Source organism: Bordetella genomosp. 2 (genome assembly GCF_002261345.1).
GTDB lineage: Bacteria > Pseudomonadota > Gammaproteobacteria > Burkholderiales > Burkholderiaceae_B > Bordetella_A.
The window spans coordinates 1-55611 of record NZ_NEVT01000008.1; the positions used below are offsets into that span (position 1 = coordinate 1).

At 67.1% G+C, this 55611-nt stretch carries 54 protein-coding genes and 2 pseudogenes (1 of these 56 only partly in view); 32 read left to right on the forward strand and 24 right to left on the reverse strand.

Annotated features, from left to right (window positions below):
- Window positions 1-206, reverse strand: a pseudogene (locus CAL24_RS24240) (signal recognition particle-docking protein FtsY); the annotation flags it as partial.
- On the opposite strand from CAL24_RS24240, the gene rsmD reads away from it, so the two are divergent.
- From rsmD to CAL24_RS18985, 4 genes are read left to right on the forward strand one after another with little or no spacing between them, the layout of a single operon-like run.
- Complete coding sequence (gene rsmD / locus CAL24_RS18970) at window positions 205-861, forward strand: 16S rRNA (guanine(966)-N(2))-methyltransferase RsmD (protein ID WP_081760297.1); 657 nt, start codon at window positions 205-207, stop codon at window positions 859-861. The pseudogene CAL24_RS24240 and the gene rsmD overlap by 2 nt on opposite strands.
- Before the next feature lie 58 nt (window positions 862-919).
- On the forward strand, window positions 920-1426 hold the full coding sequence (gene coaD / locus CAL24_RS18975) for a pantetheine-phosphate adenylyltransferase (RefSeq protein ID WP_028352592.1): 507 nt from the start codon (window positions 920-922) through the stop codon (window positions 1424-1426).
- Window positions 1427-1481: 55 nt separating this feature from the next.
- Window positions 1482-1733, forward strand: a complete 252-nt coding sequence (locus tag CAL24_RS18980; RefSeq protein WP_028352593.1) for a YfhL family 4Fe-4S dicluster ferredoxin — start codon at window positions 1482-1484, stop codon at window positions 1731-1733.
- Window positions 1734-1756: 23 nt separating this feature from the next.
- Entirely contained in the window at window positions 1757-2935 is a 1179-nt protein-coding gene (locus tag CAL24_RS18985; protein ID WP_249278606.1) for a benzoate/H(+) symporter BenE family transporter, read from the forward strand.
- Window positions 2936-2942: 7 nt separating this feature from the next.
- Here the strand turns inward: CAL24_RS18985 and CAL24_RS18990 are convergent, their stop codons facing one another.
- Both CAL24_RS18990 and CAL24_RS18995 read right to left on the reverse strand, forming a co-directional pair.
- Window positions 2943-3329, reverse strand: a complete 387-nt coding sequence (locus CAL24_RS18990; RefSeq protein ID WP_028352595.1) for an MOSC N-terminal beta barrel domain-containing protein — start codon at window positions 3327-3329, stop codon at window positions 2943-2945.
- Window positions 3326-5842 (reverse strand): AsmA family protein, encoded by a 2517-nt coding sequence (locus tag CAL24_RS18995; RefSeq protein WP_028352596.1) that lies wholly within the window; start codon window positions 5840-5842, stop codon window positions 3326-3328. The genes CAL24_RS18990 and CAL24_RS18995 overlap by 4 nt, the downstream gene beginning before the upstream one ends.
- A gap of 164 nt (window positions 5843-6006) precedes the next feature.
- Between CAL24_RS18995 and CAL24_RS19000 the strand changes: the two genes are divergently transcribed.
- The 6 genes from CAL24_RS19000 (at window position 6007) to CAL24_RS19025 (ending at window position 11837) form a co-directional block, all read left to right on the forward strand.
- Window positions 6007-7056, forward strand: a complete 1050-nt coding sequence (locus tag CAL24_RS19000; protein ID WP_094807590.1) for an adenosine deaminase — start codon at window positions 6007-6009, stop codon at window positions 7054-7056.
- Between the two features lie 152 nt (window positions 7057-7208).
- Window positions 7209-7601: a MarR family winged helix-turn-helix transcriptional regulator gene (locus tag CAL24_RS19005; RefSeq protein WP_051439262.1), complete on the forward strand. Its 393-nt coding sequence runs from the start codon at window positions 7209-7211 to the stop codon at window positions 7599-7601.
- Between the two features lies 1 nt (window position 7602).
- The gene (locus CAL24_RS19010; protein ID WP_081760298.1) at window positions 7603-9762 is read left to right on the forward strand and encodes a TonB-dependent receptor; all 2160 of its coding nucleotides are present in this window, start codon (window positions 7603-7605) and stop codon (window positions 9760-9762) included.
- Window positions 9763-9833: 71 nt separating this feature from the next.
- On the forward strand, window positions 9834-10505 hold the full coding sequence (locus CAL24_RS19015) for a PadR family transcriptional regulator (RefSeq protein WP_094807591.1): 672 nt from the start codon (window positions 9834-9836) through the stop codon (window positions 10503-10505).
- Window positions 10506-10536: 31 nt separating this feature from the next.
- Window positions 10537-11361, forward strand: a complete 825-nt coding sequence (locus CAL24_RS19020) for a siderophore-interacting protein (RefSeq protein ID WP_094807592.1) — start codon at window positions 10537-10539, stop codon at window positions 11359-11361.
- Window positions 11362-11372: 11 nt separating this feature from the next.
- Window positions 11373-11837 carry an NUDIX hydrolase gene (locus CAL24_RS19025; RefSeq protein ID WP_094807593.1) on the forward strand — a complete coding sequence of 155 codons (465 nt, stop codon included), beginning with the start codon at window positions 11373-11375 and terminating at the stop codon, window positions 11835-11837.
- 10 nt (window positions 11838-11847) lie between these two features.
- Here the strand turns inward: CAL24_RS19025 and soxR are convergent, their stop codons facing one another.
- Window positions 11848-12336 (reverse strand): redox-sensitive transcriptional activator SoxR, encoded by a 489-nt coding sequence (soxR, locus tag CAL24_RS19030; protein WP_269321365.1) that lies wholly within the window; start codon window positions 12334-12336, stop codon window positions 11848-11850.
- Between the two features lie 105 nt (window positions 12337-12441).
- Here soxR and CAL24_RS19035 point away from each other — a divergent pair, with 105 nt between their 5' ends.
- Genes CAL24_RS19035 through CAL24_RS19045 form a run of 3 tightly spaced genes read left to right on the forward strand, consistent with a single transcriptional unit; the run spans window position 12442 to window position 18110 of the window.
- Window positions 12442-13560 (forward strand): efflux RND transporter periplasmic adaptor subunit, encoded by a 1119-nt coding sequence (locus CAL24_RS19035; protein ID WP_349290569.1) that lies wholly within the window; start codon window positions 12442-12444, stop codon window positions 13558-13560.
- A 1-nt stretch (window position 13561) separates the two neighbouring features.
- Window positions 13562-16642, forward strand: a complete 3081-nt coding sequence (locus tag CAL24_RS19040) for an efflux RND transporter permease subunit (RefSeq protein WP_094807594.1) — start codon at window positions 13562-13564, stop codon at window positions 16640-16642.
- Window positions 16635-18110: an efflux transporter outer membrane subunit gene (locus CAL24_RS19045; protein ID WP_094807595.1), complete on the forward strand. Its 1476-nt coding sequence runs from the start codon at window positions 16635-16637 to the stop codon at window positions 18108-18110. The genes CAL24_RS19040 and CAL24_RS19045 overlap by 8 nt, the downstream gene beginning before the upstream one ends.
- Here CAL24_RS19045 and CAL24_RS19050 read toward each other — a convergent pair.
- The 6 genes from CAL24_RS19050 to CAL24_RS19075 all read right to left on the reverse strand — a co-directional run bounded on the left by CAL24_RS19050 (window position 18043) and on the right by CAL24_RS19075 (window position 25052).
- The gene (locus tag CAL24_RS19050; protein WP_094807596.1) at window positions 18043-19350 is read right to left on the reverse strand and encodes a four-carbon acid sugar kinase family protein; all 1308 of its coding nucleotides are present in this window, start codon (window positions 19348-19350) and stop codon (window positions 18043-18045) included. The two genes, CAL24_RS19045 and CAL24_RS19050, sit on opposite strands and share 68 nt — an antisense overlap.
- Complete coding sequence (locus CAL24_RS19055; RefSeq protein WP_094807597.1) at window positions 19347-20621, reverse strand: ribulose-bisphosphate carboxylase large subunit family protein; 1275 nt, start codon at window positions 20619-20621, stop codon at window positions 19347-19349. The genes CAL24_RS19050 and CAL24_RS19055 overlap by 4 nt, the downstream gene beginning before the upstream one ends.
- A 41-nt stretch (window positions 20622-20662) precedes the next feature.
- Window positions 20663-21202 carry a VOC family protein gene (locus CAL24_RS19060; RefSeq protein ID WP_028352608.1) on the reverse strand — a complete coding sequence of 180 codons (540 nt, stop codon included), beginning with the start codon at window positions 21200-21202 and terminating at the stop codon, window positions 20663-20665.
- A gap of 26 nt (window positions 21203-21228) precedes the next feature.
- Window positions 21229-23136, reverse strand: a complete 1908-nt coding sequence (locus CAL24_RS19065; RefSeq protein WP_094807598.1) for a TRAP transporter large permease subunit — start codon at window positions 23134-23136, stop codon at window positions 21229-21231.
- Complete coding sequence (locus CAL24_RS19070; protein WP_094807599.1) at window positions 23136-24167, reverse strand: TRAP transporter substrate-binding protein; 1032 nt, start codon at window positions 24165-24167, stop codon at window positions 23136-23138. Before CAL24_RS19070 ends, CAL24_RS19065 begins: the two co-directional genes overlap by 1 nt.
- A gap of 84 nt (window positions 24168-24251) precedes the next feature.
- Window positions 24252-25052, reverse strand: a complete 801-nt coding sequence (locus CAL24_RS19075) for an SDR family NAD(P)-dependent oxidoreductase (RefSeq protein WP_094807600.1) — start codon at window positions 25050-25052, stop codon at window positions 24252-24254.
- A 160-nt stretch (window positions 25053-25212) separates the two neighbouring features.
- Here CAL24_RS19075 and CAL24_RS19080 point away from each other — a divergent pair, with 160 nt between their 5' ends.
- Window positions 25213-26247: a LacI family DNA-binding transcriptional regulator gene (locus CAL24_RS19080; RefSeq protein WP_028352612.1), complete on the forward strand. Its 1035-nt coding sequence runs from the start codon at window positions 25213-25215 to the stop codon at window positions 26245-26247.
- Window positions 26248-26255: 8 nt separating this feature from the next.
- Here the strand turns inward: CAL24_RS19080 and CAL24_RS19085 are convergent, their stop codons facing one another.
- On the reverse strand, window positions 26256-26903 hold the full coding sequence (locus tag CAL24_RS19085) for an FMN-dependent NADH-azoreductase (RefSeq protein ID WP_094807601.1): 648 nt from the start codon (window positions 26901-26903) through the stop codon (window positions 26256-26258).
- A 98-nt stretch (window positions 26904-27001) separates the two neighbouring features.
- On the opposite strand from CAL24_RS19085, the gene CAL24_RS19090 reads away from it, so the two are divergent.
- Window positions 27002-27868, forward strand: coding sequence for a LysR family transcriptional regulator (locus CAL24_RS19090; protein ID WP_094807602.1), 867 nt, complete (start codon window positions 27002-27004; stop codon window positions 27866-27868).
- Between the two features lie 12 nt (window positions 27869-27880).
- On the opposite strand, the gene CAL24_RS19095 is transcribed toward CAL24_RS19090, so the two are convergent.
- The 9 genes from CAL24_RS19095 to CAL24_RS19135 form a co-directional block, all read right to left on the reverse strand.
- Window positions 27881-28282 carry a hypothetical protein gene (locus CAL24_RS19095; RefSeq protein ID WP_094807603.1) on the reverse strand — a complete coding sequence of 134 codons (402 nt, stop codon included), beginning with the start codon at window positions 28280-28282 and terminating at the stop codon, window positions 27881-27883.
- 113 nt (window positions 28283-28395) lie between these two features.
- On the reverse strand, window positions 28396-29325 hold the full coding sequence (locus tag CAL24_RS19100; protein WP_170947126.1) for a LysR family transcriptional regulator: 930 nt from the start codon (window positions 29323-29325) through the stop codon (window positions 28396-28398).
- Between the two features lie 59 nt (window positions 29326-29384).
- A complete protein-coding gene (locus CAL24_RS19105) occupies window positions 29385-30119 on the reverse strand; it encodes an amino acid ABC transporter ATP-binding protein (protein ID WP_094807605.1) in 735 nt (244 codons plus the stop codon).
- Window positions 30120-30136: 17 nt separating this feature from the next.
- Window positions 30137-30826 carry an amino acid ABC transporter permease gene (locus CAL24_RS19110; protein ID WP_094807849.1) on the reverse strand — a complete coding sequence of 230 codons (690 nt, stop codon included), beginning with the start codon at window positions 30824-30826 and terminating at the stop codon, window positions 30137-30139.
- The gene (locus CAL24_RS19115) at window positions 30819-31502 is read right to left on the reverse strand and encodes an amino acid ABC transporter permease (RefSeq protein ID WP_094807606.1); all 684 of its coding nucleotides are present in this window, start codon (window positions 31500-31502) and stop codon (window positions 30819-30821) included. Before CAL24_RS19115 ends, CAL24_RS19110 begins: the two co-directional genes overlap by 8 nt.
- 127 nt (window positions 31503-31629) lie before the next feature.
- Window positions 31630-32442 carry an ABC transporter substrate-binding protein gene (locus tag CAL24_RS19120; protein WP_094807607.1) on the reverse strand — a complete coding sequence of 271 codons (813 nt, stop codon included), beginning with the start codon at window positions 32440-32442 and terminating at the stop codon, window positions 31630-31632.
- A 52-nt stretch (window positions 32443-32494) separates the two neighbouring features.
- Window positions 32495-33697, reverse strand: coding sequence for an aminotransferase class I/II-fold pyridoxal phosphate-dependent enzyme (locus CAL24_RS19125; protein ID WP_094807608.1), 1203 nt, complete (start codon window positions 33695-33697; stop codon window positions 32495-32497).
- Window positions 33694-34374 (reverse strand): RraA family protein, encoded by a 681-nt coding sequence (locus CAL24_RS19130; protein WP_094807609.1) that lies wholly within the window; start codon window positions 34372-34374, stop codon window positions 33694-33696. Before CAL24_RS19130 ends, CAL24_RS19125 begins: the two co-directional genes overlap by 4 nt.
- A 193-nt stretch (window positions 34375-34567) precedes the next feature.
- Entirely contained in the window at window positions 34568-34933 is a 366-nt protein-coding gene (locus CAL24_RS19135; RefSeq protein ID WP_170947127.1) for a YybH family protein, read from the reverse strand.
- Window positions 34934-35098: 165 nt separating this feature from the next.
- Between CAL24_RS19135 and CAL24_RS19140 the strand changes: the two genes are divergently transcribed.
- From CAL24_RS19140 to trfA, 10 genes are all read left to right on the forward strand, one after another.
- On the forward strand, window positions 35099-36016 hold the full coding sequence (locus CAL24_RS19140) for a LysR substrate-binding domain-containing protein (RefSeq protein WP_094807611.1): 918 nt from the start codon (window positions 35099-35101) through the stop codon (window positions 36014-36016).
- Window positions 36004-36585, forward strand: a complete 582-nt coding sequence (locus CAL24_RS19145; RefSeq protein ID WP_094807612.1) for an AAA family ATPase — start codon at window positions 36004-36006, stop codon at window positions 36583-36585. Before CAL24_RS19140 ends, CAL24_RS19145 begins: the two co-directional genes overlap by 13 nt.
- Window positions 36582-36872 carry a hypothetical protein gene (locus CAL24_RS19150; RefSeq protein ID WP_094807613.1) on the forward strand — a complete coding sequence of 97 codons (291 nt, stop codon included), beginning with the start codon at window positions 36582-36584 and terminating at the stop codon, window positions 36870-36872. The genes CAL24_RS19145 and CAL24_RS19150 overlap by 4 nt, the downstream gene beginning before the upstream one ends.
- Window positions 36873-36960: 88 nt before the next feature.
- Window positions 36961-38280 carry a histidinol dehydrogenase gene (hisD, locus tag CAL24_RS19155; RefSeq protein WP_028352621.1) on the forward strand — a complete coding sequence of 440 codons (1320 nt, stop codon included), beginning with the start codon at window positions 36961-36963 and terminating at the stop codon, window positions 38278-38280.
- Window positions 38277-39044, forward strand: a complete 768-nt coding sequence (locus CAL24_RS19160; protein WP_094807614.1) for an SDR family NAD(P)-dependent oxidoreductase — start codon at window positions 38277-38279, stop codon at window positions 39042-39044. Before hisD ends, CAL24_RS19160 begins: the two co-directional genes overlap by 4 nt.
- A complete protein-coding gene (locus CAL24_RS19165) occupies window positions 39041-40054 on the forward strand; it encodes a LacI family DNA-binding transcriptional regulator (RefSeq protein ID WP_094807615.1) in 1014 nt (337 codons plus the stop codon). Before CAL24_RS19160 ends, CAL24_RS19165 begins: the two co-directional genes overlap by 4 nt.
- Before the next feature lie 85 nt (window positions 40055-40139).
- Window positions 40140-41120, forward strand: coding sequence for a Bug family tripartite tricarboxylate transporter substrate binding protein (locus CAL24_RS19170; RefSeq protein ID WP_028352624.1), 981 nt, complete (start codon window positions 40140-40142; stop codon window positions 41118-41120).
- A 28-nt stretch (window positions 41121-41148) separates the two neighbouring features.
- Complete coding sequence (locus CAL24_RS19175) at window positions 41149-41934, forward strand: HpcH/HpaI aldolase family protein (RefSeq protein ID WP_094807616.1); 786 nt, start codon at window positions 41149-41151, stop codon at window positions 41932-41934.
- 316 nt (window positions 41935-42250) lie between these two features.
- Window positions 42251-42463, forward strand: coding sequence for a helix-turn-helix transcriptional regulator (locus CAL24_RS19180; protein ID WP_058133021.1), 213 nt, complete (start codon window positions 42251-42253; stop codon window positions 42461-42463).
- Window positions 42464-42498: 35 nt separating this feature from the next.
- Window positions 42499-43371 carry a plasmid replication initiator TrfA gene (gene trfA / locus CAL24_RS19185; RefSeq protein WP_212591743.1) on the forward strand — a complete coding sequence of 291 codons (873 nt, stop codon included), beginning with the start codon at window positions 42499-42501 and terminating at the stop codon, window positions 43369-43371.
- A 728-nt stretch (window positions 43372-44099) separates the two neighbouring features.
- On the opposite strand, the pseudogene CAL24_RS24370 reads toward trfA, so the two are convergent.
- A pseudogene (locus tag CAL24_RS24370) lies at window positions 44100-44341 on the reverse strand (helix-turn-helix domain-containing protein).
- Window positions 44342-44484: 143 nt separating this feature from the next.
- Between CAL24_RS24370 and CAL24_RS19195 the strand changes: the two are divergent.
- Genes CAL24_RS19195 through CAL24_RS19215 form a run of 5 tightly spaced genes read left to right on the forward strand, consistent with a single transcriptional unit; the run spans window position 44485 to window position 46954 of the window.
- Window positions 44485-45138 (forward strand): hypothetical protein, encoded by a 654-nt coding sequence (locus CAL24_RS19195; protein WP_073651898.1) that lies wholly within the window; start codon window positions 44485-44487, stop codon window positions 45136-45138.
- Window positions 45139-45155: 17 nt separating this feature from the next.
- Window positions 45156-45800 carry a hypothetical protein gene (locus tag CAL24_RS19200; RefSeq protein ID WP_073651899.1) on the forward strand — a complete coding sequence of 215 codons (645 nt, stop codon included), beginning with the start codon at window positions 45156-45158 and terminating at the stop codon, window positions 45798-45800.
- Window positions 45797-46213, forward strand: coding sequence for a hypothetical protein (locus CAL24_RS19205; RefSeq protein WP_094807617.1), 417 nt, complete (start codon window positions 45797-45799; stop codon window positions 46211-46213). Before CAL24_RS19200 ends, CAL24_RS19205 begins: the two co-directional genes overlap by 4 nt.
- Window positions 46210-46686, forward strand: a complete 477-nt coding sequence (locus tag CAL24_RS19210; protein WP_073651900.1) for a putative molybdenum carrier protein — start codon at window positions 46210-46212, stop codon at window positions 46684-46686. Before CAL24_RS19205 ends, CAL24_RS19210 begins: the two co-directional genes overlap by 4 nt.
- Window positions 46673-46954, forward strand: coding sequence for a hypothetical protein (locus CAL24_RS19215; protein ID WP_073651901.1), 282 nt, complete (start codon window positions 46673-46675; stop codon window positions 46952-46954). The genes CAL24_RS19210 and CAL24_RS19215 overlap by 14 nt, the downstream gene beginning before the upstream one ends.
- 655 nt (window positions 46955-47609) lie before the next feature.
- Here CAL24_RS19215 and CAL24_RS19220 read toward each other — a convergent pair.
- The 3 genes from CAL24_RS19220 to CAL24_RS24445 form a co-directional block, all read right to left on the reverse strand.
- Window positions 47610-49724 (reverse strand): ATP-binding protein, encoded by a 2115-nt coding sequence (locus tag CAL24_RS19220; protein WP_094807618.1) that lies wholly within the window; start codon window positions 49722-49724, stop codon window positions 47610-47612.
- Window positions 49725-49735: 11 nt separating this feature from the next.
- Window positions 49736-50920, reverse strand: coding sequence for a hypothetical protein (locus CAL24_RS19225; protein ID WP_212591744.1), 1185 nt, complete (start codon window positions 50918-50920; stop codon window positions 49736-49738).
- 72 nt (window positions 50921-50992) lie between these two features.
- The gene (locus CAL24_RS24445; protein ID WP_170947128.1) at window positions 50993-54208 is read right to left on the reverse strand and encodes a DUF3883 domain-containing protein; all 3216 of its coding nucleotides are present in this window, start codon (window positions 54206-54208) and stop codon (window positions 50993-50995) included.
- A 124-nt stretch (window positions 54209-54332) separates the two neighbouring features.
- On the opposite strand from CAL24_RS24445, the gene mads1 reads away from it, so the two are divergent.
- Both mads1 and CAL24_RS19240 read left to right on the forward strand, forming a co-directional pair.
- Window positions 54333-54545: a methylation-associated defense system helix-turn-helix domain-containing protein MAD1 gene (gene mads1, locus CAL24_RS19235; RefSeq protein WP_094807850.1), complete on the forward strand. Its 213-nt coding sequence runs from the start codon at window positions 54333-54335 to the stop codon at window positions 54543-54545.
- On the forward strand, window positions 54542-55611 hold the beginning of the coding sequence (locus tag CAL24_RS19240) for an ATP-dependent helicase (protein ID WP_094807621.1). It continues 1855 nt past the right edge of the window; the window shows 1070 of its 2925 coding nt (coding positions 1-1070); it begins with the start codon at window positions 54542-54544; its stop codon lies beyond the right edge, outside the window. The genes mads1 and CAL24_RS19240 overlap by 4 nt, the downstream gene beginning before the upstream one ends.

Here is a 55611-nt window from a genome sequence, read left to right on the forward strand (position 1 = left end):
GCGGCCGGCGGGGCAGCGACCGGCGTGGACGCCGGCTCGCCGGCGGGCGGCTCGACCGCGGGCGCGGGACGGCCCGCGTCAGGCTCGGGCGCCGGCGCGGGGCTCTCGGGCGGCGATTCTACGGCCGGCGGGGCGTCCGCCGGCGGCGCGGCATCGGGCTGCGCGGGGGCGGGCGGCGGGGATTTTTTCTTGAAGAAGCGGAACATGGGCGAAAGTATATTCCGCCGGGCGGCCGGGCGCCGCCGGGCCGGCTACTATTCGCCCGAGGAGGTCGTTTTCTTGAAGAAACCCAGCACGGGCGGCAAGCCCATCCGCATCGTCGCCGGCCAGTACCGGCGCACCCCGATCGCCGTGCCCGACGTGCCGGGCCTGCGGCCCACGCCCGACCGGGTGCGCGAAACCCTGTTCAACTGGCTGGCCCACCTGTGGGGCGGCGAATTCGCCGGCAAGCAGGTGCTGGACCTGTTCGCCGGCAGCGGCGCGCTCGGCTTCGAGGCGGCCTCGCGCGGCGTATCGCATGTGCAGATGGTGGAACACGACCGCACCGCGCTGGCCGCCCTGCGCGGCCTGCGCGACAAGCTGCAGGCCCAGGCGGTGCGCATCCATGCCGGCGACGCCATGCAGGTTGTCCAGCGCATGGACGCTTCCCGGTTCGACCTGATCCTGCTCGACCCGCCCTTCGGCCAGGGCTGGCTGGCGCGCCTGTGGCCCCTGCTGCCGGGCATCCTGGCCAGCCAGGGGCTGGTCTATGCCGAGTCCGAGGCCCCCCTCGACCCGCCGCCCGGCTTCGAGGTGCTGCGGCACGACCGCGCGGGCGCCGTCCACTACGGCCTGCTGCAATTTGCTGCAATGCGCAATTAGGTCAATAATCCGGAATTCGGAGGAAGGTGTACGCCAGTTACAAGGATACGGAGCCCGCATGATTACCGCCGTCTACCCCGGTACGTTCGACCCGCTCACCCGCGGCCATGAAGACCTGGTGCGCCGCGCCGCCGCCCTGTTCGACAAGGTGGTGGTGGGCATCGCGCACAGCCGCAACAAGAAGCCGTTCTTCAGCATCGACGAGCGCGTCGAGATCGCCCGGGAAGTCCTGGGCCACTACCCCAACGTCGAAGTGCAGAGCTTCGCCGGCCTGCTCAAGGACTTCGTGCGCGAGCAGAACGGCCGCGTCATCGTGCGCGGCCTGCGCGCGGTGTCGGACTTCGAATACGAATTCCAGATGGCCGGCATGAACCGCCACCTGCTGCCCGAGGTCGAGACCATGTTCATGACGCCGTCCGACCAGTACCAGTTCATCTCCGGCACCATCGTGCGCGAAATCGCCCAGCTGGGCGGCGACGTCAGCAAGTTCGTGTTCCCCTCGGTCGAGCGCTGGCTGCAGGCCAAGGCCAAGGAACACCGCGAACAGTCCTGGCCGAGCGCCTGAGGCCCGCGCGGCGGCGGCGCTACAATGGCCTGTACCCGCCGCTCCGTTTTCCGCCATGGCTCTGAAGATCACCGAAGAATGCATCAATTGCGACGTCTGTGAGCCGCAGTGCCCCAACGAGGCCATCTCGATGGGGCCCGAATACTACGTCATCGATCCCGACCGCTGCACCGAGTGCGTGGGGCACCACGACGAGCCCCAGTGCAAGGTGGTCTGCCCGGTCGAGTGCATCGAGCTGCACCCGCAGTGGCAGGAAGGCCAGGAAGCGCTGATGGCCAAATACCGACGCCTGACGGGTACGGCGTGAACCCTCCTCCCGACAGTCTTGCCGTGCCGCTGCGCGCCTCGCCCGCGCGCGACCTGTCCGTCTCGGCCGTGGTGGCCGGGCTGGTGGCCGTGCTGGTCAGCTTCGGCGGCACCGCCGTGCTGATGGTGCAGGCGGGCCACGCGGCCGGCCTGGACGCGGCCCGCATCGGTTCCTGGCTGGGCTCCATCTGCCTGGCGCTGGGCCTGGGGGGCCTGGCGCTCAGCCTGCGCAGCCGCATGCCGGTGGTGCTGGCCTGGTCCACGCCCGGCGCGGCCCTGCTGGTCACCGCCCTGGCGGGCGTGCCGTTCGACCAGGCCGTCGGCGCGTTCGTGCTGGCCTCGGCCGTGACCCTGGCCTGCGGCCTGTTCGGCTGGATCGACCCGATCATGCGCCGCGTGCCGCCCGAGATCGCCAGCGCCATGCTGGCCGGCGTGCTGCTCGATTTCGGCCTGAAGATCTTCACCCGCCTGGACGACCAGCCGGCGCTGGTGCTGGCCATGTGCGCGGCCTACCTGCTGGGCAAGCGCTGGGCGCCGCGCTATGCCGTGCTGGCCGTGATGGCGGCGGGCCTGGCGGTGGCGGGCGCGACGGGCCAGCTGCGGCTGGACGGGGTCGATTGGCGCCTCACCGAATTCGTCTGGACCACGCCCGTCTTCACCTGGCAGGCCGCCATCAGCATCGGCGTTCCCATTTTCGTGGTGGCGCTGGCGTCGCAGAACCTGCCCGGCCTGGCCATCCTGCAAGCCTCCGGCTACCGCCCGCCGGCCTCGCGGCTGGTGGCGGCCACCGGCGCGCTGGGCCTGCTGGCCGCGCCATTCGGCGCGCACAGCGTGACACTGGGCGCCATCGTCGCGGCCATCTGCACCGGCCCGGAGGCGCACCCCGAGCCGGCGCGGCGCTATATCGCCGCCGCGACTTACGGGCTGGTGTACGTGCTGCTCAGCGTGGTGGCCGGCGCGGTGGCGGTGTTCTTCCAGGCCTTGCCGCCGGCCCTGATCGCCGCGCTGGCCGGCCTGGCCCTGCTGGGCGCCATCCTGGGCGGCATGACCGGCGCCATGGCCAATCCGCAGCGGCGCGAAGCCGCCCTGATCACGCTGCTGGCCACCGCCTCGGGCTTCAGCGCCTGGGGCATCGGCTCGGCGTTCTGGGGGCTGGCCGCCGGGCTCGTGGCCCACGCGGCGCTGGAATACAAGCGGGCCTGAGCGGCCTTCAGGCCGGCCAGTGCACCGCCGCCATGTCGGGATGCACCTTCAGCAGGCGGCAGGGCAATTGCAGGAAGTTGGACAGCCACGCGGCCGCCAGGTCACCCTCGTCGACCACGTCGACCACCTGCTCGCCGATGCGGATCTGGTAGCGCACGCTGTCGTCGTCCTCGATCACGTCGAGCGGGATGTCCATGCGCAGCATGCCGGGCGCCTTCATGACCAGGTAGCCCATGCGCAGCTCCACCGCCACCTCGGCCAGGCGCGGGCACAAGGCGCGGGTCAGCCAGGTGCCGGCGTCGTTGCTGACCAGCCAGCGCCGGTGGTAGGCCTCGGCCTGCGCCTGGGAGGTCTCGCCGCATTCGGCGACGGGCTGGAAAGCGGGTGCGCTCATTTGCTCAGCAGCCCTTTCAGGGCTTTGTCGAGTTGTTCGGGAAGCTTGGCGCCGTCGGCCTGCCCGCCGACGGCCTCCTTGAGGCGGTTTTCCAGGGCGCGCTTGAGCGCGCTGCCCGCCACGTCGCGCCACTGCACGGTATAGACCGGCTTGTCGAACGGGCCGCTGATCAGCACCGGGATGGTGATGCCCTTGAGCTCATCGAGGTCCTTGCCGTCCTGGCCGGTGGTGGTGTTGACCACGCGCACCCTGGCGACGAAATTGAGGGTCTTCTGCACGAAGTCGATGGCCGCCGGATCGCCCTGCGACACGCGCAGCAACGGCGAGGCCATGTCCAGCCGCTTGGCATTGGCGATGCCCTTGACGAACACCAGGTCGGCCTCGAGCGAGGTGAAATCGGTCTGGCGGGCCTGGTCGGCGGCCACCGTGGGGTTGTCGAGCTGGCCGCTGAACGCGGCCTTGAGCTCGCGCAGGGTCTGCGCCACGTTGATGCCCCGCACCGCGCCGTCGCGCAGGCGCAGCTGCATGCTGCCGTTCAGGCCGGTGGTCAGCGCGTAGGAATTCGAGCCGGCGGTTTTCAGGTCGAACGCCAGGCTGCCCTTGCCGGACAGCGCCTGTTGCTGCGCCAGGTCGGCCAGCAGCGGCCCGATGTCGATGCCGGCCAGGGTCATCTTGGCGGCGACCTGGTTGCCGTCGGCCGCATCGACCGACAGGGTCCCGCCCAGCTTGCCGCCGTACAGCGAAGCCGCCAGCGTGGATACGTCGAGCCGGCCCTTCTCGAGCTTGAGCTTGGCGCTCAGTTCGCTGGCCTTCAGGCCGCGCACCACCAGTTCGCCGACCTTGATCGTGCCGTTGGCCGTCGGGCCCACCAGCGCCGACAGGTCGATCGAGCCGTCCGAGGCGGGCGCGGCGGCGGGAGCGGGTTTGGCGGGCGGCTTGGCCGGGTCGTCCTGCTTGCCGTCGCCTTCCTGCGGCTTGGCGGGCGCGGCGGCCACCGGCGGCGCCAGCTTGTCCAGGTCGAGCGTGTCCACCGCCAGCGCGAAAGTGATGTCCGGCACCTCGGACAGCTTCTTGACATCGGCGGTGAGGTCGAACTTGCCGCCTTCGAGCACCGCGTTGATCTTGGCGCCGGCCTGGTCTTTCTGCAGGTTGGCGTTCATGCTGCCGATGACCGGGATCTGCAGGCTGCCCTTGGGCAGTCCCGGATCGGTGATGCTGACGTCGCCCTTCATGGCCGACAGGCTGATGGCGCGCTGCCACAGATTGAACGTGGCCGGCGAGGTGAACACCGCCTTGACCACGCGTTCGCCCTGCGTGAGCGTGCTGTCGAGCTTGATTTCCTTGATGTCCAGCTCGCTGGCGTTACCGCTGATGCCGTTCAGGCCGAAGCTGGCGTCCAGCCCCTGCAGGCGCACCCGCCCGGTGAGCGCCTGGCCGGTGGCCGAGGACGGCGAGATATTCAAGGCCGGCGCGTCGGCGGCCAGCTCGAACGGGCCGCCGGGCAGCGCCCCCTTGGCGCGCACCGCCAGTTTCTCGATCTGCAGTTGCAGCTTGTGCGGGTCCACCGCCAGCTTCGGAATGGCGACGCTGGCCTCGACATTCTGCATCGGCGTGGCCGGGTCGGGCACGTTGCCCTGGAAGACGATTTCCAGCCCCGCCACGTCCAGCGACGAGGTGCGGCCGTTGAAGGCCAGGTTGCCGCGCGCGGCCAGGCTCTTGGCTTCCGCGCCCAGCACGTTGCCGTCCATGCGCACATCGAGCTTCTGCGCGGCGAAGCGCCGAGCCAGCGGGTCGAGCGTCAGCAGCCCCTGGCCGGTCAGGTTGGCGTCCACGCGCGGATTGCCGCCCTCGACGCGGGCCGACAGGCTCACGTCGAACGGCTGGTTGTAGGTGACGCGGCCCGTGTTGGCGGTGAGATTGGTGACCGCCACCGCCATGCCGGAGATTTCGTCCTGCAATTGCAGTTCGCCGGACTGCAGGTCGAGCCCGGCGATGTCGATCTGCATGGTGGCCGGCGCCGCCGCGCCGCCGGTGGCGAGGGCCTGGGCCGCGCCGGCCATGGCGCCGACCGCGGCGCTGGCCGGCCCGGCCGGCTCGGCCGTGTTGGGCACGCCGCCGCCGACCAGGTCCTCGAAATTGAAATGGCCGTCCTTGTCGCGCACCATGCGCGCCTTGAAGCCGTTGATGGCCACGTGGTCGACCACCAGGTTGCTCGACAGCAGCGGCCACACCGCCACGGCCAGGCGCATGCTCTCGATGGAGGCGAAGGTATCGGGGCGGCCGACTTCCGACAGCGACACGCCCTGCACCGACAGGCCGATGCGCGGGAACAGCGACAATTCGATTTCGCCGTCGATGGCCAGGGTGCGGTTGTACCGTTCCTGGACCAGCTCTTCCAGCTTGTATTTATAGGCGTTGGGGTCGAACGTGAGCAAAAAGATGGCCAGGCCGACGACGGCCACGACAACCAACACCACCAGGCCTATCAATATGCGCTTGAACCACGTCTTCATTGCCGCCCCGCGGGGTACCTCGACTGGGAAAAATTGGGAATAACCGCTCGCCATCCGGTAAGGTATGGGACGATTCCCGCCGTTTCGAACCGACGGCGTGGCAATATGGTAACAAACCAGGGCCGCGGCCTTGCCGCGCGCCGCCCGGCACCCCACGCCCCGCCATGAACACAATGACCGATTTTCCCCGCGAGAAACTCCCCGAACTGCTGCGGACCATGCCCAAGGCCGAGCTGCATGTCCACATCGAAGGCACGCTCGAGCCCGAGCTGATCTTCGCGCTGGCGCAGCGCAACGGCGTGCGCCTGCCCTACTCCAGCGTCGAGGCGCTGCGCGCGGCGTACGCCTTCACGGACCTGCAGAGCTTCCTCGACATCTACTATGCCGGCGCCGGCGTGCTGCTGCACGAACAGGACTTCTTCGACATGGCGATGGCGTACTTCCGGCGCGCCGCGGCCGAGCGGGTGGTGCATGCCGAACTGTTCTTCGACCCGCAGACCCATACCGCGCGCGGCGTGCCCATGGGCACGGTGATCGGCGGCCTGGCGCGGGCCTGCGCGGCCGCGCGGGCCGAACTGGGCATCAGCAGCGCGCTGATCCTCTGCTTCCTGCGCCATCTGAGCGAAGCGGACGCCTTCGCCACGCTCGAACAGGCGCTGCCCTACCGCCAGCATTTCATCGGCATCGGGCTGGACAGCGGCGAGCGCGGCAACCCGCCGGAGAAATTCGCGCGCGTGTTCGCGCGTTGCCGCGAACTGGGCCTGCGCATTGTCGCGCACGCGGGCGAGGAAGGCCCGGCGCAATATATCCGCGATGCGCTCGACCTGCTGGGCGCCGAGCGCATCGACCACGGCGTGCGCTGCGTCGAGGACGCCAGCCTGGTGGCGCGCCTGGCGCGCGAGCAGGTCCCGCTGACGGTCTGTCCGCTGTCGAACGTCAAGCTGCGCGTATTCGACAGCATGGCGGGCCACAACCTGGCCGACCTGCTCGATGCCGGCCTGCGCGTCACCATCAATTCCGACGACCCGGCCTATTTCGGCGGCTACCTGAACCAGAACTTCCTGGAGACATTCCACGCCCTGCCCCGGCTGGAGGCGCGCCAGGCCGTGCAGTTGGCCGAGAACAGCTTCGCCGCCAGCTTCGTGCCCGACGACTGGAAAGCGCGCTGGCGCGACGACCTGGCGCGCACCGTGGCGCGGCTGGCCCGCGCCTGAGCGAACCGCGCCGTCATTCCTGGCACAATGCCCCGGACGGGGCGGCGCCGGGCGCCGCGCCTCCAGATATCCCGCCGCAGGAGACCCTACCCTTGTCCGACCAACCAGAAGGCCTGCAGATCGTGCAACACCTGGGGCAGACCTATCGCGCCATGCAGGCCGCCTTCAGCAGCCGCGTGGGCCATGCGCTGCCGCGCTGGCGCATCCTGCTGACGCTGCACGAGTGCGGCCAGTGCTCGCAAAAACTGCTGGCCGAGCGCTGCCGGCTGGACCCGGCCTCCCTGACCCGGCTGCTGCAGGCCATGCAACAGCAGGGCTGGGTCACGCGCAGCGCCGACCCCCACGACAACCGCGTCACCAACGCCGCCCTGACGCCGGCCGGCCAGGTCGTGGTGGACCAGGCCTTGCCGCGCCGCGCGGCATTCTTCGAAGAAGCGCTGCAAGGCCTGTCGAGCCAGGACATCGCGGCGCTGAACCGCGTGCTGGGCGTGCTGGAACGCAACTTCGCGCAGGCCGCCGCGCCGCGCGCCGAATCGGGCGGCTGACATGCGGGGCGCGCGCACAGCCCGGCCCCGCTTCGCCGCGCTGCTGCGGCAAGCCAACCGCTGTGCCGCGCTGGCGCTGGCCAGCGCCGCCGGCCATGCCGCCGAGGACGCCGCCACCCTGGAACCGGTGACCGTCACCAGCACCGGGATCGTCCAGCCGGCCTTCACGACGCCAGCCTCGGTGGACGTGATCGACGGCAGCACCATGCGCGACAGCCAGATGCAGGTCAACCTGTCCGAAAGCCTGGCGCGCGTGCCCGGGCTGCTGATCCAGAACCGCCAGAACTACGCCCAGGACCTGCAGCTTTCGCTGCGCGGCTTCGGCGCCCGTTCGACCTTCGGCGTGCGCGGCGTGCGGCTGTACGTGGACGGCATTCCGGCCACCATGCCCGACGGCCAGGGCCAGACATCGAACATCGACATCGCCTCGATCGACCGCGTGGAAATCCTGCGCGGGCCGTTCTCCGCGCTGTACGGCAATTCGTCGGGCGGCGTGGTGCAGGTCTACACCGAAGACGGCAGCGGCCCGCCGCGCATCACGTCCAGCTTCGCCGCCGGCAGCGACGGCCAGCGCCGCTACGGCCTGCAAGCCAGCGGCGGCGCCGGCGCCGCGCCGCACGAGCTGGGCTACGTGCTCAGCACCAGCCGCTTCCTGACCGACGGCTACCGGGCGCACAGCGCCGCCCGCAAGACCCTGGCCAACGCCAAGCTGGACATCGGGCTGGGCGAGGACCGCGCGCTCACCCTGGTGCTCAACAGCGTCGACCTGCGCGCCGACGACCCGCAGGGGCTGACCCGCCAGGAATTCGAAGACGACCCGCGCAGCGCCGCGCCCAACGCGCTGCGTTTCGACACCCGCAAATCGGTGCGCCAGGCCCAGGGCGGCGCCATCTACGAGCACCGCCTCGACGGCGACAACGACCTGCGGCTGGCGTTCTACTACGGGCAGCGCCATACGCGCCAGTTCCTGTCCATACCGGTGGCAGTGCAAGCCGCGCCCGGCCAGGCCGGCGGCGTGATCGACCTGCGGCGCGACTACGGCGGCGCCGACCTGCGCTGGACCTCGCGCCTGCAATTGGCGGCGCGCCCGTTCACGGTAGCGGCGGGCATCGCGTACGACACCATGACCGAAGACCGCCGCGGCTACGAGAACTACGTGCCCACGACGCAGGGACCGCAACTGGGCGTGCAGGGCGCGCTGCGCCGCAAGGAACGCAACGAGGTGTGGAACCTCGACCCGTATCTGCAGGCGGCCTGGCAGGTCGCGCCGGACTGGGCGCTGGAGGCGGGCCTGCGCTACAGCACCGTGCGCTTCGATTCGCACGACCAGTACATCGCTCCCGGCAACGGCGACGACAGCGGCCGGGCCCGCTACCGCAAGGCGTTGCCGATGGCGGCGCTGCGCTACCAGCCCACGGCCGACCTGAACCTGTACGTGACCGCCGGGCGCGGTTTCGAAACGCCGACCTTCAACGAGATCTCATACCGCCCCGATGGCCTGCCTGGCCTGAATTTCGGCTTGCAGCCGTCGGTCAACACCAGCGTCGAAGTGGGCGCCAAGGCGCGCGTCGGCCAGGGCACCCTGACCGCCGCGCTGTTCCAGACGCGCACCGCCGACGAGATCGTGGTGGACACCAACCTGGACGGCCGCACCACCTACCAGAATGCCGGCCGCACGCGCCGCCACGGCGCCGAACTGAGCTGGACCGGCGCGCTGGCGCGCCATTGGCAAGCCACGCTGTCCTATACGTGGCTGGACGCCCGCTACCGCGACGGCTTCTCCGATGGCGAACCCGGGGCCGCCGGCCGTGTGCCGGCCGGCAACCGCATACCCGGGACGGCGCGCCACGCCGCTTATGCGGCGCTGTCGTGGGCGCCGCCGCAAGGCTGGCGCGCCGGCGTGGAAGGCCGCTACCTGAGCGCCGTGTACGCCGACGACCGCAACGAGCATCGCGCGCCGGCCTATTTCACGGCGGCCGTGCACGCGGGCTACGCCTGGTCGTGGCAGGACTGGCAGTTCGACGCCTTCGCCCGCATCGACAACCTGTTCGACCGGCACTATGCCGGCTCGGTCATCGTCAATGCCGGCCAGGACCGCTACTACGAGCCCGCCCCCGGCCGCACCTGGGCCGCGGGCCTTGGCGCCACCTACCAATTCTGAGCGCGCGGGCTTGACATCGCCGTGCCAGCGGTAATATCGTACGATACATCGTAAGATAACAAGGAAGCATCATGCACGGATGGCATCGTTTATTTCATGGGCTGGGCCCGGCGCGTCCCGCCCACCCCCGCCTGTGGCTGGACCCGGCCGGCCGGCGCGGCCGCCACGGCGGGCACGGCTGGATGGGAGACGGCCACGGCATGGGCGGCGACGGCCCGGGCATGATGCGCGGCCGCAAGTTCGGCGCCGACGAACTGCAGTTGATGCTGCTGGCCCTGCTGGAAGAACAGGCGCGCCACGGCTACGAGCTGATCAAGGAACTCGAAACCCGGTCCAACGGCTACTACAGCCCCAGCCCCGGGGTCATCTATCCCGCCCTGACCTACCTGGAAGAGCTCGATTACGCTACCGTGGAAGCACACGGCAACCGCAAGCGCTATCACCTGGCGCCGGCCGGCCGCGCCCACCTGGATACCCAGCGCGAACGGGTGGAACTGCTGTTCGCCGGGCTGCAGCACGCGGCGCGCAAGATGGCGTGGATGAAGCAGGCCTGGCAGGGCGAGGCCGGCGTGCAGGAAGCGGTCGAGACGAGCGGCTGGCTGCGCGAGTTCGTCGAGGCGCGCCACGCCCTGCGCGAAGCCCTGCTGCGCCGCTCGCAGTCCGATGCCGGCGAGCAGCGCCGCATCGCCGCCATCCTGCGGCGCGCCGCGGCCGAGATACTGCGCGGCGACAAGGCCTGTTGACAGATTCACGCCGCAAGCGACAAGGATATTCATGCCAGCCTCATCCATTACCGACCCCTATGCCGTGCAGAAGGTGCGGCATCCGCTCACGGCGCGCCTGCTGCAGGTGCGCCGCGTCCAGCGCATCGGCCCGCACCTGGTGCGCGTGACGCTGGCGGGCGAGCAACTGGCCGGGTTCGTCTCGGCCTCGTTCGACGATCACGTCAAGGTATTCCTGCCGGAAGCGGGCGCCATGCCGGTGCTGCCCGTCATCGGGCCGGACGGCCCGAGCTATCCCGAAGGCGCGCCGCGCCCCGTCGCGCGCGACTACACGCCGCGCCGCCACGATGCCGCGGCCGGCGAACTCGATATCGACTTCGTGCTGCACGGCCATGGGCCGGCCGCCAACTGGGCGGCCCAGGCCGCGCCGGGACAGTACCTGGGCGTGGCGGGCCCGCGCGGCTCGTTCGTCATTCCGCATGCGTTCGACTGGCACCTGCTGATCGGCGACGAAACCGCCCTGCCGGCCATTGCGCGCCGGCTCGAAGAACTGCCGCGCGGCAAGCGCGTGCTGGCCGTCGTCGAGACGCGCCACCCCAGCACCCGCATCGCCCTGCCCACCCGGGCCGACCTGACGTTGCAATGGGTCCACGGCGCGGCCGGGCCGGAAGACGGCCCGCCGGTGCTGGAACGCGTGGTGCGCCGCCTGCAGCTGCCCGACGGCGAAGGCTACGTCTGGGCGGCGGGTGAATCCGCCGTCATCCGCGGCATCCGCCAGTACCTGGTCAATGAGCGCGGCATCGACAAGTCGCGCATCCGCGCGGCCAGCTACTGGCGCCGCGGCGATGCCGGCGCCCACGAAGTGTTCGGCGACTAGCGGGCCACGCCATGGCCGAGCCTGCCCCGCCCTTGCCGCCGCGCGACCCGCGCGGGCCTATTGCCGCCACCATCGCCGCCGTGGCGCGCGACGGCCGCGTGCTGCTGGTGCGGCGCGCCCATCCGCCCGACGCCGGCCGCTGGGCCTTCCCCGGCGGCAAGATCGAGCCGGGCGAGACCGTCCACGCCGCCGCCGTGCGCGAACTGCACGAGGAAACCGGCGTGCGCGGCGAGGCCCTGCATGTGTTCGACGCGCGCGACGTGTACGAACGCGACGAGCACGGCGCGCTGCGCCGGCATTACATCCTGATCGCCGTGCTGTGCCGCTGGACCGGCGGCGAGCCGGTGGCCGGCGACGATGCGCTGGAAGCCCGCTGGTTTGCCCTCGACGAACTGGAGTCGCAGCAACTGGCGCTGAGCTTCGGCGTGGCCGAGGTGGCGCGCCAGGCCGCCCGGTTGGCCGGGGCGCAGGCCTGAGCGGCGCGCCTCAATCGGGATCCAGCAACCGCGGCCCCGGGCCCTCGCCGGCCCACACATCCGCCGGATTGCGCAGCGGGCAGTCCTCCAGCGACAGGCAACCGCAACCGATGCACGAACTGAGCTGGTCGCGCAGCCGCACCAGCCGGTCGATCCGGTCGTCGAGCTCGGCGCGCCATTGCGCCGACAGCGCGCGCCAGTCGGCCGCGCTGACCGGCCGGTCGTGCGGCAGGTGCGCGAGCCGGGCGCGGATCTCGGCCAGCGGAATGCCCGTGCGCTGCGCCACCTTGATGACCGCGATCAGGCGCAGCACCGCGCGCGGATAGCGGCGCTGGTTGGCGGCATTGCGGCGGCTGCGGATCAGGCCCTGGGCTTCGTAGAAATGCAGCGCCGACACGGCCACCCCGCTGCGGCGCGCCACCTCGCCCACGGTCAGCTCGCGGGCCCATTCTTCGTGGGTCATGGCCGGCGGCGGCCCTGGCAGCGGACGGGTGGGCATGGCGGTTCCTCGGGCCCGATTCCCGGGCATGATGTCGGGAAATACTTTACCTCAAGTTAACTTGAGGTCGTAGAGTGCGGGCCAACCCGATGACTGGAAACCCGCATGACTCCCGGTACCTCCCTCCCGCCCCCGCCCCGGGCGCAGCGCTCCGCGCGCGCCCTGTTGATGGCCGCCGTGGCCATCGTCCTGCTGTGCGGCGCGCTGTTCGCCTGGCGCGCCTGGCGAACCGCCGCGCCGGCCCAGGCCGCGCCGCCGCCGGTCGTGGTGGCCGCGGCGCGGATCCAGCCCGCCGACGCGCCGGCCGCGCTGCGGGCCGTGGGTTCGCTGCGCGCAGTGCGCGAAGTGCGCCTGGCTCCCGAAGTCGCCGGCCGCGTGGTGGCCATCCCGTTCGAAGCCGGCACGCAAGTGCGCCAGGGCGACTTGCTGGTGCAGCTGTACGACGCCCCGGAACAGGCCGATCGCCAGGCCGCCGCGGCGCGCGCCGAACTGGCGCGCGCCCAGTACGCCCGCGCCCGCGCGCTGGCGGCGACCGGCGCCGAATCGCGCGAAATACTGGAGCAGCGCCGCGCCGAGCGCGACCAGGCGGCTGCGGCGGTCGCGCAACTCGATGCCCGCATCGCCCAGAAGCAGATCCGCGCGCCGTTCGCGGGCACGCTGGGCATCCGCCAGATCGACCTGGGCCAGTACCTGAGCGCCGGCGACACCATCGCCAACCTGGCCGACCTGCGGCGCCTGTACGTGGATTTCAGCGTGCCGCAGCAGCACTTGCCGCAACTGCGGACCGGCGGCGCGGTGCAGCTGGCGACCGACGTGCATCCCGGCCGCGTGTTCGAGGCGCGCGTCCATGCCATCGAACCGCAGGTCGATGCCGGCACCCGCAACATCCGCGTGCAAGCGGTGCTGGACAACCCGGACGGCGCGCTGCGTCCCGGCATGCACGTCGAGGCCGCGCTGCAATTGCCGCCGCAGCGCGGCGCGCTGATCGTACCGGCCACCGCCGTGCAGGTATCGCCGGCCGGCGACAGCGTGCTGGTGATCCGCGGCCCCGACGCGGAGCGCGCCGGCACGGCCGAAGCCGTGGCCGTGACAGTGGACCGGCGCATCGGCGACCGCGTCGTCATCGCCCACGGCCTGCGGGCCGGCGACGTGGTCATCACCGAAGGCCAGTTGCGCGTGCCGCCCGGCGCCGCCGTGCAAGTCGCCGCACGGCAGGAGGACTGACATGCGCTTCACCGACTTGCTCATCCGCCGGCCGATCCTGTCGGCCGTGGTCAGCCTGCTGATCCTGCTGGTCGGCGGCAGCGCCCTGTTCGCCCTGCCGGTGCGCGAATATCCCAGCATGGAAAGCGCCACCATCGTGGTCGACACCCAATACCCCGGCGCCACCCAGGCCGTCATGCAGGGCTTCATCACGACGCCCATTGCGCAATCGATCGCCACCGCCAACGGCATCGAATACCTGAGCTCCACTTCCACCCAGGGCAAGAGCCAGATCAAGGCCAAGCTGGTGCTCAACGCCGATGCCGACCGCGCCATGACCGAGATCCTGGCCAAGGTGCAGCAGGTCAAGTACCGCTTGCCGGCCGATGCGTACGACCCCGTCATCACCAAGATCACCGACGGCGCCTCGGCGGTGCAGTATGTGTCCTTCGTCAGCGAATCGCTGCCGTTGTCGCGCCTGACCGATTTCGTGACGCGCGTGGCGCAGCCGCTCATCACGTCGGTGCCGGGCGTGGCGTCGGTCGACGTGTACGGCGGCCAGACCCTCGCCATGCGCATCTGGGCGGACGCCGACAAGATGGCCGCGCGCGGGCTCACCGCCGGCGACGTGGCGGCGGCGCTGCGCGCCAACAATGTGCAGGCCGCGCCCGGCCAGCTCAAGGGCGCCGACACCGCCATCAACATCACGGCCAGCACCGACCTGACCAGCCTGGACGGCTTTCGCGCCATGGTGGTCAAGCGCGGCGGCGACGGCGGGCTGGTGCGGCTGGGCGACATCGCCACCGTCGAGATCGGCGGCCAGAACTACGACAGCAGCGCCACCAGCAGCGGCGGCCGCGCCGTGATGCTGGGCATCTCGCCCACCCCGGACGGCAATCCGCTGGAGATCGTCAAGGCGGTCAAGGCGCTGCTGCCCGACATCCAGCGGGTAGCGCCGCCCGGCGTGGCCGTCACCAGCCAGTTCGACGTGGCGCACTTCGTCAACGCCTCGATCGACGAAGTCACCCGCACGCTGGTCGAGGCGGTGGTGATCGTGGTCGCGGTCATCTTCCTGTTCCTGGGCTCGCTGCGGGCGGTGATCATCCCGGTAGTCACCATTCCGCTGTCGCTGATCGGCACGGCGGCCCTGATGCTGGCGTTCGGCTTCTCGCTCAACCTGCTGACCCTGCTGGCCATGGTGCTGGCCATCGGGCTGGTGGTGGACGACGCCATCGTGGTGGTCGAGAACATCCACCGCCATATCGAGGCAGGCCTGTCGCCGGTGCGGGCCGCGCTGGTGGGCGCGCGCGAGATCGTCGGCCCGGTGATCGCCATGACCATCACGCTGGCCGCCGTCTATGCGCCGATCGGCTTGATGGGCGGCCTGACCGGCGCGCTGTTCCGCGAATTCGCCTTCACCCTGGCGGGCTCGGTGATCGTCTCGGGGGTGGTGGCGCTGACGCTGTCGCCCATGATGAGCTCCTGGCTGCTCAACAGCCGGCTGGCCGAAGGCCGCCTGTCGCAGGCGATCGAGCGCCGCATGCACAGCCTGGGCGAGCGCTACGACCGCCTGCTGGGACGCGCCCTGGCGGCGCGCCCGGCGGTGCTGATGGTGGGCGCGGCGGTGCTGGCGACCATCGTGGTGCTGTTCCTGGGCGCCCAGCGCGAACTGGCGCCCACCGAGGACCAGGGCTACGTGTTCGTGCAGACCAAGGCGCCGCAGTACGCCAACGTCGATTACACCGGACGCTATGCGCAGCAGATCGACGCCATCTTCCATACGCTGCCCGAATACGAAAGCAGCTGGTTCACCAATGGCACCGACGGCGCCAACAACGGCTTCGGCGGCGTGGTGCTGAAAGAATGGGACCAGCGCGAGCGCGGCACGGCCGAGATCCAGGCCCTCTTGAGCGCGGAAGGCGCCAAGGTGACCGGCGTCTATGCCGCAGCCTTCCAGCCGCCCGCGCTGCCGGCCGGCAGCGGCGGCCTGCCGGTGCAGATGGTGCTGCGCGCGCCGGAGGATTTCCCGGCGCTCTATGCCGCCGCGGAACAAGTCAAGGCGGCGGCGTGGCGCAGTGGCCTGTTCGCCTTCGTCGACAGCGACCTGGCCTTCGACAGCCCGGAGGCGCGCATCGTGGTGGACCGCGACAAGGCGGGCGAACTGGGCGTGAGCATGCAGGCCATCGCCGATACCCTGGCGGTGCTGGTCGGCGAGAACTACGTCAACCGCTTCAACTGGCACGACCGTTCGTACGACGTCATCGCCCAGGTGCCGCGCGGCCAGCGCCTGGCGCCGGACAATCTGGCCGGCTTCCATGTGCGCGCCGCGTCCGGCGAACTGGTGCCGCTGGACACGGTGGTGCGCTTCGACCTGCGCCCGGCCGCCAACCGGCTGCCGCAATTCAACCAGATGAACTCGGCCACCGTATCGGCGGTGCTGGCGCCCGGCGTCACCATGGGCCGCGCGGTCGAGTTCCTGCGCGCCCAGCCCCTGCCGGCCGGCTTCACCATCGACTGGCTGTCCGACAGCCGCCAGTACGTCACCGAAGGCGACCGGCTGACGGTCTCGTTCCTGTTCGCGCTGATCGTCATTTTCCTGGTGCTGGCGGCGCAGTTCGAATCGTTCCGCGACCCGCTGGTGATCCTGGTGACCGTGCCGCTGGCGATCTGCGGCGCGCTGGTGCCGCTGTACCTGGGCTACGCCACGCTCAATATTTATACGCAGATCGGCCTGGTGACCTTGATCGGGCTGATCTCCAAGCACGGCATCCTGATGGTGGCCTTCGCCAACGACATCCAGGTGCGCGACGGGCTGGATCGCGTCCAGGCCATGCGGCGGGCCGCCGTCGTGCGCATGCGGCCGGTGCTGATGACCACCGCCGCCATGGTGGCCGGGCTGGTGCCGCTGCTGTTCGCCAACGGCGCCGGCGCCGCCAGCCGGCACGCGATCGGCATCGTGGTGGTGATGGGCATGCTGGTGGGCACGCTGTTCACCTTGTTCGTGCTGCCGGTGCTGTATACCCTGGTCGCGCGCGACCACCGCGCCGCCAGCGCCAGCCCGCGCGCCCGTGAACTGGCCGATGCGGAGGTGCAACATGGCTGACTCCCTGCTGCGCCTGGGCGCGCCCCTGTTGCTGCTGCTGGCCGGCTGCGCCAGCGGCCCGGATTACCGCGCGCCCGCCACCCCGGCGGCCGCGGCGGGCAGCTTCGTCACGCAGTCCGCCCGCTTCCAGGAAGCGCCGCTGCCGGACGACTGGTGGCGCCTGTACGACGACCCGGCGCTCACGGCCCTGATCGGCCAGGCCTTCGCCGCCAACGCCGACCTGCGCCAGGCGCAGGCCAACCTGGCCCGCGCGCGCGCCGTCTACGACGAAGCGCGCACGGGCCAGTGGCCGGCCACCCAGGCCGGCGGCGGCGCGCAGTACGGACGCGACCAGACCGCCTGGTCGGGCAGCGGCCAGGCCCCCACGCAGTGGTCGTACAGCGGCGGCCTGCAGATTACGTACGAAGTCGACCTGTACGGCCGCGTGCGGCGCGATATCGAGGCGGCCCATTACGATGCCGAAAGCATGGCGGCGGCGCGCGACGCGGTGCGCGTCGCCGTGGCCGCCGAAACGACCCGCGCTTATGTCGATGCCTGCGCGCTGGGCGAAGCCATCGACGTGGCGCAGGCGTCGGCGGCGCTGGCCGCGCGCAACCTGCGCCTGGTCGAACAACGCCTGCAGGCTGGCGCGGCGGCGCGCCTGGATGTCGAGCGCGCCGCCGCCAGCGCGGCGCGGGCCCGCGCGGCCGTGCCGCCCCTGCATGGACAACGGCAGGCCGCGCTGTTCGAACTGGCCGCCCTGACCGGCCGCCCGCCGGCCGAGGCGCCCGCCGAGGCAGCGCAATGCCGCCGCGCGCCCGCGCCCGCGGCGGCGCTGCCGGTGGGCGACGGCGCCGCCCTGCTGCGGCGCCGGCCCGACCTGCGCCAGGCCGAGCGCACGCTGGCCGCCGACACCGCCCGCATCGGCGTGGCGGTCGCCGATCTGTATCCGCGCATCACCCTGGGCGCGTCGGCCGACTATCTGCGCAACGACCAGTTGCGCGGCGGCCGCACCTGGTCGTTCGCGCTGGGTCCGCTGGTCTCGTGGGAGTTCCCCAATATCGCCGCGGCGCGCAGCCGCGTGCGCCAGGCGCGCGCCCAGGCCGACGCCTCGCTGGCGGCGTTCGACGCGGTGGTCCTGCGCGCGCTGAAGGAAACCGAGCAGGCGCTGGCCGCCTATGACGCGGCGCTGGCGCAGCGCGACGAACTGGCGCAGGCGCGCGAGCGCGCCGGCCGGGCCCTGGAACTGGCCGAGCAGCGCTACCGGGCCGGCGCCATCACCTACCTGGACGTGCTGGTGGCGCAGGGCGACTTCATCGACGCGCGCGCACAATTGGCCGATGCCGAGCGGCGGGCCGGCGCCGAACGCGTGGCGGTGTTCCGGAGCCTGGGCGGCGGCTGGCAGGCGGCGGACGCGGCCATCAGCCTTGCGGCTGGCCCCGCGCGAACCGCTCGAACAGATCCGCCGAGCCCATCTGGCCGCCCTTGAGCATGACCTCCATGCCGTCCAGCGTCGCCACGTCGCTGTGCAGCCGGCACAGCGCCACGCCCGGCTCCAGGCGCGTCAGGTACGACAGCCCCCAGGCGTCCAGCGCCTGCATGGCCAGGCTGGAGCTGTCGCCGCCGGCCACGCCCAGGCGCGCGACCGGGGCGCGCCGCAGCACCAGGTCGAGCAGGCTGCCGCCGGCCCGGGCCAGGGCCTGGCTGTGCACGCCGGCGCTGGGCCGGCCCTGCGCGTTGTCGATACAGGCCAGCACATGCTGCCCGGTCTGCAAGGCCTGCGCGATGGCGGCCACGGCCTGCGCCTGGTAAACCGGGTCGCCGTCCGCCAGCCGCGCGGGATCGAAGCGCAGCCGGCGATAGGACGCGGCGGCGTCGATCTGGCGCGCCGTCATGGGCGACAGGCTGCCGGCCAGCACCAGCACCGGCCCGCGCGCCGGCGCCAGGGCGGCGGGCGGCGCGGCGGCCGCGTCGCCCCACTGCGTGCCGAGCGCCTCGATCACGCTGCTGGCGCCCACGGCCAGCAGCGGCTGTGCCGCGGCCGCCCCGGCCAGCACCGCGCCGATGGCCGCCAGGTCGGCGGGCCGGGCGACATCGAACAATGCGCTGTCCATGCCGCCGTCGAGCAGCTGGCCAATGCGCGCACGCACGGCGTCCGGCCCTTGCGCGATGCTGCGGTAGTCCACCAGGCCGACCCGGCCGGCCCCCAGCGCGGCGAAGTGCCGGCGCAAGTCGGCCTCGTGCATGGGCGTGACGGGATGCCGGCTCATGGTGGGATGCCGGTCGATGCGGTGCATCTCGCCATCGGCCGCGGCATAGAGCTGCGCGAACAGGCAATAGCGACCCAGGCTGGGCTGGCCGCCGACGATGGCGCGCCAGGGTTGCCGCGCCGCCGCGCCCAGGCATTCCATCGCCACGGCAATATTGCCGACCTGCGGCGCGCTGTCGAAAGTGGAGCACACCTTGTAATGAATCACGCGCGCGCCCAGCGCCGCGAAAAACCGCGCCACCGGCCGCAGCGCCGCGCGCATCTCGTCGGGCGCCATGGCGCGCGTGGCGCCGGCGATGCCGAGGCAATCCAGCGGCCCGGCGCGCCGCAACTGGGCGGCCGACGGCACGCCGAAGAACAGCAGGCTGCGCAGCCCGGCGCGCGCGGCCGTCGCCAGGGCGTCGGTCGCGCCGGTGAAATCGTCGCCGTAGTACGCCAGGCGGGGCGCGCCGCCGCTCATCGGGCGCCGAAGAAAGCCAGCGCGCGCGCCAGCTCGGGCGCCTGGCGGGCGTAGTCGGCCAGCGCCACGCCGTCGCGCGCCGCCTGCCAGGCCTGGCGGATGCTGGTGACGCCGGCCGCCGCGCCGTCGGGATGCGCCAGGATGCCGCCGCCCGCCATGAACAGCAGGTCGTCGCGGCCGATCGCGGCCCAGGTGGCCGGCACCGTGCCGGCCCACTGGCCCGAGGAGAAAGCCGGCATCACGGTGTCGTCGCGCGCCTGCCCGGCCGCCAGCGGCGTATAGCAGTCGCGCGCGGCGGCGACCACTTCCTCGTCGGGCTGCGAGAACTTGCCCTGCAGGCCGTGCACGTGCATGTGGTCCACGCCCGCCAGGCGCCACAGCGTCTGGTAGGCCTGGAAGCCGATGCCCAGCAGCGGATGGCGCGACAGCGCGCCGAAACCGTTGCGGTGGCCGTGCAGGACCAGCGGCGTGTGGCGGCGCAGGCTCTGTATGGCGGAATAGCCGCAGGCATTCAGGCTGGCCATGACGCAGCTGCCGCCCTCGCGCTCGACCAGGTCGGCGTGGCGCCGCATCGCGTCGGTCTCGTCGGTGATATTGAACGCCACCATCACCTGCTTGCCGGTGCGCTCGGCGTGCTCCCGCACCACCCGCATCACGGCCGGGACGCGCTGCGCCAGCGGCGCATGCGCGGGGTCGGCGCACACCTCGTCGTCCTTGATGAAGTCCACCCCGGCGGCGCACAGGCGCCCCACCAGCTCCGCGGTCTCGGCGGCCGAGAAGCCCACATTGGGCTTGATGATGGTGCCCACCAGCGCTCCCGCCGGCACGCCGGCGGCGCGGCGCGTGCCGGCGATGCCGACGCGCGGGAAATCGAACCGGGCGCGGTACTCGGCCGGCACGCGCAGGGTTTCCAGGCGCAGGCCGGTGACTTCGCCCAGGTCGTACAGGTTGCCCGCCACCGTGCTGGCCAGCGTCGGCAGGTTGGCGCCGATGTTGGCCGGCGGAAACGCGATCTCGACGCGGGCGCGGCGCCACGGCCCGGCCTGGCGCCGGCGCTCCAGCAGCGCGTTGGGCAGGCTGGGCTGGACGGCCTGGTCCAGCAATTGAACCGACTCCACCGTGGCGCGCGCGCGGGCGCGCAGCGCATCGGTCTCGCCCGCCACGCGGGTGAAGGTGCCGCACGACTGCTCGCCGGCCATTACCTCGGCCACCGCCGCCGGGTCCAGCGGCGTCTCGACCAGGTAGCTCGCCAGGATGCGCTCGCCGCTCATGCCGCGTCCTCCCCCCGGCGCGGCCGGCTGGACGGCGGCGCTCATTGCGCCCCCAGGCTCGGGAACGGCCGCACCGGCTCGCTGCCGTCCCAGCTTTCCGCCGCTTCGCGGATCTGCCGGAACATGCGGCCCTTCGGGCCCGAGACCTCCGACAGCTCGATCACGGTGCCGGGATGGTATTCGGTATCGAAATAGATGAAACGGCCGCGCTCGCCGACCTCGCCGCTCATCTTGGGCTTGAAGCCCTGGGCCAGCAGGCGCCGCAGGTCGGCATCGTAGTCCTCGGTCCAGTAGGCCACGTGCTGCAGGCCGGTGCGGCCCGCCTGCTGGAAGTCGCGGTACATCGACGGCACGTCGTTGCGCGTCTGGATCAGCTCGACCTGCACATAGCCGGAGTTGGCCAGCGCCACCGAATTGTGCGGCTCGTACGGCTGGCCGTCGTAGCGATAATTCACGATCGGCACGCGCGGATTGTAGAACCAGGGGCCGACGCCCAGGGTCTTGCTCCAGTAGGCCATGGCGGCCTCGATGTCGGGCACCACATAGCCCAACTGGCGGATCTGGCCGAGGAATCGGCTCATGAAATGCTCCAGTGCGAGAAAAAAGCTCAGTTGTCGAGGAAACCGATGGAAATCCAGGGAATCGCCGCCACCAGGACCAGGCCGACCAGCAGCGCCGCCATGTAGCCCCAGATCGGGCGGATGCCCTCGTCCGGGTCGACCTTGCCGACCGCGCAGGCGCCGTAATAGCCCACGCCGAACGGCGGCGCGAACAGGCCCACCCCCATCGCCAGGATCACGACCATGGCGTACTGCACCTCGTGGATGCCCAGCTCGCGCGCGATGGGGAACATCAGCGGGCCGAACAGCACGATGGCCGGAATGCCTTCCAGCACGCTGCCCAGCACGATGAACGCCACCAGCGACACCGCCATGAAGGTGAACTTGCCTCCGGGCAGGCCGGCCATGGCTTCGGCCAGATCGTGCGCGAAGCCGGACTGGGTCAGGGCCCAGGCCATGGCCGTGGCGCAGCCGATGATGAACAGGATGGCGCCGGACAGGGTGGCGGTCTCGACCAGGATGCCGGGCAGCCGCGCGAAATCGAACTTGCGGTACAACAGCAGCCCGGCGACCACCGAATAGGCGATGCCGATGGTCGAGACCTCGGTGGCGGTCGCCACGCCCTCCACCACCGCCGCGCGGATCACGAACGGCAGCGCCAGCGCGGGCAGCGCCACGACGAAGGTCTTGCCGATCAGCTTGCGCGAGGGCCGCGGCACGGCGCTCAGGTCTTCGTGGCGGTAACGCCACCACACGATCACGCACAGCGCCAGCCCCAGCACCAGGCCGGGCAGCATGCCGCCGGTGAACAGCGCCGAGATCGATACGCCCGTCACCGAGCCGATGGTGATCAGCACGATGGACGGCGGAATGGTCTCGGTCTGCGCGCCAGTGGTCGAGAGCAGCGCGATCAGGTCGCCCGGCTTGGCGCCGCGCTGCTTCATTTCCGGCAGCAGCACCGGCGCGATGGCCGCCATGTCGGCCGTCTTGGAACCGGAAATGCCCGACACCAGGTACATGCCGCCGATCAGCACGTAGTTCAGCCCGCCGCGCACGTGGCCCAGCAGGCTGGACAGGAACTGCACCATGGCGCGCGCCATGCCGGTCATCTCGATCAGCATGCCCAGCAGCACGAACAGCGGCACCGCCAGCAGGATCAGGTGCGACATGCCCTCGTCCAGCCGCCCCACCATCACCAGCATGGGCGTGCGGGTGGTCAGCGCCAGGAAGCCGAACGTCGCCAGCGCGAACGAGAACGCGATCGGCACCCCGGCGAACACGCAGGCTCCCACCACGCCGGCAAAGAAGATCAGCAGGTTCAGCTTGCCCAGCGTCATCAGCCAGGGCCCGGCCAGCCAGAACAGCAGCGCGATCGCCACCGCGCTCAGCACGGCCGGCGCCACGTGCTGGGTGTGCTCGGTGCGCAGCAGCCGCACCCCGCACACCAGCAGCATCAGCAGCGTGCCCACCGGCAGCGCGGCGGCGCGCCAGGCGTTGCTGATCTCCATGGCGGGCGTGACGATGATCCGCTCTTCATAGGCGTACTCCCAGGCCGGGTGGATCAGCAGCACCAGGAACACCAGGGCGGCGGCCAGCGCGAAGGTCTCCAGGAAGGCGCGCGTCCGCGGGCCGCACTTGGTCACCACCGCCGTCATGCGCATGTGCGCGCCGCGCCGCAACGCGATCACCGCGCCCAGCATCGACAGCCACAGGAACAGGATCGAGGCCAGCTCGTCGGACCAGACGATGGGCTCATGGAACACATAGCGCGCCACCACGCCCGACAGCAACACGGCCACTTCCACCAGCACCAGCACGGCCGCCGGCCATTCGGACAGCACGCCGAGCGCGCGGTCCAGCCAGGCCAGCAGCCCCGTGTCCGCGCGCCGCCGCGCCGGCGCGGCCGGCGGCGCCCCGGCGGCCCAGACGGCGTCGGTTTCGTGGCCGGCCGTCATCAGGACACCTTGCCGACGGATTCTTCCAGCAGCGCCCAGGCCTCGGCGCCGAATTTTTCCTTCCACTCGGCGTAGAAGCCGGCCTTGCGCAACTGCTCGCGGAAGCTCTGCGCCTCGGCGGTATTGAACTGCATGCCCTTGGAGGACAGGTCGTCCTGCAGGGTGGTATTGAGCTTGACCAGGTCCTCGCGCTGCTGCAGGCCGGCTTCATTGAAGGCGCGCGCGTAGATGGTCTTCAGGTCGTCGGGCAGGCCGCGCCAGGCGCGGCCGTTGACCACCAGGTGGTAGCCGTCCCAGCTGTGGTTGGTGAGCGAGCAGTACTTCTGCACTTCGTACAGCTTGGCGGTCTGCACGATGGCCAGCGGGTTCTCCTGCGCGTCCACCACCTTGGTCTGCAAGGCGGAATACACCTCGCTGAATTGCAGGCTGGTGGGCGCGGCCGACAGCGACTTGAACAGCGAAATGCCCATCGGGCTGACCGGCACGCGGATCTTCATGCCGTCCAGGTCGGCCGCCGTGGCCACCGGGTGCGAGCTGCTGGTGATCTGGCGGAAGCCGTTGTTCCACATTTTCTCCAGCGTATACAGGCCGACCTTGGCGAACGCGGCGCGGATGCTGTTGCCCAGCTTGCCGTCGACCGCGTTCCAGACCTCCTGGTCGTTCGAGAACGCGAACCCCATGGCGGTGATCGCGCTGATCGGCGCCAGCGTGGCGATCACCATCGTGCCTGCGTTGAACATGTCGATGCCGCCGCTGCGCACTTGCGCCAGCATGTCGGTGTCGCCGCCCAGCTGGTTGTTGGGGAACACCCGCACTTCCATGCGGCCGTTGCTCTCCTGGGCGATGCGCGCGGCCGCTTCCTGCGCGCGCACGTTCAGCGGATGGCTGGTCGGCAGGTTGTTGCCGTACTTGAACACGTATTCAGGCGCGGCGGCGCCGGCCAGGCGCGGCGCGCCGATCATGGCGGCCAGCGGCAGGCCGGCCAGGGTGCGCAATGCGCTGCGGCGCGTGAAGGTCTTGTTCTGGTTCATGGCACTGTCTCCTGTGCTCGAGCTTTCCGGCTGTCGCCGGCGATGTTGGAAGTAGCCGGGCCGCCGGACCGGCCCGGGATCGTCTCAGTTGCAGCGGGCGTGCATGCCCCCGTCTACGAACAACTCCACGCCGTTGATGTAGCGCGCCTCGTCCGAGGCCAGGAACACCGCCGCATGGGCCACGTCCCAGCCATCGCCCATGCGGCCGGTGGGCGACAGCTTGTTGCGCGCCTCGACCATTTCCCGGGTGTTCTGGTAGAAACCGGATATCTGCTGGTAGATATGGGGCGTGTCCATCACGCCGGGCAGGATGCAGTTGGCCCGGATGCCCTTGGCCGCGTACTGCAACGCCACGCTCTGGGTAAAGGAATTCACCGCGCCCTTGGAGGCCGCGTAGGCGCAATAGGCATAGCCGGTCCAGCGCACCCCGCCGAGCGCGCCGATATTGACGATGGCGCCGCGCTGGCGCGCCTCCATGTGGGGCAGCACCGCCTTGCAGGTCAGGAACATGCTCTTGACATTGACCGTCATGACGCGGTCCCAGACGTCTTCGCCGGTCTCGACCGGCCCGCCCTGCGAGGTGATGCCCACATTGTTGTGCAGCACGTCAATCTGGCCGTAGCGCGACAGGGCCTGGTCGACCACGCGCTGGATGTCGGCGAAGCTGGTGACGTCGGCCTGCACGCCCACGGCCTCGTGGCCCTCGGCGCGGATGGCCGCCTCGGTCGCCAGCGCGGCCTCGCGCACCCGGTCCACCGCCACCACGCGGGCGCCCTGGCGGGCATACGCGGCCGCCGCGGCCTTGCCGTTGCCCCAGCCCTCGCCCACCGAGCCGGCGCCGAATACCAATGCCACCCGGCCGGCCAGCCTGCCTGTTGTCTCCATGTTTTTCCTTGTGTGCGCCCGCGGCGCTGCTGCGGATAGTTGCGTAGGATAGGGGCGGCGAGCGCAAACCCCAAGCCGGTTTTTTGATGGTTTTTGAGGTCCACCTCGGCGATGCGTGTAATGTATAGCCCGCACGTTTCCGCATGAAGGGAGACTTTCCGTGCCTCAAGCCTTACCCACGGTGATTGATATTGCGCGACTGGCGGGCGTCTCGCCGGCCACCGTCGACCGCGCGCTGCACCGCCGCCCCGGCGTACGCCAGGCCACGCTGCAGCGCGTGCTCAGGGCCGCCGCCGAACTGCAGTACCTGCCCCAGGCCGAGCTGTATGCCGCCATGGCGCCCCCGCCCATGCGGCTGCTGTTCATCCTGCCGGACCGCAGCAGCCGCTTCCTGTGGATGCTTGGGGAATGGGTGCGCCACTCGCAGGAACACTGGGCGCCCTTCAACGTCAGTTGCCGCGTGGCGCCGGTGGAAAGCTTCGATCCCGACGCGCTCACGCGCGTCCTGCTGCGGCGGGGCAAGCAGAGCGACGGCGTGGCCTTCATGGCGCTGGAGCACCCCAAGGTGCGCGAGGCGGTGGCGGAACTGGCCGACCGCGGCATCCCCAGCGTGACACTGGTGTCGGACCTCTCCCATTCGCGCCGCAGCGCCTATGTCGGCCTGGACAACCGCGCCGCGGGGCGCACCGCCGCCCACCTGATCGGCCGCTTCCTGGGCCGGGCGCGGCGCGCCAAGGTGGCGATGATCGCCGGCTCGCTCAGCTATCGCGCGCACGAAGAGCGCGAGGCCGGCTTCCTGCACCTGTTCGCCGAACAGTATCCGCACATCCGCGTGGTCGGGCTGCGCGAAGGCTACGACGACGCGCAGACCAACTACCGCCAGACCATCGCCCTACTGAAGGAACATCCCGACCTGGCCGCCATCTACAACATCGGCGGCGGCGCCGAAGGCATCGGCCAGGCCTTGAAAGAGTGCGGGCGCCAGCACGACGTCATCTTCATCGGCCACGGCCTGACGCCCGACACCCGCGGCCTGCTGATCGACGGCAGCATGGACGCGGTCATCAACCAGAGCCCGCTGACCACCATCCTGAACAGCATCCGCATCTTCACCAACCTGCGCGAACACCGCAGCGTGCTGTCCGGCGTCGAGGCGACCCGCACCGACGTAATCTTCCGGGAAAACCTGCCGTAGTGGCCGCGCTACGGCGCGGGCGCCATCGCGTCGAGCAGCGCCTCGGCCTGCGCCTTGGCGCGCTCGCGCGACTGGCGGTCCTCGTCGGGGCCGTAGATGGTCTTCTCGACGATCACCGAATGAATATCTTCCACGCCCACGAAGCGCAGCCATGCCTCGACATAGGGCTTCTGCAGGTCGAAGCGCCCGGCCGGCGTGAATGACGCGGCGCCGTAGTCCAGCCCGCGCGCGTACACGGCCAGCGCGCGCTTGCCGCGCAGCAGCCCCGCGAAGCCGCGCTGCGGATCGAACGAGAACAGGATGTCCTTCTGCGAGACCAGGTCGATGAAATGCTTGAGCTTATAGGGAATGCCGAAATTCCACAGCGGCACCGACAACACCAGGACATCGGCCTGGTGCAGACATGCCGCCAGTTCCCGCAAGATGGTCCAGGCCTGCTCCTGCGCCGGCGTCAGCGGCGTGCCGCTCAGGCCCGCGTACTTGGCATCCATCGCCTCCTGGCCGAACTCCGGCAGTTGGCATTGCCACAAGTCCAGTGTCCGCACCTCGGTACCGGGGTGGCGGGCGCGCCAGCGCTCGATGAAATGGACCGCGACTTCCGTCGAGGCGGAGCGCTGCGAGCGCGGAGAGGCAACGAGGTGCAGCAGGCGGGGCATGGCGGCTCCTTCGAGAACATGACGCCATGGATTGCAGCACATCTCAGTTCAGAATATAAATCGATTATTTTCTCTCTATTCATCTTGAATCGATATATATGCTGGATCCCCTCCTGCTGCGCAGTTTTGTCGCCATCGTCGACGAGGGCGGGTTCGGCAAGGCCGCGTCCCGCCTGCACCTGACCCAATCGGCCATCAGCGGCCATCTGCGCCGGCTGGAAACGCAACTGGGCAAGCCCCTGCTGGCGCGCACCACGCGCTCGCTGGAACTGACTCCCGACGGGGAACGCCTGATCACCTATGCCCGCGCCATCCTGGCGCTCGGGCGCGACGCGCTGGCCGAATTCACCCGCACGCCTTTTCGCGGCCGCGTGCGTATCGGCCTGTCCGAAGACTTCGCCAACGTCGCCATGCTTGGCGTGCTGCACCGTTTCGCGGCCCGCCACGAAACGGTCGAGATCGAGATCCAGGTCGGCATCCCCGGCGCCCTGCTGCCCATGATGAAGCGCGGCGAACTGGAGATGGTCATCGGCGCGCATTGCGAGACACAGGAAGGCGGCCGCATGCTGTGGCGCGAGCCGCTGGTGTGGGCCTGCTCCGCGCAGGCCGGCGTGACGCTGCCGCGTCCGTTGCCGCTGGCGCTGTTCCCCGAGCCCTGCCCTTACCGCGAGGCGGCGCTCGCCAGACTGGCGCAGGCCGGCATCGCCGCCCGCATCGCCATGGCCTGCAGCAGCAACGCCAGCCTGGCGGCCGCCGTACTGGCGGGCTTGGCCGTCGCGCCCATGGCGGCCAGCCAGCTGGTCCCGGGCATCGTCGCCGTGCCCGCAGAGCGCGGGCTGCCCGCCCTGCCCGACGCCGAATTCAGCCTGTTCATGTCGCGGCGCGCCGACCCGGCCCTGGGGCAGGCACTGACCGCGGCAGTCCTGGAAGGCGCCGCGACCCGGCCATTGCACAGCCCCGCCTAGCGTGGCCAGGCCCTAGTCCGGCGCCTGCGCCAGGCGGCGCGCCAGCGCGGCGGCATCGTCCAGCGTGGCCACCGCCTCGTGGGCGATGCCGAACGCCTTGGTGGCCATGCGGCCCTGCTCGATCGCCTCCGCGCGGCGCGCCGGATCGGCATCGACCGTGGCCAGGGCCCGGCACACCTGCGCCAGGGCCGCCTTGTTCTGCTTGAGCCACATGGCGCGATCACGGCGGTCTTCGTGCGCCTCGCCGTCGGGCGTGCCGGCGAACGCCACGACGAACGGCGCCGCGTGCGCGATCAGGGCGGCCATCTCCGCCGCCCATTGGCCGGCGTAGCCGGGCGCCGCCGCGTCGTTGCGGAACACGCAGAGCGGAAAGCGCGAGATATCGTGGATGGTGAATTGATCGGTATCGAGCATGGCAGCATCGCAGTCGGACAACGTGGCGACAGCTTACGCCGCTGGCCGCGCGCCGGCTCGCGCTGGAATGCCAATCGATGGCTGGAAAATGCCATTGCGGCGCGCCGTGCGGCTCAGCCTTCCTGCAGGGGCACGTGCGGCAGGAAGGCGCCCGCCACCTCGAAGGCGCATTCGCGGCGCGCGATGTCGATCACCGTGGCCACCACCGGATTGACCAGGCTCTTCTTGTAGACCGCGTAGTAGTTGATGGTGGGCAGGTCCGGTCGGACATCCAGCTGGCGCAGCACGCCCCGCTCGACCAGCGGCGCGAAGTAGGCGCCCGGCAGGTAGCCGATGCCCAGGCCCAGCATGGTCAGCTGCGCCATCATGCCCAGGCTGTTGCACGTCAGCACGCGCTTGACCGAAAGCCCCTGCTCGGCGAACCAGGCGTCGTACAGGTGCGAAAGGGCGGAATTGGTCGGCTGCGAAATCACCGGATACGGCGCCAGGTCCTGCGGCGTCAGGCGTCCCGACGCGGCGATGTCCAGCCGCGGGCTGGCCATCCAGACATTGGTCACCGCGCCCAGGTGCACGCAATCGTATTGGTAGCCCCAGAACGGGCCGGGCATGATGGCCAGGTCGAGCTGGTCGCGCTCCAGGCGCTCATACAGGGTGATCCCGCCGTCGATCTCCGGCATGAGCTGCACCCTCGGATAGCGCCGGCTGATCTGGCTGATGAGCCGGGCCAGCCAGGTCATGCCCACCAGCTCGGTGGCGCCCATCCGCACGACGCCCTCGACGCTGGCCGCATCGGCCATGCTTTGCACGATGCGGCTGTTCAGCTCGAGCATCTGGCGGGCCAGCTCGAACAGCTTGCGGCCATGCTGCGTCAGCGTCAGCCGCTTGGCCCGTCGCTCGAACAGCGGCGCGCCGGTGAACGATTCGAGCTCGCCCACCCGCTTGGCGATGGCGGACTGCGTCGTGTGCAGCTTCTTGGACGAAGCGCTGAAGCTGCCCGACTGGGCGCTCCAGTAGAAGGCTTCGAGCTGCTTCAAGGTGTACATCGCGGTCGGGGCAAGGCGTCGGGGAACCGACACCATACCACCCGCGGCCGGGCCGCCGCTCATCCGCGCGGATGCAGGATGTCGCTGAGGAAGCGCTGGGCCCGGGGGTGCCGCGGCGCGCTGAAGAAATGCTGCGGCTCGCCGGTCTCGAGGATCTCGCCGGCGTCCATGAAGATGACCCGGTCGCAGACATCGCGGGCGAACCCCATTTCATGGGTCACGCACACCATGGTCATGCCGTCCCGGGCCAGCGACTTCATTACCTGCAGGACCTCGCCCACCATCTCCGGGTCGAGGGCGCTGGTGGGCTCGTCGAACAGCATGACCGGCGGCTGCAGCGCCAGCGCGCGGGCAATGGCCACGCGCTGCTGCTGCCCGCCCGAGAGCGAACCCGGGTAGGCGTCGATCTTGTGCTCCAGGCCGACCCGCTGCAGCAACGAGCGGGCAAGCTCGGCCGCCTCCTTGCGGGACCGCTTCAGGATGTTCACGGGCGCGAAGACGACATTGTCCAGGACGCTCATGTGCGGGAACAGGTTGAATTGCTGGAACACGAAGCCGATCTTCTGCCGCAGCTGGTTGAGGTTCAGTCCCCGACTGTAGATGTCCTGGCCGTCGACCCGGATGCGGCCCTTCTCGATGGGCTCGAGCCGGTTGATCGTGCGGATCAGGGTCGACTTGCCCGACCCGGACGGGCCGCACACCACCACCACCTCGCCGCGTGCCACTGTCAGGTCCACATCCTTGAGCACATGGTGCGCCCCATACCACTTGTTTACTTTTTCGAGCTCTATCATGAAACGCCTTCCATTCATTAAGCCATGGCGCGGGCGCGCCGCATCCGCCGGTCCAGCCAGTTCACGCCGCGGCTGAGGCTGAAACACACCAGGAAATAGATGATCGCCAGGATGCCGAATACCTGCAGGGGCTTGGTCAGCACCAGGTTATTGACCTGGTTCGCGGCGAACGTCAGTTCGTTCACGCTGATCACATAACCCAGCGAGGTTTCCTTGATGGTGGAAACGAACTGGCTGGTCATGCTGGGCAGCACGTTGACCAGCGCCTGCGGCAGCACCACCTTGCGCATGGTGGTCCAATAGCCCACCCCCAGCGAACGCGCCGCTTCGGTCTGGCCACGCGGGATCGCCTCGATGCCCGAGCGGATCACCTCGGACAAGTAGGCGCTTTCATAGACGACCAGGGCGCAGATCAGCGTCCAGAAGCCGCTCACCGCTTCGCCGGTCAGCTTGGGCACCACGAAGTAGGCCCAGAAAATCAGCATCAGCAGGGGCATGCCGCGCACCACGTTGACCAGCAGCGCGCTGGCGCGCCGCAACCAGCCGAACGCGCTGACGCGCGCCAGCGCGATCGCCAGGGCCAGGGGCAGCGACAACAACAGCCCGCAGGCGGCCAGGATCAGCGTCAGCGCCAGTCCGCCGAGCGGCCCGTGCGGATACTGCCCTACCAGCAGCGTGGGCCAGTACTGGGCAAGCACATCAAGCATGGCGGCCTCCGCGGTGATAGCGCGCATAGATGTGCGAACCGATGAACATGATGCAGAACGATCCCGCCAGGTACATCGCGGTGGCCAGGCCGAAGGTCGTGAACGTCCGGTAAGTCTCGTTCTCGATCTCGCGGGCCTGGTAGGTCAGCTCGACCACGCCGATCGCCATGGCCACGCTGGTGTTCTTGAACAGCAGCAGGGCGCGGCCGATCAGCGGCGGAATCGCGGCGCGCAGCGCCTGCGGCACGATCACGAAGCGCATGCATTGCAGATAGCTGGCGCCCAGCGCGCGCGCCGCCTCGAACTGCGTTCCGGGGATGGCGCGCAGGCCGCTGCGTATGTCCTCCGCGATATAGGCGGCGGAGCCGAGCGCCAGGGCGATGGCGGCCAGCGACAGCTCCGCGTTGTGCTCGTACAGCCAGCCGCGCACGCCTTCGGGCAGCAGCTCCGGCATGCCGAAGTACCAGAACAGCACCTGCACCAGCAACGGCACATTGCGGTGGTACTCCACATAGGCATCGACCAGCCAGCGACACGGCGCGAGATCGGTCGTGCGCACCACGACCAGCAGCACCGCGATGGAAAAGGCCATTACCCAGGCAACCAGGAACAGCTGCACGGTCGTAACCATGCCATCGAGCAACTGGTGTAAGTAGATCGGTTCGAGAAAACCCATGGAAAGAATGTCTCCTTAGGCGCGGACGCCGTCCGGCCGGGTCCGGTTTGCCAGCGGCGCGCCCGGCCGGTAACGCCCACGCCGACGCGGGCCGCCGAGGGCGGCCCGCTACCGGCAATGACGGCGGTCAGCCCGCGATCGGGCCAATCTTGAAATCGCGCTTGAGCTTGTACGGCGTTTCCGGTCCGAACCACTTGTCGAACAGTTGCGCGGCCGCGCCCGAGGCCTCGGCCTCGTCCAGCGCCTGGTTCACCGCCTGCAGGAAGCGCGTTTCGGACTGCCGCACGCCCAGGCCCCAGGCTTCGCTGAAGACCGGTTCCTCGATCACGCTGACCGGCGCGGTCGGCGGGCTTTGCAGCACCAGCCGGGCCAGCACCAGCTCGGAGGCGAACTGCGCATCGACTTTCTTCTGCTGCAGCGCCAGGTACGCGGCCGAGCTGTCGGCGAAGCCCAGCACGCGCGACTTGTCGAGAATGCGCTTGATCTCCCGCTCGGAACTCGAGCCTTTGGTCGCCGCGATGCGACGCCCGTTCAGCGCCTCGATAGTGGTCAGGCCGGAATCCTTGCGCACCAGGAGCTTCTGCGGGCTGACATAGTAGGCGTGGCTGAAGCCGATCTGCTGCGCCCGCTCGGGCGAGTAGCCGAGGTTGGCGGCCAGGATGTCGACGCGCCCTTCGTTCAGTTCCGGCACGCGCGCGGCGACCGACAGCATCTTGTACTGCACCTTGACGCCCAGCTTGTCGGCCACCAGCTTGCAGACGTCCACGTCGTAGCCGACCAGTTGACGGCTATCGTCCTGGAAGCTGAACGGCTGCGAAGTGCCCAGGGTGCCGCACAGCAGTTCGCCCTTGGCCTTGATGTCGTCGAGCTGGTCGGCCTGGGCCGCGCCGGCGAAGGTGGCGGCCGCCACGAAGGCGGCCAGGATGGTGTTGCGTATCATCGTTATCCCCTTTTCGGTGGTGGTGGTGAAAGAAGCGCGGCACCGTCCGCGCTCAGGACAATTTCTCGCAAGCCTGGCGGATCGCCGCGCACCCTTGCCGGATGTCCGCAAGCGACGCGGCGAACGACAGCCGGAAAGTGCCAGGCGCGCCATAGGCGCTGCCGTCGATGACCGCCACGCCCGCTTCGCGCAGCAGATAGTGGGTCAGGTCGGTATCGGTGCGGATCTCGTCGCCGGCCGGGGTGCGCTTGCCCAGCAACTGGCGGCAGTCGGGAAACACATAGAAAGCGCCCTGCGGCTCGACGACCTGCAGGCCTGGCGTGCCGGCCAGCTCCGCCAGGGCGGCGTCGCGGCGCTGGCGGAATATCGCGGCAAACTCGGCCACGCAGTCCTGCGGGCCCGCCAGCGCTTCCAGCGCGGCGGCCTGGCTCACCGACGACGCGCCCGAGGTGCTCTGCGATTGCAGGATCGCCATCGCCTGGATCAGCGCCGCGGGACCGGCGCCATAGCCGATGCGCCAGCCCGTCATGGCATAGGCCTTGGATACGCCATTGACCACCAGGGCGCGCTCGGCCAGTTCCGGCGCGGCCTGCAAGGGGTGCACCGTGGGGCTGTCCGTGAAGTTCAGCCGCGCATAAATATCGTCGGTCATCAGCCAGACGTGCGGATGGCGCGCCAGCACGTCGGCCAGCGCCCGCAGCTCGTCGCGGCTGTAGATGGCCCCGGTGGGATTGCTCGGCGCATTCAGCAGCAGCCACTTGGTGCGCGGCGTGATGGCGCGTTCCAGCGCGTCGGCGGTCAGTTTGTAAGACGACGCGGGCGAGCTCGCCACCGGTACCGGCACGCCCCCATTGACGAGCACCATGTCCGGGTACGACACCCAGTACGGCGCCGGGATGATCACTTCATCGCCGTCATTCAGCGAGGCTGCCAGGCCATTGAAGATCACCTGCTTGGCGCCGGTGCTGACGATGATGCGGGCCACCGGATAATCGACCCCCGTTTCCTCCAGCAACCGCGCGCGCGCCGCCTGGCGCAGCGCCGCGGTGCCCTGGGCCGGCGGGTACTTGGTCTCGCCGCGCTCCATGGCGGCCACGGCGGCCTGGCGGATGTGCGCCGGCGTCGGGAAATCCGGCTCGCCCACCGTCAGGTCGATGATGCGGCGCCCCTGCTCGCGCAGTTCGGCGATGATCGCGCGGGCCGCCACGCTGGGCGACAGCTTGATGCGCTTGATCTTGTCGGCGACGATGCTCATTGGGCCGCCCCCGCTTTTTCCGCGATGATCCGGTCGACCCACGGCTTGGCATAGGTGCCCGCGCGCAGCTTCTCCTTGATGGCGGCCTCGTCCGCCTCTTTCTTGAGCGCGAGCGCCAGCACGGCTTCGGCGTGCTGCGCGGGAACGATCACCACGCCGTCGGCATCGCCCACCACCACGTCGCCGGCGCAGGCCACCTGGCCGCCCACCGCGACCGGCACATTGATCTCGCCCGGGCCTTCCTTGTAGGGCCCGCGATGCGTCACGCCGCGCGCAAAGCAGCCGAACGGCTCCTGCGCGAATACATCGGCGTCGCGCACGGCGCCGTCGATCACGAAGCCGGCCACGCCGCGCGCCCGCGCGTCCATCATCATCAACTCGCCGACCAGGGCGTTGCAGGTATCGCCGCCGCCATCCACCACGATCACATCGTCCGCGCCGGCCAGCGCAATGGCCTTGTGGATCATCAGGTTGTCGCCCGGCCGCGTCTTGACCGTCAGGGCGCGGCCCACCATCCGGCGCGCCCCGGCGTGCAGCGGGCGCAGCCCGTTGACGCCGTACAGGCGATTCATGCAGTCGCTGATCTGGGCGGCGCCGACGGCGGCGAAACCGGTCAGCACCTCGGCGGCAACGGCCGGGTCGGGCCGGGAAAGAATGCGGAATCCAATGAGGCTCATGGGCAGGCAATCAATGCGTGAATGACGGGAAAAAGACCAGCCCGCATTACAAGCCCGATGCCGCCAATCCTCAAAACGATATAAATTCCAACCTATTCACGAAATTTTTTCCTGCATGCGGCGCCGCGCGGCGGCCGCCTGGCCGTGATGCGTGGCGCTCGGCAGCGGCGGGCGGGCGATTTATGGATAGCGGTCACGCGCCGATCCGCGTGTTGTGCAAGGCCCGGATGCGCCAGCCGCGGGCCTCCCGGACCAGCACCAGCGTCAGCAGGCCGCGCCGGTCCTCGGGCGCCTGCCCCGCTTCGGCAAAGCCGGCCCATCGCCAGCTGGCATGAGCCAGCGCCACTTCGCCGGACAGGCAGTCCAGCTCCTCCAGCCGCAGCCGGTAGTTCGGCATCTGCGCGGCGACCGCGGCCGGCGCGGCGCGGTGCCCGGCCACGTTCTCGGCGCGCGTCTTCCACCACACGCCCCGCCAGGTGATGAAATCGGCGTCGGGGGTAAACAGCTCGCCCCAGCGTTCGAAGTCGCGCGCGTGCCAGGCCTGCTCGAAATCCCCCATGAGCGCGCGCCGCCTCGATGTCCGCGCGTGTGGTTGCCATTGTCTTGCTCCTTTCCCGTCTGCTTGCATGCCGGATGGCCGGGTCTTATCCTCCCTGAAACACCAATCCATGGCTAGACAGGCACGAATCGACGCACTGTCCATCCACATGAACAATCCAGCGCCATGAAGCTCAACGATCTTTATTACTTCGTCCAGGTCGTCGACCAGGGCGGCTTTTCCGCCGCCGCGCGCGCGCTCGGCCTGCCGAAGTCGAGTCTGAGCAAGCGCATCGCGGTGCTGGAGCAAGACCTGGGCGCGCGGCTGATCCAGCGCACCACGCGGCGCCTCGCCCTGACCGAAGCCGGGCACGCCTTCCACCGCCATGCCGCGGCCGCGCTGCTGGAGGCCCAGGCCGCCCAGGAGGCCGTCACCAGCCGGCTGGCCGAGCCGCGCGGGCTGGTGCGCATCAGCGCCTCGCCGGCCACCGTGCAGATGGGGCTGGCGGACATCCTGCCCGGCCTCGCCCGGCGCTATCCGAAGATCCGCATCGCGCTCACGGCGACCCACCGCTATGTCGACCTGATCCAGGAAGGCATCGACATCGCGATACGCGCGCACCGCCATCCCCTGCCCGACTCGGAACTGGTGCAGCGGCGCCTGGGCTACGCGCCGAACTATCTGGTGGCCGCGCCGTCCTACCTGGCCGAGCGTGGCCATCCCCGGCAACCCGCCGACCTGGCGGCGCACGACGGCATCTTCACCGACCCGCTGGCGGCGGAAGCGGGCTGGCGCCTGCACCAGGACGGCGCGGCGCCGGTCGCCGCGCATCCCGCCGCGCGCATCTACGCCGACGACCCGCACACCATGGCGCAAGCCGCCCTGAACGGGCTGGCCATCGCCAACCTGCCGCATGGCCTGTGCGGCCCCGCCATCGCGGCGGGCCGCCTGGTGCGCCTGCTGCCCGCGTGGGACGCCGGCGGCGCCACCACCACCTTGCTGGTCCCGCACCGGCGCGGCCAGTTGCCATCGGTGCGGGCGGTGCTCGACTACCTGGCCGAGACGCTGCCCGGCCGCACCTGCCCGCCGCCATGCCCCACGTGATGACCCGCCAGCAGGCCCTCGGCCAGGCGCTGCGGCTCATCGTCCCGGCCGGCCGGATCGTCTTCATGATGTGCGGCGTGGCGGGCGCGGGCAAGACCACCTTCGCGCAGGCCCTGGCCGCCCACGGCTGCGAACGCCTGTCGATCGACGAGGAAATCTGGGCCGCCCACGGCGCCTACGCTATCGACTATGCGCCCGCCGACTACGCCCGCCTGGGCGCCGCGGCAGAGGAGCGCCTGCGCGCGCGCCTGGAACGCCTGCTGGCCGGCGGCGCCTGCGCCGTGCTGGACTTCAGTTTCTGGAAAGCCAGCGACCGCGCCGACTACCGCGCGCTGATCGAGCGCCGCCAGCATCGCTGCCAACTGATCTATTTCCGCGTGCCGCGCGAGGAACTGCGGCGCCGCCTGGCGCAACGCAACCAGCGCCGCGACGCCAACGCCGCCTTCGCGATCGACGACGCGCGGCTCGACGCCTATCTGGCCGGCTTTGAAGCGCCGCGCGACCCGACGGCGTGGATCGTCGACGACACCGCCGCGGGCAGCGGCCGCACATCAGCAGACACCGCATGAGCGGCCTCAGCGTCGACGAACACGAGTTGCCCTGCTTCTTCGAAGCCGAACCGCGGCGCGCCGATCCCGACGTGCCGTGGCCGTACAACAGCCTCACCTACCGTGCCAGTATCGGCGCCTACGAAGTCAGCTTCGGCGTCGCGCCGGCGCACGGCGATCTCTTCCTGGCGGAGATCGTCATTTCCCCCGGCAGCGCCTGTTCCTGGGGCTACGCCCCACCCCGCCGATTACCCAGGACGCCGCCAGCCGGTCCTGACGCGCCGCCGGCGCGCCACGCCGCAGCCTAGGGTTTTTCCCTATTTGCATACGTATGCAAGACCCTGAAAGTGGGCGCCGATTCATCGACCCCATGCCTACGCGCAGAGCCAACAAACCATGATCCGTTACCTGAAGCGCGGCCGCACCGCCGCCGTAAAGACCGACGACGACGCCAAGGTGCGCGCGACCGTCGAGGCCATCATCCGCGACATCGAGACACGCGGCGACGAAGCCGTGCGCGACTACAGCCGCCAGTTCGACAATTGGGACCCGGCCGACTTCCGCCTGTCGCGCGCCGAGATCGAAGCGGCCCGCAAGCAACTGTCGGCCCGCGAGATCGAAGACATCGCCTTTGCCCAGGCGCAGGTGCGCAACTTCGCGCAGATCCAGCGCGACTCCCTGCGCGAGGTCGAGGTGGAAACCTACCCGGGCGTGGTGCTGGGCCACAAGCACGTGCCGGTCAACGCGGTGGGCTGCTATATCCCCGGCGGCAAGTATCCGCTGCTGGCCTCGGCCCACATGAGCGTGCTGACGGCCAAGGTGGCGGGCGTCAAGCGCGTCGTGTCGACCGCGCCGCCCTACCAGGGCAAACCCCATCCCGCCATCGTGACCGCCATGGACATGGCCGGCGCCGACGAGATCCTGGTGCTGGGCGGCGTGCAGGCGGTGGTCGCGATGGCGGTCGGCACCCCCAGCGTGGCGCCGGTCGACATGCTGGTGGGCCCGGGCAACATGTTCGTGGCCGAAGCCAAGCGCCAGCTGTACGGCCGGGTCGGCATCGACTTGTTCGCCGGTCCCACCGAAACACTGGTGATCGCCGATGACAGCGTGGATGGCGAGCTGTGCGCGGTCGACCTGCTGGGCCAGGCCGAGCATGGGCCGACCTCGCCCGCGGTGCTGTTGACCGACAGCGAGCAACTGGCGCGCGACACCCTGGCCGAAGTGGAGCGCCAACTGGCGATCCTGCCGACCGCCGCCATCGCCGCCCGCAGCTGGGCCGACTGCGGCGAGGTCATCGTGTGCGACAGCCGCGAGGAAATGCTGCAAGTGGCCGACGAACTGGCTTTCGAACACGTGCAGGTCATGACGCGCGACCCAGATTACTTCCTGGCCAGCATGACCAACTACGGCGCGCTGTTCCTGGGGCCGCGCACCAACGTCAGCTTCGGCGACAAGGTGATCGGCACCAACCATACGCTGCCCACCAACCGCAATGCCCGCTACACCGGCGGGCTGTGGGTCGGCAAGTTCCTCAAGACCTGCACCTACCAGCGCGTCCTGACCGATGCCGCCAGCGCCGCCATGGGCGAATATTGTTCGCGCCTGTGCCACATGGAGAACTTCGCCGGCCATGGCGAACAGGCCAATATCCGCGTGCGCCGCTATGGCGGCCGGCCCGACCTGCCCTGGTACCAGCCGGTCGAGGCCCAAGCATGATCGCCTTGCCCCAGGGGCCCGATTTCCGGCTCGACGGGCGCCGCGCCCTGGTCACCGGCGGCAGCGGCGGCATCGGGCTGGCCGCGGCCGCCGCGCTGGGCCGGGCCGGCGCCCACGTCACGGTGGCCGCGCGCCGCCAGCCGGAGCTGGAGCAAGTGTGCGCGGCCATGCGGGCCGAAGGCATGGACTGCGCCTACGCCGTGCTGAACGTCACCGACTCCGCCGCCGTGGACGCCTTTGTCGGCGGCGCGGCGCCGTTCGACATCCTGGTGAACAACGCCGGCCTGAACCGCCCCAGGCTGCTGGTGGACCAGTCCGACGACGACATCGACGCGGTCCTCGACCTGAACGTCAAGGCGGCCTTCTACACCAGCCGCGCGGTGGCGCGCCGCCTGCTGCAGGCCGGCCTGCCAGGCTCGATGATCAACGTGTCCTCGCAGATGGGGCACGTCGGCAGCCCGCGGCGGGCGCTGTACTGCGCCAGCAAGCACGCGCTCGAAGGCATGACCCGCGCGCTGGCGTGGGAACTGGGCCCGTCCGGCATCCGCGTCAACACCGTGTGCCCCACCTTCATCGAAACCCCCATGACCGAGCCGATGCTGGCCGAGCCGGGTTTTCGCGACTGGGTCTGCGCGCGCAATGCCCTGGGCCGGGTCGGGCGGCTGGACGAAGTGATGGGCGCGATCGTGTTCCTGGCCGGCCCGGCCTCCAGCCTGGTGACCGGCAGCGCGCTGATGCTGGACGGAGGATGGACAGCCGCATGAAGACCGCACCGCGCGCCCAGGACGTGGCGGACCTGGCGCAAGTCTCGCAATCGGCGGTCAGCCGCACCTTTACGCCCGGCGCCAGCGTGTCCGAAGCCACGCGGCGCAAGGTGCTGGCGGCCGCGCAGAAACTCGGCTACCGCCCCAATGCGCTGGCCCGCAGCCTGATCACGCGGCGCAGCCGCATCGTCGCGCTGGTGATGAGCTACCTGGAAAACCAGTTCTACCCGCTGGTGATCGAGCAGTTGTCGCAGAAGCTGCAAAAAGAGGGCTATCACGTGCTGATGTTCATCGCCGAAGTCGACGAGGCGGCCGACGGCGTGCTGGCGGAAATCCTGCAATACCAGGTGGACGGCATCGTCATGGCCTCCGCCATGCTGTCCTCCAACGTGGCGCGCAGCTGCGCCGCGGTGGGCGTGCCGGTGGTGCAGTTCAATCGCGTGTCCATCCTGGGCGGCCTGGCGCGCCACTCGAGCAGTTCGGTCACCTCCGACAACTACGCGGGCGGCCAGCTGGCGGCCCGCCTGCTGGTCGAACGCGGCTACCGTCGCTTTGCCTATCTGGCGGAGCTGGAGGACTCCTCCACCAGCATCGAGCGCGAACGCGGCTACCGCGCGGCATTGAGCGAGGCCGGCCACGAACTGCACCGGCGCGAAGTCGGGCACTACGACTTCGACCAGGCGCAGGCGGCGGTGCGCCGCCTGTTCAGCGGCGACGCGCCGGATGCCCTGTTCGCCGCCAACGACCACATGGCCATCGCGGCATTGGACGTGCTGCGCCAGGAACTCGGCGCGCGCGTGCCGCAGGACGTGGCGGTGGTCGGTTTCGACGACGTGCCGCAGGCCGCCTGGGGCGCGTACCGCCTGACCACGGTGCGCCAGCGCGTCGAGCCCATGGTGGATGCCACCGTGACGCTGCTGCGCGAACAGATGCAGGCCGAACTGCGCCCGCGCGACATCGTCGTGCCCTGCGACCTGGTCGAGCGCGCCACCGTCAGGCCGGCGCATTGAACCGGATCCAAGCCAGCGACCCAACCACAGACATCGAAGGCGGGGCCTGCATCCCGCCTGCCATTCATCCATAGGAGACACATCAATGCGCAGCTTTTTCCTAGGCACCCTGGCCGCCGCGGCGGCCCTCGGGTGCTCCGCCCCGGCCCAGGCCCAGGACGCCCAGGCCTGGCCGGCCAAGAACATCCAGTACATCGTGCCGTTCTCGCCCGGCGGCGTCAGCGACGGCGTGGCCCGCCTGCTGGCCGAACAGCTCGGCGCCCGGCTGGGCCAGTCCGTCATCATCGAGAACAAGCCGGGCGTGTCCGGCATCGTCGGCACGCAGCTGGCCGCGCGCGCCAAGCCGGACGGCTACACCATCGCCGGCGGCACCATCACCACGCACGCGGTCAACCCGTTCTTCATCAAGTCACTGGGCTACGACCCGGTCAAGGACTTCACGCCGGTCGCGCTGGTGGGCATGGTCAGCAACGCGCTGGTGGTGCGCGCCGACAGCCCGTTCGACAGCGTCCAGCAAGTCATCGACGCCGCCCGCGCCCGCCCCGACGAACTCACCTACGGCACCGCCGGCGCCGGCACCTCGCAGCACCTCTCCGGCCAGCTGTTCCAGTCCATCTCGCACACGCGCCTGCGGCAGATCGCGTACAAAGGCGGTTCGCAGTCGATGGTGGACCTGATCGGCGGCCAGATCGACATGGTGTTCGACACCGTCGCCGCCGCCCGCCCCATGATCGACGCCAAGCGCGTCAAGGTGCTGGGCGTTACCTCGGCCAAGCCGCTGGCCGACCTGCCACAGGCCCGCCCGCTGGCCGAGCTGGGCCTGCCGGGCTTCGAGATGCAGTCCTGGCAGGGCATCTTCGTGCCGGCCGGCACCCCGGCGCCCATTGTCGAACGCCTGGCGCGCGAAATCGCCGCCATCGTCCAGACGCCGGAAGTGCGCGCCAAGCTGCTGACGCTGGGCGTCGCGCCGGACGGCCGCGGCCCCGCCGAATTCGCGCAGTTCCAGCGCAGCGAAATCGAAAAATGGCGCAAAGTGATCGAAGACGCCGGCATCCAGGCCGACTGACCTTCGCCACTGTTTATTGGAGACCTGAATGAGCGACTCCCGCTTTCCTCTGGACGGCCGCCTGCCGGCCATGCTGCGCGGCGGCAAGCCGGTGCGGGGCCTGTTCAACGGCCTGCCCAGCCCGGCCATCGTCGAGATGTGCGCCTACGCCGGCTTCGACTTCATCATCCTGGACAACGAGCACGGCAGCGCCGGCCTGGGCACCACCGAGCACATGCTGCGCGCCGCGCGCGCGGCCGGCATCGTGCCGGTGGTGCGCTGCTTCGAGCACGACCTGCCGCGCATCCTCGACATGGGCGCCAGCGCCGTGCAGATACCGATGGTGGAAAGCGCCGAGCAGGCGCGCCGCCTGGCCGGCCTGGTCCGCTATCCGCCGCTGGGCCAGCGCGGCAGCGCCTTCAGCACGCGCGCGGCCGGCTACGGCGCCTTCGGCGGCGCCGGCCACACCCAGCGCAGCAACGACGGCATCTGCCTGATCGCCATGATCGAATCGCCGCGCGGCATCGCGGCGGCGGCGGACATCGCGCAGGTGGACGGGGTGGACGCGGTCTTCATCGGCCCCAACGACCTGGCGCACGCCATGGGCCACGGCAGCGACTGGAACGCGGCCCCGGTGCAGCAAGCCATCGAACAAGGCCTGCGCGCCATCGCCCAGGCCGGCAAATGCCCCGGCATCATCGCGCTGACGCCCGAGGACGAACAGAAATACGGCGCCCTGGGCGCGCGCTACTTCGCCAACGTATCCACCAGCATCATCACCCGCGCGCTGGCCCAGGCCGCCGCGGCCGGGCGGGATACGGGACTGCGGTATTGAGGGGAGCGGGGAGACGCGCGGCGCAGCAAAGGGCTGCGCCGCGCGGTGGGGGCGGGGATCAGACGTTAAACAAAAAATGCGGCCGCAAAGCGTTGCTAGATGTGGTATTACCCTTGCTTTGCCTCACTTTGTAGTCACTTATATATACACTTTGATCGTTGCTGTACGAAGCGAGGCCTCTTTATCGTTTGTTCAGGCCGCTTCGTCACCTTCGGATTTTTTGTCGCAAAAATTCCCTTCTGGGAGTCCGTGACCGCTCCTGGGTCACTACCTGAAACTTCCTGCACTGACTTTCAATGTGCAGGAGGTAAGGACAGTGAAAATTCTACGCCGCAAGGCCGTCTGCGAAAAGCTTGGCGGCATCAATGACGTAACGCTCTGGCGGATCACTCGCGATGATCCGACATTCCCAGTATCCGTCCAGCTTAACAAAAGAGTCGTCGGCTGGCTTGAGCACGAGATTGATGCGTGGCTCGAACAGAAGGCCGCTGCCGCCCGCGCTGTCAGCAACAACGCTGTCTATCCCTGATCGCCGCGATTCCGCAGGCCAGAAGGCAGGGGTCGATGATGCGCAGCCTAGGAAAAGCCGCAGCTCTTGATGGACAGATTGATCGACTGCGACGTTCGGCTTACCTCAGCAGTAGAGGCATCTCTCCAACCGGGCAGTTCCAGCTCGACCTGATCTTTCCGAACTCAATGGAAAACAGAGATGACCTGCGGCACATCCCCAATGACTACGCAAGATCATCTCTGTTTACTGTTGGCAACAAGCGAGTGCCGCGCCGGGCGTTCATGCACGAAACACTATTCCATTACAACGAGCACATTTCAATTCTCTACACAGGCATCGAACTCCGCGCAGAAGATGACGAACTCGTGTGGCTGCAAATCCTGAACTATGCCCAAAAGGTGGCGCTCGGTGAGCCGTTCGAATTTTCCGTCAAAAACTTGGTGGCGGACGTCGGTTGGCACAAAAATGGCCGCTATTACGATAAGGCCCGTGAGTGCATCAGCCGTCTGAAGGCCAGTGAAGTTCTGGCGCTCAACAGTAAAGCGTATGGAAGGAGCGGTGCGATTTCACTCATCCAGAACTACATAGTGCTCAACGACGAGCATGGTAAGCCAACCCACTATCGAGTCTGGATGAATCCCAACTTAATTTATTTGTTTGCTGGCAATACGTTTACCAGCCATTCTTGGACTGCCTACCGGGGCTTGTCGCCGGTCGCGAGGCGCTTGGCAGACTACATTGAAAGCCACAGGCATCCGTACCCCTTGGCTCTAACAAGGTTTCGCGCCATGTGCGGGTCAAACAACAAAGACATAGCCGATTGGCGACGAACCGTAAGAAAGGCATGCGCTGAGGTGCAAGCCGCCCAGATTGCCAAGATAGCTTTTCTATCCAGCGATGACTACATCTGCTGTGGGGACGGGTAATCCGAAAAAAGCAGCTTGACACTTTTCTTCTAGGCCCGCAATTGCGGGCTTTATTGAGTCCGGAAATTTTCCTCGGAGTGGCGACTCGAAGTTATCCACAGAAACAACGTTTGGATGCCATTTCTCGTGACAGATGACCCATGCAGCGTGACAGATGACCCATGTTGGTTTTGCAGTTTATGGGTCATCTGTCACGGTTTCGAGCTGCTTACCCAGCGATCTTGCGGCTCTTGATAGGTCGTCTGTGGATAACTGCTCGACCGCCATCAGCATGTCTGAAAAAACGTGGATTTTCGTGACAGATGACCCATGAAATTTTGGGCCGGCATAAATTTTGAAACTCAAAAGCGTGACAGATGACCCATAAAAGCGTGACAAATGACCCATGAAAACGTGACAGATGGCCCTTCTCACACAGATCAAATTCCATCGTAACCTACTGTTTTAAATGAAAATTTAACTTCACCAGCAAAGCCGCTAACCTTCTTTTTAACCATTTCTTTAACCAAAAGAAGCCTTCGCTCCCTCCGGTCGCTGCGCGTCCGCCCGTGGATAACTCGCAAGCGAGTTCCCCACCGGCTCCCTTGCTGGGGCTACTCGCATTTTTCAAATGCCTGATGGGCTACTTGGGGTCGGCTGTTTCCAATATGCCTTCGGTGGGCCTGGCCGGAGCCCACCCGTCCCTTTCAGATGACATCGTAACGTTACGATAACGTAGCGTTACGATGTTACGGTGCAGGCTCCTGCCCGGCAGCCGGTGCTTCCAGCAGAACAGAAGGCTCCACCCCCAGCGCCTCGGCCAGCTTGAAGATGTTGAGCAATGCGATGTTGCGCTGCCCACGCTCAACCCCCCCCCCAGATAGCTGCGTGCCAAGCCACTTTCCAGTGCTAGGCGTTCTTGCGACCACCCTCTGGTCTTTCTGATTTCTATCAGCTTCAGGCCGAAGCGTAGTCGGGGATCAAGGGCCATATTTCTCTCTTCTTAAAGAGAAATGACTCTATGAGTACCCCCTCTATAGGGCTACGCCCGATAAGTACCCGCACTATGAGTGACAATTGAATGCAGGCGCCATAAAATGGCCTCTATAAGTAACAAAATGGAGGAAATGACGTATGGCAAGCGTCTGGAAGACTGCGGGGATGGGAGCGGCGGCGCTGGCAGTTCCTGTGGCTGGGCTTTCAGGTCTCGCTGCCGCTGGTCTTACGCTGATTCTTGTACTGGCGATGTTCGGCGTGGGGCCTGCGCGCCTGTCACAGACATCGCTTTGGGGGCTGTTGACCAGTGAGCTGATGCTCTATCTGCTGATTTCGCTGGCACTCTTCGCGCTGTCCTTCCGATTTCTGGCGCGTCTGCAGGCCCGCTGCCAGGCCCTTGTCACCAGAATCAACACCCAGCATGGGCTGTCATTCGATGCTGGACATCTCCTGGGTTATCCCGCGCCGGCATTCCTTGTTTTTGACTCCCAGAATCGCAAGATCGCGGCCTGCGATGTGGTCAATGACGCATACAAACTGCACGACTTCTCCTGGCTGCTCGGCTGGCAGATGACCTGGCGCGAGGTCGAGAGCATGGAGATGAACGGCGGTAGCCGACAGGTCAACGCCAGCGGCATGAGCGCGCCGACCTTCGAGCGCACGGTACGCGCCAAAGACTTCGCCATTGCGCTGCAAACCGCCGATCCACAACGACCAGTGCTCAGTTTTCCCATGAGCCGCCGGGCAGCGGAAACCTGGGGTGCCCGGCTCAATGCCCTCTTCAACGGATAAGTTCGCGAGGAACTACGATGAAACACTACCGAAGCCTGTTGCTGCTTCCTTTTCTCTTGACGGGATGTGCCACAACCGACATGCAGGGGGCGCTGGACTCTCTGAATGGACTGGGACAAGCCATTGGAACCAGTCTGTCGCAAGTGACTACGCCTGCAGGCGCGGCAAACCGCAACAGCGTGCTGGGGACTCCACTGCATAACGCCTTGCGCCAGAATCTGTCTACCGACGGTCGCGCCCCGGAGTGGCCCAAGGTAGTGATCAGCAATCTGCAAATTCCGGCTGATCAGATGACGCTGACCCGTAGCCTTACGCTCAAAGCCAGTGATTGCATTCGCTTTGACGCCGTGCTGTGGCACGACGCCAAGCGTTCCGAGCGCTTCAGCAATCTGTCGCTATGTGCACCGGAGTTGCCGAAACAGTCGAACAATTTCGTGCTCACCTGGAAGAGCTTTTCCATCTCCGGAAAAACCAGCGGCCAGGTTCGCACCGACGGCCCAACCCCGCCGTACAGCAAGTTGCCCAGTGACCCGGCGATGGAACGCTGGTTGATGAATCAGTTCGGCCTTTACTATGTGGGTTCGCTATTGACGCTGGTCGGCTATGACTCCAATTTCACGATCGATGACCGTCGCTTCTGGATCAGGAACATCAAGGGATGAACGCACTGCTACTTGCCGCCCTGCCGCTTGTGCTGATGGACGGCCAAGCACCAGATATCGATCACTGGTTGCGCATTGAGCCGGCCATCGCCGCCGCCGTGGAATGCCGTCAAACCTTGCCGCTGCACATGCTGGACGGTATTGCACCCAATGCTCCCGGCAGTTGGTCGCTGGTGCCGACGCGCAGCTTCACGGTGTTCGGGTTGCCGGTGCAGCGCATCGAGCTGTTCATCGACCCGGATGGTGAGCTGGGTGCAAGCTATACAGCGGTGATTGAAAAGCGCAGCCTGCAGCAGGCGCGCAAGCAGGTCAACCTCATCAGCGCGCGCGAGCGCATAGGCCAGCTCTCGGCAGATCAGCCCAATGATGAAGTACAGCTGGTCTGCACGGTGGCCGCAACGGAGCAAGGGTGAACATTCAGCGCATCATCTCTGGGGGTCAGACCGGCGTAGACAGGGCAGCGCTGGATTTCGCTATTGCCCGAAAGATTGCGCACGGCGGCTGGTGCCCGGCGGGCCGTCGGGCCGCTGATGGCGTCCTGGATGCGCGCTACCAGCTGCAGGAAACCGAATCCAGCGGCTATCGTCAGCGCACCAAGTGCAATGTGCTGGATGCGGATGCTACGCTGATCATTTACCGAGGCCGGCTAGAAGGTGGCAGCTTGCTCACTCGCGATCTGGCGACAAGGCATGGTAAACCGCTGCTGCTTTGCGATGTGCATGCCCCTGCAGAAGAGCTGTTGGCGGCATGGCAAGACTGGTTGCTTAGACATCCCATCGCTATTCTCAACATTGCTGGCCCGAGTGAAGCGCGCAACCCCGGTATTTACCTGCAGGCGAGCGGGCTACTGGAGCTTTTCTGGAGTACGGAACATGAACCGATCTGATGCCCGCTGCGCGACACCTTATATCTACTCGGGTGAGTTGCAGATTCGCCCCGAAGTTGACGCAGCCCTGGCTGCGCTGAAAGACAAACCCTATGCCGCCGTCCCCAGCTGGAAAAACGATGGCACCTGGGAGCTGTGGACGGTGGAAGGTGACGGCGAAACCGAGCCCTGCATCATCAGCGGCCCATCGACAACCTATGCCAGCGAGGCTGAGGCGCTGGCTGCTGGTGCGGCCTGGATCGCTGGCATTAGCTCCATCCCATGCTGACAAACCCAACCGATTGGCGACATCGCCCGCTTGGTTGATACCCATTTCCGCAGCGGCGGCAATGCGGATAGGCCGACAATTGAGTAAACAAACAATACGCTGTTTCCAGCAGTTGAGTTTTCAAATGGTGCTGCGCTGATCGCAACATCTTTTTGCTGGTCACATGCCCCGTTACTCCCTATTTGGCACTACGTTATTTCCAACAAGGCACAACGTTCTTTCCAATGCTTTGTTGTTCGGGCACATGATCAGGCAGCGAAAAGCTTATTTCCGGCTACGTACATTCCAAAGTTGCACAACGTACATTCCAAATCCCTCGACTGTTATTGCCTATCTTGTGCCCAAGCGGGGGAGTAACTGGGCAAAGACCTTTGTGACCAGGAAAAACAGTCTGTGCGATCAGATCAGGCTGCGGGCTTACTGTGTGAACAGTGTGGTTAGATGGTGGTAGCAGGGTGGCAACTTTGTGGAAACAAGATGTTGAAAGTGTGGCAAGGATGGTGGCGATAGTGTAGCACTTGGCCCCAAGTTACCACACTATGCTCTATGAGAGGCAAAACCGCAGGGCGGTTGTTACGCCAAAAAAACTAGCCTCCATGTGGAGGTACCAATTAATCTTTTATGCATCGTTTATTGTTCAAGCGTCAGCAGCTGGTTACTTGTGAGCCTTAATCCAAGTCTTGCCCGTGGACGTGCTCTTGAAAGTCTCCCATCCCCTGGGTTGTGAGCCGAAAATCGCGTTCATCGCCTTTGAAACTAGGTTGTACGCAAACTGACGGCGGTCTTCCAAGTGTTCTGGCAGGTGGTCAATCAGAAACTGCTGAACCCCATACCAAGGCATGCCATTCGAAGACTCGAGCTTCTGGCGGATGTCGGCATCTCCTAGCAAGGCATCAATCGCTCGCTGCTCTATGGTTGCCATGACGTCCACTGGCTCGGAGTCTTCGAAACCAGTCTCAGCGGAAAAGAGCGAGCCTGAAGCGTTTGCGTCTGGAACCCGAGCTGCCGCAGCACTCTGCCTCATTCCAGAGAAAGTGCTGCGCAGCGTTTGCGCATATGTATTCCCTATGGGTTGGTTGTAGTCATGGTCCCGCATTGAATACATCTTCTCGAACGACAGCGCACGGAGGCTGACCGGATAAGGTTTGCCTCCCACCGAACTCCAGAAAACACCTTGACCAGGGATCGGCTCATTGAGTAGCGAACTCAAAAGGTCATCACTGAAATGGGCGTTGGCTCGTTTCAGGGATGTAAGGTCGGCTGCGGACAACAGATGGAAGATGAACCAGTTGTCGCCCTGGCTGAGGATCTCAACTGGAATGCTGCCGGGTTGCTGTGTGATCAGCAATGCCCCCAGGTCGTATTTACGGCCTTCCTTCACCCAGGCAATGTAAGGCTCGGCGGCAGGTGCGTTCTCGTTCAACACAGACTGCGCTTCTTCGACGACGGCGATTGTCGGAATGGTCTTGGGGTCAGCGGCCGTGAACTCTTGCTGGTTCCGATCGAAGATCCGGCGCAGGATCAGGCCAGAGAGCACCAAGGACTGGCCTCCGCGCATCTGAGAGACGTCGATAACGCACAGTTTTCCCTCGGAAAGCGCATGAACCAGCATGTCCATGAGCTGGCTGCTCTTGTCATGCAGCATCTTCACGATCGCCGTCATGTTGCCCCGGGCTGCCAGTGCCTCGGCCTCCTGTCGCTGAGGCTCGAGATCGAGCAGTCCACATACGTCTTCGAGCGGCGCGGTGTTGCCATTGGCGTCTATCAGATTGACCAACGACTCCCAACGATCTTGTGGAAGCCCTCTGAGCTTCCGCACGTTTTGCTGTTCTTGGCGCTCTGGCCCGAGCGCAATTGAAATCACATCGCCAGGGCGAAGGCGACGGATATCAAGCTTGATACCGCCAGCAACGAACGATTGGTAGAAAGGGCTTGGATTCTTTCGGTCGGTGAAAACGACGACCTTGTCTTCCAGCGCTGGGACATCGCAAAGGCCGGGCCGACCCTTGTCGTCTGGCCAGAAATACTCCCCATCCGGGTCAAATATGACCGTGCCCACAGGGACCTGCTTGCCTGCGCGCTTGGTCACGAAGGGCGTGTTTTCGTAGAGTTTCGAGAAAAGCAGCTTGTTGAGGTTGGATTTACCGAAGCCCGCTCGAGCAAAGATGAAGCTGCGGCGAGAGACAAGGGACTCGATCGGGAAGCGAACCAGTACCTCTGGGTCGACCACCTGCATCCATTCCTGCGATTGGAATGATTTGTTACCGGCAGCGTAGATGTATTCCCCGAAAGCCAGATGGCCTATGGGGGCGCCATCGAGATTGTGTCCAGCGATCTCGCGCAACACCTCGGCGCTTGGAAAGGCAACCTTGCTGCCAACATGGGGAAGTCGACGATGGGAGGGAACGAATGTCAGCCCGTTGCCGTTCTTGCGTAGGACACCGAGCACGCGGATGTTGATCCGATACTTGAGATACTGCTCACGCAAATCCTCCGGAATAGGTCTTTCCTCGCGAACTGCACGGATGTTGAACTCCTCGCCGGAGCCGAACGACAGCTTGCCCTCAGAGGAAAAGGAGGCAATGCGACCCAACACCGCCTCATCGGGTGTCTCCAGTTGGACGATGAGGAATTGCCCGTGCATCGGGATGTTCTGGAACTCATTTCGGTACGGCAAAACAAGGTCGGCGTGAAATTCCATGCCTCCCTGCTGGAAGCCACGAAAGATCCCGACGACCTGTTCTCTGGGAAAGAGTTGGATTTCTGCCATATTGTCCTCCCTTATCCGTACCGACGCTGCGCAGGATCGGCGTCCTGCAGCTGAAACGCATCCAATGTGGCCGCGTCGCCGCCGAGACTCGAACGCACACCCTCGTAGATGAAGTCCTGCAAAATATCGAAGTCGAAATCGACCAGCGCCGCATTTTCATGCGCCTTTTGCAGGCAGCGTGGGTAATGGGGAACTGGAAAACCGTTGATCGCATCCGCAAGCATTGACCCGAGAATTGCCTGGGACTCGCTGACTTGTGGAACAAAGATGTCGATTGGCCACACGGGATCGCGGCGGTGGGAGCCAAACTTCACCAGGAACATCTTGCCGCCGACAAACTTGTTGATTTCGCCACCCTCGTCAGTACGGTCATCGCCTCGTGCGAACTCCGACCAAACGTATGCCTTTTCCTCCACTTCGCGGGGTACCTCGACGTAGGCGGGGTAATCAGTCTGAAGGACGCCTTCAAGAGCCATGGCCAAGCGATACCGAGAAAGCACCTTGCTGTGCTTGGCTACACCCGCGAGATAAACCCGCCGCCGGCTGTTGCTCCATTGTTTGTCGATACGCTCCTTCATTCCTTGGAGCAGACGCTGGAATAGGTCTTTGGCGAAAACCTTGCTTCGGAGAAGGCCGTCGCAGATGATCAACGTGTCAGTGCCGTAATCTTTATCGAGGATCTTGAATAGGATCGCCCACTCGACCAGCTCCCGATAAACCTGAACCCAGCTGGGAGAAACCGGCTTTCCACTGTCCGTCGGTCGAATCATGTGAGAGAGCGCCTGCAGGCTGTCTACTCCCAGGAAAACCATCATTTCACCCAGTGCCGTTTTGGGCGCCCCGTCCTCAGCGAATTGGCATTGGTTGAGTTTCTGCACCGGTGTCGTGGGCGAAACTGCTTCCAGGCAGTACTCGTTATTGCTGCTATCTACGACTCGGACCAACTGAATCAGAAAGGGGTCGAACTGAAGCTGGTTATTTCCTCCATCGGTGCCAACCAGTGAGATCGACGTTGTGGCGCGCGGCTGGATTCGGCGCGTGGCACTCTTCAACGGCTGAATTTCTTCTCGCAGAGCATCCAGCACCCCTTGGTCGGTACCGATGCAGTCTGCGATGGCCTCTTTCAGTTGGGCCTGGCTGGCTGGGTCAATCATTTTTCCCCCTTCATTCTTTTTTCCACGCGCCAGTTCCAGCATTCACGCCGTACCGACAGTCATATCCTGCATAAAGACTCATCTGTCAGGCTCCGTTGTCAACTAGGGCAGCATTCACTTACCAGTGCCCACTGAGTAAAGAGTATCTGTGACAGCGATTTGGCTCCAACCGTGATCGAACGTAAAGGTTCGTGCTAGACCAGCTGGATTCTGGATTTTGAGCACCCGAGCTTTTGCAGGATCGGTAGCGTTCTCGACTACATACAACCAGTACGCATCGCCTTGCTCGCGGGCAAGGTCGAACTGCGTATGCGAAAGGCCTACCGGGCGATCCTCCAGGGTGCCCGTCATCGACTTCACTTCGACCCATCGAATCTGCCTGCCGCTACTGTCGGTCTCGAATAGGTCAAAACCGGGGTTACCTTCCGGAGTGCGGCGCAGTCCCGGTTCAAGACCAATGATCAGGTCGATTGCACGTTCCTCGATCTGCATCCGTGCCGCCTGATCGAGGCCATCGGGATCGGGGCTATCATCATCGGGATGCGTGCCGACGTAGGAAATGAATGGACGCCCTCCTGCGTGGCCGGGCGTCCTCTTGACCTGGCCGCCGCCGCGCGAAGTCCCCGTGCCAGTGCGCCCTTGGCCACCACCTCCCGCACCTGTGCCCACGCCGTCACCGCCGTCCGGATCAGGGGTGCCCGGCGGGATATCCGGCATGTCATCGCCGTACAGATCTTTCGCGTCGCCGTACACGTCGCCGTCGGACGGCTCATCGGCCTCCGGCTCGGGCGCTGGCGATGGCTCCGGTTCTGGCGTTGGATTCGCGCTCAGTCGGGACGTCAGCTCGGCAACGATAGCGGGGTCTCTTCGTAGCAGATCGAGAATCGCCGGATCGATACCTGCCTCTTTGGCAAGCTGATCGATGATCGGCGGCTTGAAGGTGATCTTGGTCAGCAGGAACGGGTTGGGCTTCCAGCCGAGGGTGTCGAACACGACGAGCCCCGAAGGCACAAGCTCGCCGCGAGCATTCGGCACCCAGGCGACCTGATTGAGCGTCCGGACGAAGGCGGCGTCGAATCGGGCGGTCTTTGACTCGTGGGAGTAGCCCCACTTGTAGGAACCGTAGAAGGCGGCAGTCCCGCGCGCCTCCAGATCAGCCAACGCCTCCCACAGCACCTTCACTCTGGCTGCGGACTCCTCGGGATTCAGCGTGGGCAAGAACTCCAGCAGCTGCGTCAGCCCGCGAAGGGTGAAGTCCTCTGGCTGGCTTTCCCAGCTCGCACGCTCAAGTCCTGCTTCTCTGCGAATCTGCGCCTTCTCGGCATGTCCCAGTCCCGACGGTGTTGCTTGCGGGATGAGGTAGCGGCTTGCGCCGCACGACACCAGCAGGTCACGGATGTCTTCACCGCGCAGGCAGTCGTATTCGTTGTCGACGATCAAGATGCCGGGCACACCGGCGAAGAGCTGCTGCAGGCGGTCGGTGGCGATGTAGATTTCCCCGGGCTTGGCGACGTAACCTTTGCCATCGCCGGTGTCGACCACCATCACAAAGGTGGTGTCACGCAGGGCTGATCGAAGCTTTTCCTTCTGCGCCGTTGAGTCGGTGTTGAACGCAGCACGGATACGCTCGATATCGGCCGCGTAATCCTCGTCGCCCACATCCACCTCTTGCTGCTGGTACTTCGGCAGGAGGTTCCAGACGACATCATCCACCGGGTCGGGTTCGGTGATGCCCAGCGAGTTCAGGAATAAGCGCACCTCGGGTGTCGCACACACCGTGCGGCGCATCGTCGGGAAACTGGTGGCAATGGCGCTAGGCAGGAATGCCTTGGCCTTTCCGTTCTCGTGAGCAACGACGTGCGTACCGTCATCGAGGCGAATGAGCGGAACAGTGTCCAGGTGGCGACGCAGTGCCCTCTCCTGGCCGCTCAGGAATTCGTACAGCCGCAACACCCACTCGTCGGATTGCGCCTCAAGGAACGCCTTGGTCAGGCTCGGCAGCAGCTTTGTCGGCGTGATCTCGTCGATGTCGAGTTCGCGCATCAGATACTGGCGGATCTCGGGTGCCTTGTCCTGAGTGATGTCGCCGGACAGCCAGGCGGCGACCTCCGAACCGAACAGCGCCGCAACCTGTTCCGGGCTGAACAGCTCGCGCAACTCCTGCGTTCGCGCCAGCTTGGCCTGATGGGCGGTGACATGACCGTCGTCGAAGGTCGGAAGCAGCTCCTCGTCCTGAAACGCCTGCCGGACGGCATCAAACATCGGCGCGAACCGCGATTCCTTTGGGAATTTCTCGCGGTCGAGCGGCAGGCAACGCAGCGCCGCGACATCCAGCATTGCGTTGTCTCGCATCCAGCGCATCGCTTCCACCAGCAGGCTGGAGGTCTCCTTGACCAGATGCTGGTTCCACGGGTCACCGGGCGGGATGTTGTCGCGGCTTGGCGTGGTGCGATACGGCCCCTGCACGAGAAAGCCAAGGTGGCTCTCAACTACCGTTGGGAAGAAAACCACCAGCGGCGACTTGGCCAGCGGCTGCACAGCCCAGCGACCTGGGGCGTCCTTGACCGCAACCAGCGAGAAGGCAATTTCTACCCGTCCAACCTTGTGCCCTGCGGCAGAAAACACGTCACGGTGGAACACCAGCCAGTTCTGATCGACCTCGGGTTGCCCACTCTCTTGGCCGATCACCGTGATGCGATGGACATTGGGGCCGAGCGATTCGGGGGTGTTGCGCAGATAGAACCCGGACGCGCCACCCTCGACGCTCCAGTTGATTTCGTCGATGTGACGCAGGAACAGCAGCGCGCCCGGGCCCAAGTGGCGAAACCCCGCCGTGATGTCCGACGCCGCGCTCGCGTCTTCCGGTTTCAGGGGAAGGATGATCTGGGTCTCGTCAGCTGCCCGCGCTGAACGCGGCAACCGCTTCGGGAAAACGTAGTTCTCGATGGCGAAGTCTTCGTCGCCCGAGTGAATCTCCGGAAGATCGGTGACGGTGTAGACAGACTTGAAGCCAAGGCCGAAGCGCCCGATAGACGACTCGTTCTTGGTGCTCTCGGCAATGTCGCAGACGCTACGGACGTCGGCCTCGTCGAACGGCTTGCCGAAATGCGACAGCATCAGGCGAGTCGAGTTCAGGGTGAACGCAACTTTGCGTGATCCGCGCCACTCGCCACGTCGACCCAGCGCGTCCTCGGCGTTTTGCAGCAGTTCGAAGATGAAGTGCGTGCGGTCGTCGTAAAGCCCAGCGGCCAGCTTGCCGGACTTCTGAGCCCCTTTGGTGCCGTAGCTTTCCCGGTTCTCCTCGCAAATCGCCTCGTAGTTCGACGCCACGGCCACTCCCTCTGGGTCAGGCACCGATTTGGATGCCAAGTTTGCTCAAGTCTGCACAGTTGTGGAATATTATGACAATATGAGGCAGTAAACCAAGCGGAGCGCAGATGACATGGGAGAGCTGATGAGCGACCAGCCGGACGAAATCCTCACCATCGACGAGGTGGCCGCCTACTTAAAGGCAGGCAAGCGCACGGTCTATCGCCTCGCGGCGAGCGGCAAACTCCCGGCGTTCAAGCTGGGTGGGACGTGGCGCTTCCGGCGCGGCGACCTGGACCAGTGGATCGCCAGCCGCATCGGCAAGGCGATGGTGGATGATGGCGAGGGGGTGGAATGACCAGCAGCGCCGCCGCCCTCCAATCGAAGGCCAACCCACAGCAGCTCGAAGCCATCCTGGCCACCGATGGCCCGGTGCTGATCATCGCCGGCCCCGGCTCTGGGAAGACATTCACGCTGGTCGAGCGCATCGTCTATCTCATCACCCACAAGGGCGTCGCGCCCGAGTCGCTCTTCGTCGTCACCTTCACCGACAAGGCCGCGCGCGAGCTGACGACCCGCATCTCCAATCGGCTGAGCGATCTGGGTATCAAGTTCAACCTGAACGAGATGTACCTGGGCACATTCCACTCCATCTGCCTGCGGCTGCTGGAGGACTTCCGCGAATTCACCCGCCTCAAGCGCAGCTTCACGCTGTTCGACCAGTTCGACCAGCAGTACTTCCTCTACCAGCACATCAAGGACTTCCGCGAGCTGCCCGACGCCCAGCTTGTCATGGGCGACGACCAGACGGGCCGCTGGACGCAGTCGGAGAACCTGCTCAAGTGGGTCAACAAGGTCAGCGAGGAGGCGCTCGACCCCACCGCGTTGGCAGCGGCCCCAGAGCCAGAAATCCGTGCGCTGGCGGCGTGCTTTGCCAAGTACCAGGAATTGCTGCACGAGCACAACTGTCTGGACTTCTCCGGCATCCAGTACGAGGCCTTGCAACTCCTGGAGAAGCGGCCTGAAGTCCTCGCGGAGCTGCGCGAGAAGTTCTCGTACTTGATGGTTGATGAGTACCAGGACACCAACACCATCCAGGAGCGCATCCTTCTGTTGCTGGCCGGCGAGCGGCGCAATCTGTGCGTGGTGGGTGACGACGACCAGGGCTTGTACCGCTTTCGCGGGGCCACCATCCGCAACATTCTGGAGTTCCCCGCGCTGTTCGACGACGGCCAGTGCAAGCAGGTCAAGCTGACCGTCAACTACCGCTCGCACCCGGACATCATCCGCTTCTACAACGAGTGGATGCGCGAACAGACCTGGGACGACGGCACGCGCACCTTCCGCTTTGCCAAGCAGATCGTCCCGCGCGAGGACGACTTTCCCGATATGCCCACGGCGGTGCGACTGGCGGCCAGCGACGA

Excerpts from the sequence above, each read along its gene's own strand:
- CAL24_RS19085 (WP_094807601.1), bottom strand. The coding sequence starts at position 26,903 with ATGCCCCGCCTGCTGCACCTCGTTGCCTCTCCGCGCTCGCAGCGCTCC.
- CAL24_RS19115 (WP_094807606.1), bottom strand. The coding sequence starts at position 31,502 with ATGGGTTTTCTCGAACCGATCTACTTACACCAGTTGCTCGATGGCATG.
- CAL24_RS19130 (WP_094807609.1), bottom strand. The coding sequence starts at position 34,374 with ATGAGCCTCATTGGATTCCGCATTCTTTCCCGGCCCGACCCGGCCGTT.
- CAL24_RS19220 (WP_094807618.1), bottom strand. The coding sequence starts at position 49,724 with ATGGCAGAAATCCAACTCTTTCCCAGAGAACAGGTCGTCGGGATCTTT.
- CAL24_RS18995 (WP_028352596.1), bottom strand. The coding sequence starts at position 5,842 with ATGAAGACGTGGTTCAAGCGCATATTGATAGGCCTGGTGGTGTTGGTT.
- CAL24_RS19010 (WP_081760298.1), top strand. The coding sequence starts at position 7,603 with ATGCGGGGCGCGCGCACAGCCCGGCCCCGCTTCGCCGCGCTGCTGCGG.
- CAL24_RS19070 (WP_094807599.1), bottom strand. The coding sequence starts at position 24,167 with ATGAACCAGAACAAGACCTTCACGCGCCGCAGCGCATTGCGCACCCTG.
- CAL24_RS19100 (WP_170947126.1), bottom strand. The coding sequence starts at position 29,325 with ATGTACACCTTGAAGCAGCTCGAAGCCTTCTACTGGAGCGCCCAGTCG.
- CAL24_RS19040 (WP_094807594.1), top strand. The coding sequence starts at position 13,562 with ATGCGCTTCACCGACTTGCTCATCCGCCGGCCGATCCTGTCGGCCGTG.
- CAL24_RS19000 (WP_094807590.1), top strand. The coding sequence starts at position 6,007 with ATGAACACAATGACCGATTTTCCCCGCGAGAAACTCCCCGAACTGCTG.
- mads1 (WP_094807850.1), top strand. The coding sequence starts at position 54,333 with ATGAGCGACCAGCCGGACGAAATCCTCACCATCGACGAGGTGGCCGCC.
- CAL24_RS19090 (WP_094807602.1), top strand. The coding sequence starts at position 27,002 with ATGCTGGATCCCCTCCTGCTGCGCAGTTTTGTCGCCATCGTCGACGAG.
- CAL24_RS19175 (WP_094807616.1), top strand. The coding sequence starts at position 41,149 with ATGAGCGACTCCCGCTTTCCTCTGGACGGCCGCCTGCCGGCCATGCTG.
- CAL24_RS19135 (WP_170947127.1), bottom strand. The coding sequence starts at position 34,933 with ATGGGGGATTTCGAGCAGGCCTGGCACGCGCGCGACTTCGAACGCTGG.
- CAL24_RS19125 (WP_094807608.1), bottom strand. The coding sequence starts at position 33,697 with ATGAGCATCGTCGCCGACAAGATCAAGCGCATCAAGCTGTCGCCCAGC.
- CAL24_RS19200 (WP_073651899.1), top strand. The coding sequence starts at position 45,156 with ATGAAACACTACCGAAGCCTGTTGCTGCTTCCTTTTCTCTTGACGGGA.
- CAL24_RS19035 (WP_349290569.1), top strand. The coding sequence starts at position 12,442 with ATGACTCCCGGTACCTCCCTCCCGCCCCCGCCCCGGGCGCAGCGCTCC.
- trfA (WP_212591743.1), top strand. The coding sequence starts at position 42,499 with ATGATGCGCAGCCTAGGAAAAGCCGCAGCTCTTGATGGACAGATTGAT.
- CAL24_RS19110 (WP_094807849.1), bottom strand. The coding sequence starts at position 30,826 with ATGCTTGATGTGCTTGCCCAGTACTGGCCCACGCTGCTGGTAGGGCAG.
- CAL24_RS18980 (WP_028352593.1), top strand. The coding sequence starts at position 1,482 with ATGGCTCTGAAGATCACCGAAGAATGCATCAATTGCGACGTCTGTGAG.
- CAL24_RS19075 (WP_094807600.1), bottom strand. The coding sequence starts at position 25,052 with ATGGAGACAACAGGCAGGCTGGCCGGCCGGGTGGCATTGGTATTCGGC.
- CAL24_RS19015 (WP_094807591.1), top strand. The coding sequence starts at position 9,834 with ATGCACGGATGGCATCGTTTATTTCATGGGCTGGGCCCGGCGCGTCCC.
- CAL24_RS19225 (WP_212591744.1), bottom strand. The coding sequence starts at position 50,920 with ATGCTGGAACTGGCGCGTGGAAAAAAGAATGAAGGGGGAAAAATGATT.
- CAL24_RS19170 (WP_028352624.1), top strand. The coding sequence starts at position 40,140 with ATGCGCAGCTTTTTCCTAGGCACCCTGGCCGCCGCGGCGGCCCTCGGG.
- soxR (WP_269321365.1), bottom strand. The coding sequence starts at position 12,336 with ATGCCCACCCGTCCGCTGCCAGGGCCGCCGCCGGCCATGACCCACGAA.
- CAL24_RS19045 (WP_094807595.1), top strand. The coding sequence starts at position 16,635 with ATGGCTGACTCCCTGCTGCGCCTGGGCGCGCCCCTGTTGCTGCTGCTG.
- CAL24_RS19025 (WP_094807593.1), top strand. The coding sequence starts at position 11,373 with ATGGCCGAGCCTGCCCCGCCCTTGCCGCCGCGCGACCCGCGCGGGCCT.
- CAL24_RS19020 (WP_094807592.1), top strand. The coding sequence starts at position 10,537 with ATGCCAGCCTCATCCATTACCGACCCCTATGCCGTGCAGAAGGTGCGG.
- CAL24_RS19060 (WP_028352608.1), bottom strand. The coding sequence starts at position 21,202 with ATGAGCCGATTCCTCGGCCAGATCCGCCAGTTGGGCTATGTGGTGCCC.
- CAL24_RS19195 (WP_073651898.1), top strand. The coding sequence starts at position 44,485 with ATGGCAAGCGTCTGGAAGACTGCGGGGATGGGAGCGGCGGCGCTGGCA.
- CAL24_RS19215 (WP_073651901.1), top strand. The coding sequence starts at position 46,673 with ATGAACCGATCTGATGCCCGCTGCGCGACACCTTATATCTACTCGGGT.
- CAL24_RS19160 (WP_094807614.1), top strand. The coding sequence starts at position 38,277 with ATGATCGCCTTGCCCCAGGGGCCCGATTTCCGGCTCGACGGGCGCCGC.
- CAL24_RS19205 (WP_094807617.1), top strand. The coding sequence starts at position 45,797 with ATGAACGCACTGCTACTTGCCGCCCTGCCGCTTGTGCTGATGGACGGC.
- CAL24_RS18990 (WP_028352595.1), bottom strand. The coding sequence starts at position 3,329 with ATGAGCGCACCCGCTTTCCAGCCCGTCGCCGAATGCGGCGAGACCTCC.
- hisD (WP_028352621.1), top strand. The coding sequence starts at position 36,961 with ATGATCCGTTACCTGAAGCGCGGCCGCACCGCCGCCGTAAAGACCGAC.
- CAL24_RS19050 (WP_094807596.1), bottom strand. The coding sequence starts at position 19,350 with ATGAGCGGCGGCGCGCCCCGCCTGGCGTACTACGGCGACGATTTCACC.
- CAL24_RS19140 (WP_094807611.1), top strand. The coding sequence starts at position 35,099 with ATGAAGCTCAACGATCTTTATTACTTCGTCCAGGTCGTCGACCAGGGC.
- CAL24_RS19145 (WP_094807612.1), top strand. The coding sequence starts at position 36,004 with ATGCCCCACGTGATGACCCGCCAGCAGGCCCTCGGCCAGGCGCTGCGG.
- CAL24_RS19095 (WP_094807603.1), bottom strand. The coding sequence starts at position 28,282 with ATGCTCGATACCGATCAATTCACCATCCACGATATCTCGCGCTTTCCG.
- CAL24_RS19105 (WP_094807605.1), bottom strand. The coding sequence starts at position 30,119 with ATGATAGAGCTCGAAAAAGTAAACAAGTGGTATGGGGCGCACCATGTG.
- CAL24_RS19120 (WP_094807607.1), bottom strand. The coding sequence starts at position 32,442 with ATGATACGCAACACCATCCTGGCCGCCTTCGTGGCGGCCGCCACCTTC.
- CAL24_RS19150 (WP_094807613.1), top strand. The coding sequence starts at position 36,582 with ATGAGCGGCCTCAGCGTCGACGAACACGAGTTGCCCTGCTTCTTCGAA.
- rsmD (WP_081760297.1), top strand. The coding sequence starts at position 205 with ATGGGCGAAAGTATATTCCGCCGGGCGGCCGGGCGCCGCCGGGCCGGC.
- CAL24_RS19005 (WP_051439262.1), top strand. The coding sequence starts at position 7,209 with ATGCAGGCCGCCTTCAGCAGCCGCGTGGGCCATGCGCTGCCGCGCTGG.
- CAL24_RS19065 (WP_094807598.1), bottom strand. The coding sequence starts at position 23,136 with ATGACGGCCGGCCACGAAACCGACGCCGTCTGGGCCGCCGGGGCGCCG.
- CAL24_RS19055 (WP_094807597.1), bottom strand. The coding sequence starts at position 20,621 with ATGAGCGGCGAGCGCATCCTGGCGAGCTACCTGGTCGAGACGCCGCTG.
- coaD (WP_028352592.1), top strand. The coding sequence starts at position 920 with ATGATTACCGCCGTCTACCCCGGTACGTTCGACCCGCTCACCCGCGGC.
- CAL24_RS19165 (WP_094807615.1), top strand. The coding sequence starts at position 39,041 with ATGAAGACCGCACCGCGCGCCCAGGACGTGGCGGACCTGGCGCAAGTC.